The sequence below is a fragment of the Streptomyces griseus genome (genome assembly GCF_900460065.1).
GTDB classification, from domain to species: Bacteria; Actinomycetota; Actinomycetes; order Streptomycetales; family Streptomycetaceae; genus Streptomyces; species Streptomyces griseus.
Map to the genome: position 1 here is coordinate 1 of NZ_UAVD01000027.1, position 55,900 is coordinate 55,900.

Sequence of the window (55,900 nt, forward strand, 5' to 3'; positions counted from 1 at the left end):
CGGCCCAGCGGCCGGCCACGTTCTGGGTGGGGGTGTCCTCCCAGAGGACCTCGTTCATCGCCTCGGCGACACTGTGCCGGCCGCCGGAGAGCGAGGCGGCGAACCGGTCGTCGGTGAGCATGAGGCGCAGCGAGTTGCCCATCCAGTCGGCGGTCGGCTGGTGGCCGGCCGCCATCATCACCATGAGGTCCTGGGCGACCTCCTCGTCGGTGAAGCCGCCGGTGTCCGCGATCATCCGGCTGGCGACGTCGTCACCGGGCTCGGCGTGCTTGTCGGCCAGCAGCCGGAACATCGACGTGGCGAGGTGCTGCTGCCCGGCGAGCGCGCGCTCCCGGCCGTCGATCATGTCGTTGATCGCGCCGACCAGCGGGTGGGCCTCCTCGTCGGAGAAGCCGTAGATCCTGGCCAGCACGAGGGCGGGCAGCAGCTTGGCGTACTCCGCGATGATGTCGACCGAGCCCTTGGTGCAGAACCGGTCGATCAGCTCGTCGGCGAACTCCTCCGCGTACCGCTTCAGGGAGAACGGGTCGACGCCCTCCAGCGCGTTGCTGATCATCATCGCGCGGACGCTGTGGCGCTCGCCGACCGTGTAGAGGATCGAGTTCTGCTTGCGCCCGATCATCGGCAGCAGCGGCCAGTCGTCGGGGATGCGGTCCCACTGGTTCCACAGGTCGGAGTCCCGGCTGAAGAGGACCGGGTCGCCGGTGACCTGGTGCAGTTCGCGGTAGCCGAGGACGAGCCAGGCGGGCACGTCGCCGTCGAGGACGACCGGGGCGATCGCCCCGTGGTCGCGCCGCATCTCCCGGTAGAGCTGGACGGGGTCGCTCTGGAAGCGGGGCCCGGAGAGGGGGACGGACGTGTGGGTGACGGGGCAGCCGGAGACAGTGGTCACGGGGCGGGCTCCGGGGTCGGGCCGGCCGCCGCCAGGGCCGCCTCGGGGGCGCGGAGGCGGGCGGCGGAGAGCGCGGCGAGGTGTTCGACGAGCGTGATGAGCACGTACTTGCTGGACGAGCGGTCGCGGGCGTCGCACTCCACCAGCGGTACGTCGTCCGAGAGGTCCAGGGCCTCCCGGATCTGCTGCTCGCTGTGGAGCGGGCCGCCGAAGTCGTTGCACGCGACGATGAACGGCGTGCCGTGGTGCTCCAGGCGGTCGATGGCGTACCAGGAGTCGGCCAGCCGCCGGGTGTCGACGAGGACGACCGCGCCGAGCGTGCCGGAGAACAGCCGGTCCCACAGGAACCAGAAGCGCTCCTGTCCGGGCGCGCCGAAGAGGTAGAGCACGGAGCGTTCGTCGAGCGTGATCCGGCCGAAGTCGAAGGCCACGGTGGTGGACGACTTCGCCTGGATGCCGTCGAGGTGGTCGACGGCCTCGCCCGCGCGGGTCATGGTCTCCTCCGTGTTGAGCGGACGGATCTCGCTCACGGATCGGACCATGGTGGTCTTGCCGACCCCGAAGCCGCCGACGACAACGATCTTCAGTCCGTTGTCGGCCGTCGCGCTCAGGGCGGCGCGGTCAGAGGTTGCGGAGTCCAACGAGCACCTGTTCCAGGATGTCGGGGTCGGGGAGCCGGTCCGCGACACGGGCTGTACGGGGGTGGCGGGCGCTGATCCGGCCGGTGTCGAGCAGGTCGCACAGCATGATGCGCACGATGCTGACCGGCAGGTTCAGGGTCGCCGCTATCTCGACGACGGCGGTGGGGCCCTGGCACATGCGCAGGATCGCGACGTGCTCGGACTGCATCCCGGGGGCCGGGTCGCACTCGGCGACGACGAGCGTCACCAGGTCGAACGCGGCGGAGTCGGAGCGGCTGCGGCCCCCGGTGAGGGTGTACAGCCGGTCCGGATCCTCGTCGCGGCCCGGTCGGGGGCGGGGTGCCGTCGTCATACGGTCGGGGTCTCGACGGGTTCGCGCGGCGGCGCGACGAGGTGCTCGCCGAGCTGCTCGACGAGCTCGCTCATGTTGTGGCCGACGAGGCCCACGTCGGAGTCCTCGTCGGCGACGACGGCCAGGTGGGCCCCGGCCCCCGCCTCGACGATGAACAGCACGCCGCCGTAGAACTCGGCCATCGCGGACCGTACGCCGCCGGTGCCGTCGCCGAATTCGATGGACGCGCCGTGCGAGAGGCTCTGGATCCCGGCGGAGATCGCGGCCAGCTGGTCGGCCTGGTCGACGGAGAGCTCGGGGGTACGGCACAGCTTGAGGCCGTCGCGGGACAGGACGAGGGCGTGGCGGGTACCGGGGGTGCGGTCGAGCAGCCCCTCCAGCAGCCAGTTGAGCTTCTCGTCGGTGGTCGCGGTCATCGGGTGTTGCCTTCCGGGTGCGTGGAGTTGGCTCGTACCGCCTTGCTGAAGGTGCTGAAGCGCGCTGCCTGGACCTTCGGGTCGGTGGTGCGGGCCCGGGGGGTGTCGGCTCCGCCGGGGGTGGCGTTGCCGTTGCGGGACTCGGCGGCGGCCAGCGTGCGGCCGCGGCGGCGCTTGGGCAGGCCGCTCTCGCCGAACGCGGGCACGGCGCCCGTGGACTCGGACTCCGACTCCGCCGCCGGGGTCAGGGGCGTGGAGGCGTCGTCCTCGGGAAGGGACCGGGCCGCGGGGGCGGCGCCGGCGGTGTCCGTTCCGGCCGCCGAGGCGTGCGAGGGCTCCGGCTCGGCGGGGGCGGTGAGGGGCGCCGGGACGGCTGCCGGGGCCGGAGCCGCGGGGGCCGGGACCGTCGGCGCCGGGGCGGTCGAGCGGGAGATGAGGTCCTGGGGGAGCATCATCAGCGCCCCGGTGCCGCCCCGGGCGGACGGGCGGAAGGAGACGGTCAGGCCGTGCTTGCGGGCCAGCCGGCCGACGACGGCGAGTCCGAGGCGGGTGCCGGAGAGGTTGGTGAGGTCCTGGTGGTCGGCGGAGACCGCCTTCTCGGCGCGGCGCAGCTGCACCTCGCTCATGACGAGCCCGCTGTCCTCGACGGTGATGACGATGCCCGCCGGGACCTCCTCCACGTAGACGTGGACCTCGGCGGTCGGCGGCGAGAAGTTGGCAGCGTTGTCGAGGAGTTCGGCGAGCGCGTGCATGACGCCCTCGGCGGCGTGACCGGCGATGGCGACATCGCTGGTGGAGTGCAGGCGGACCCGCTGGTAGCTGCCGATCCGGCCCATCGCGCCGCGCAGGATCGACTCCATGACGATCGGCTTCGCCCAGCGCCGCCCGGAGCGGGCCCCGGTCAGCACGGCGATGGAGTCGGCGAGACGGCCCGCCTGGGCGGTGCGGTGGTCCAGGTGGAGCAGGTCCCCGAGGACGGACTCGTCGGAGTGCCGGTGCTCCATCTCGCGGAGGTCGGCCAGCATGCTGGTGGCCAGGGCCTGCATCCGCCCCGCCGCGTTGGCGCAGGCGGCGACGGCCGCGGAGCGCTCGGTCTCGGCGCGGGTGGCACGGGCGGTCAGCCGGTCGACGGAGACCGCCAGCCGGCCCTGTTCGGCGGCGGCCGCCGCGGCGATCCGCTCGTTCTCGGCGCGGGCGTCGGCGACGACCCGGGCGGTCTCGGCGGAGGCGGCGCCCTTGATCCGGGCGGTCTCCGCGGTGAACCGCTGGGCCTCGACGGCGGAGGCGGAGACCAGGCGGGAGGTCTCGGCGGTGAACCGCTGGGCGTCGGCGGCCCGCAGGGCGCGCAGGTTCCGCGCGGTCCCCAGGGTGTGGGCGGTGACGGCCACGCAGACGCTCAGCAGCACGGCGGCTGCGCCCGCGCCCCAGGCCAGGGGGGTCCGAACCTCGTCGGGGGCCGCGGCGACGCCCCACAGGGTCAGCGTGCCGGTTGCGGCTGCCGAGATCAGCAGGGCGAGTGCGGTGGGCCGGTGTGAGGGGCGCAATCGGAGTCCTCGGTGGCGGACGGTATGAGGGGCGGAGCGGTACGGACCGGGCTAAACGGACCAGGCGATTTCAGGACAGTTCGGCACGGTTACGGGCGATCATGCACAACTGGAGCTGCCAATTCCTGCGCAAGTCTTGGTCACTATAGGAGACTTGACGGTCTGTTTGGGAAGATCTTGTGGGCTTTTTTGTACTGCTTACGTGCTTTGATCCGGTCGCATCCCAAGAGTTCACCTGACGCGACGGCATGCTGAGACCATGGCCGAACAGCATCCACCGCATACGGACACGCCCCCGGCAGCAGCCCCGGTGTTCGTCGCCGCGCTCCGCTCCGCCGTGCGCGGCGCGAGCGACTTCGGGGCCACCGCACGCGCGCTGACGACGATGGACGCCTCCAACTACCGCCGGGTCCCGCTCGGCGTGCTCGCCCCGCGCGACGCCGACGACATCGCCGCCGCCCTGGCCGTCTGCCGGGAGCACGGGGTGCCGGTGGTGGCGCGCGGCGGCGGCACGTCCATCGCCGGACAGGCCACCGGCACCGGACTCGTCCTCGACCTCACCCGCCATCTGCGCACGATCCTCGACCTGGACCCCGCCGCCCGCACCGCCGTCGTCCAGCCGGGTGTGATCCTCGACGACCTGCGGGCCGCAGCCGCGCCCCACGGCCTGACCTTCGGCCCCGACCCCTCCACCCACAGCCGCTGCACCCTCGGCGGGATGATCGGCAACAACTCCTGCGGCGCCCACTCGGTGGCCTGGGGCACCACGGCCGACAACGTGCGCAGGCTGTCGGTGGTCCGCTACGGGGGCGAGCGCCTGCACCTGGAACAGGGGAGCGGCGCAGGGCCCGAGGGCGTCGGCGCACTCGTCGCCGACCACCTCGCCCTCCTGCGCACCGGCTACCCCGGCCTCCCGCGCCGCATCTCCGGCTACGCGCTCGACGCCCTGCTCCCCGAACACCCCGGCGGCCCCGACCCGGTCCGGGCGTTCTGCGGCAGCGAGGGCACCCTCGGCGTCGTCACCGAGGCCACCGTCCGCCTGGTCGAGGCCCCGCGCGCCCGGGCCCTGGCCGTCCTCGGGTACGCCGACGAGTCCGCCGCCGCCGACGCCGCCCCCGGCCTCCTGCCGTACCGCCCGCTCACCGTCGAGGGCATGGCCGCCGACCTCGTCACCCGGACCGCCGGGCTGCCGCGCGGGGCCGCCTGGCTGTTCGTCGAGACCGGCGGCGACACCCCGGCCGAGGCGAAGGCGCACGCGCGGCGCGTCCTGCGGGCGGCCGACGCCGTCGACGGGACCGTCGTCACGGACCCGGCCGGGCAGCGGGCCCTGTGGCGGATCCGCGAGGACGCCGCCGGAACCGCGACCCGGATGCCCGACGGCACGGAGGCCTGGCCCGGGTGGGAGGACTGCGCGGTGCCGCCCGCCCGGCTCGGCGCATACCTCCGCGACTTCCGCGCCCTCCTCGCCGAACACGGCCTGCGCGGTGCCCCGTACGGCCACTTCGGCGACGGCTGCGTCCACGTCCGCATCGACTTCGACCTGATCACCGAGGCCGGGGTGGCCCGCTTCCGCCGGTTCTCCGAGGAGACGGCCGACCTCGTCGTCGCCCACGGCGGCTCCCTCAGCGGCGAGCACGGCGACGGGCAGGCGCGCGCCGAGCTGCTGCCCCGCATGTACGGGCACGAACTCGTCGCCCTCTTCGGCCGGTTCAAGGACCTGTGGGACCCGGACAACGGGCTGAACCCGGGGATGCTGGTCCGCCCGGACCGCCTGGACGAGAACCTGCGCTTCTCCGTCCTCCCCGAGCGCCCCGTCGACGTGGAGTTCGGCTACCCGCAGGACGGCGGTGACTTCGCGGGCGCGGTCCGCCGCTGCGTCGGCGTCGCCAAGTGCCGCACGACCGGGCCGAGCGGCGCGGGCGTCATGTGTCCGTCCTTCCGGGCGACCGGCGAGGAGGCCCACTCGACCCGGGGCCGGGCCCGGCTGCTCCACGAGATGCTCGCGGGCGAGGTCATCACGGACGGCTGGCGCAGCACGGAGGTCCGGGACGCGCTCGACCTCTGCCTCTCCTGCAAGGGCTGCCGCAGCGACTGCCCGGTGGGCGTCGACATGGCCACGTACAAGGCGGAGTTCCTGCACCACCACTACCGGGGCCGGCTGCGCCCCGCCGCCCACTACGCGATGGGCCGCCTCCCGCGCTGGCTGCGCCTCGCCGCGCCCTTCGCCCGCCCCCTCAACGCGCTGGCCCGGCTGCGACCCCTCGCCGCGGTCGCGAAACGGCTGGCCGGCATCGCGCCCGAGCGCGCGATCCCGGTGCTGGCGACCCAGACGTACAGCCGGTGGCTGCGCCGCCGCCGGGGGAGGGGGACCCGGATCCTCTCCTCGGACCGGGTGGTGGCGCTCTGGGCGGACACCTTCACCGAACACCTCTCCCCCCAGGTCGGCCGGGCGGCGGTCCGCGTCCTGGAGGAGGCGACGGGGCGCACGGTGCTGCCGCCCCCGCGCGGGCTGTGCTGCGGGCTCACGTACGTATCGACCGGGCAGCTCGACGCGGCCCGCAGGGTGATGCGCCGCACCCTGGACCGGCTGGACCTCTTCCCCGGGCAGCCCCTCGTCGTCCTGGAGCCGAGCTGCGCCGCGACCCTGCGCACCGATCTGCCCGAGCTCCTTCCCGACGACCCGCGTGCAGCCGAACTGGCTTCGGCGGTGCGGACGTTCGCCCAGTACCTGGAGGAGTACGCCCCCGGCTGGACACCGCCCCGCCTGGACCGCCCGGCCGCCGGCCAGACGCACTGCCACCAGCACGCGGTCCTCGGCGACGCGGCGGAGCGGAGACTGCGCGAACGGCTGGGCCTCACCGGCGAACTCAGCGGCGGCTGCTGCGGACTCGCCGGGAACTTCGGCTTCGAGAAGGGCCACTGGGAGGTGTCCGTCGCCTGCGCGGAGGAGCGGCTGCTCCCCGCCGTACGGGACGCGGAACCCGGTACGGAACTGCTCGCGGACGGCTTCTCCTGCCGTACGCAGCTCGACCAGCTGGCCGGGCGGCGGGCCCGGCATCTCGCGGAGGTCGTCGCGGAGGCCGTGGAGCAGGCCGCGAAGGGCCCCGCGAGGGCCTCGCGGGAGGGGCCCGGGGGCCGGGCGTAGCGGCCGGGAGGGGGAGGTCCCGGGCTCACCGCGTCGCGCCCCGGCCCCGGCTCAGTGTGTCGCGCCCCGGGCGACGATCTCGCGGGCCAGCGCGGCCAGCTCCGGCAGGGCGGGGTGGCCGGGGGCGTCGCGGCGGGCGAGGAGGACCGGGACGCCCGGGGCGTCGTCGAGCGGGATGTAGACGACCCCCGTGTGCGGGTGCAGGGTCGCGGTCGAAGCGGTGGACACCCCGCTGCCGCGGCCCGCGGCGATCGCCGTGAGCCAGTCGTCGGTGTTCCCGACGGTGACGGTGGTGGCGGGCCGGGCGTGCGGCGGCCACAGGCCGGCGGTGGTCGTGCCGGAGACGGTGTTCAGGACGACGGGGCCCTCCGCGAGATCGGCGAGGGCGAGCGAGGCCCGCCCCGCCAGCGGCCCGTCCGCCGTCACCGCCGCCACCCGCACCTCGGTGAACAGCACCTCGGCGACGAGCCCCGGCGCGTCCACCGGCCCCCGCAACAGCGCCGCGTCGACCTCGCCCCGGGTCAGCCCGGCGGTGCGGTCGTCGATCCGGAGCAGCTCCAGCGGGGTCCCCGGATGCCGCTCCTGCCAGGCCCGCAGCAGCGGTGTGGTGTAGGGCCCGAACGCGGACCAGGCGTGCCCGAGCCGCAGCGGCCAGGTCCGCAGCCGCCCGGGGTCGAGGGCCTCGTCGAAGGCGGCGACCGCGGCGGCGGCCTTGTCGCGGAAGGCGACCCCGTCGGCGGTCAGGGCGAGGTGGTGGGTGGAACGGTCGACGAGCCGGACCCCCAGGTGCCGCTCCAGCGCCGCGAGGGTGCGGGACACGGCGGGCTGGGTGAGCCGGAGGCGGGCGGCGGCGCGCGTGATGTTCAACTCGTCGGCGACCGCGAGGAACGCCCGCAGATGCCGGAGTTCCACGGGGCGGCCGGTGGTGGGCGCTTCGTTCATGCGTGGGGAGCATAACGGGAGCTTGATCGGTATTTCACGGAACGCGCGGGGGTCCCTACGGTGAAGGGGAGCCGACGGCCGGGCGGTGCGCCATTCCGTACCGTCCAGTCCATTACAGTGGACCGGGTCGTGCAGTGAGCCGTCCCGTCCCCGTCCCCTCGGAAGGTCCCCCGTGAACGACCAGCGCAGCGCCGCCGAACCGGCCGCCGCAGCCGTCGCCGTACCCGAAGCGGTGGCGGCCTTCGATGGCGCCGCGCCCGCCCGGCGGACCGGGGCCGAGCGCCGGGCGGCGCTGACGCCGATCGTGCTGGTGGTCGCCGGCGGCCTGTCCGTCCAGTTCGGCTCGGCGGTCGCGGCCCTCCTGATGCCGAAGGCGGGCGCGCTGGGCGTCGTCACCCTGCGGCTCGCGGCCGCCGCGCTGATCCTGCTGGTGATCTGCCGGCCGAAGCTGCGCGGCCACTCGCGTGCCGACTGGGGCACGGTGCTCGCCTTCGGCGTCGCCATGGGCGGCATGAACACCCTCTTCTACCTGGCCCTGGACCGGATCCCGCTGGGCATCGCCGTCACCCTGGAGGTGCTCGGCCCACTGGCCCTCTCGGTGTTCGCCTCCCGCCGCATGGTCAACCTCGTGTGGGCGGGCCTCGCCCTCGTCGGCGTCGTCCTGCTGGGCGGCGGCGGCTTCGACCGCCTCGACCCGGTCGGCGCGGCGTACGCCCTGGGCGCCGGGGCGATGTGGGCGGCGTACATCGTCTTCAGCGCCCGCACCGGCCGTCGCTTCCCGCAGGCGGACGGGCTGGCGCTGGCGATGGTGGTCGCGGCGGTCCTCTCCCTGCCGCTCGGCATCATCGAGTCCGGGGCGAAGCTCACGGTCCCGTCCACGGTGGCGCTCGGCGCGGCGGTGGCGGTCCTCAGCTCGGTCCTCCCGTACACCCTGGAGCTGATGGCGCTGCGCCGGCTGCCCGCGCCCACGTTCGCCGTGATGATGAGCCTGGAGCCGGCCATCGCCGCGGGTGCGGGCTTCCTCATCCTGGACCAGGCGCTCTCCACCACGGACGCCCTCGCCATCGCCCTGGTCATCGGGGCCAGCGTCGGCGCGGTGCGCAGCCGGACGGGGTCGGCGCCACGACGCGAGGGGTGAGCCTGGGCTCGCCCGCCGCCCCGAGCCGCCCCGGCGGTCGGCGGGCGGGATCCGGGAGGAGCCCGGCCCGGGAGTCGGCGATGGCGTCGCACGGAAGCGGTCCGGGAGCAGGCCGATCCCGGACCGGCCTTCACACCGACGCGGGGAACGGGAAGCGGACGTCGGTCAGCCGTTCCGACACCTCCCACAACCGCTGCCCGGTCCCGGCGTCGGTGGCCGCGGCGGCGAGCGGCACCCGGGTCGGTGCGCCGCGCAGCTCCCCGCGCCCGTCCGGACCGATGAGCTCGCCGCCCCGCACGCCCGGTGCCGTGGCCGCGAACAGCTGCGGGAGGGCGCCCGCGTCGGGCCGCTGGGCGAGGGGCCGCAGGGCGCTGCCGAACAGCACTCTCACCAGGCCGGTCGGCCCGCTCGTCTGGAGCCGGGTGGCGGCGTACCCCGGGTGCGCGAGCAGGCTGCGGACCGGGCTCCCGGCCGCGGTCAGCCGCCGGTGCAGCTCGTGGCCGAAGACGGCGTTGGCGAGCTTCGACCGGTCGTAGAAGGTCATCGGGCGGTAGGCGCGTTCGCCGTTCAGGTCGTCGAAGTCCAGGTGCGCCCTGCGGTGGTTCACCGAGGTGACCGTCACGACGCGGGGGTCGCGCCCCTCGGCCAGCAGGCCGAGCAGCAGCCCGGTGAGCGCGAAGTGGCCGAGGTGGTTGCAGGCGAACTGCAGCTCGTGGCCCTGCGCGCTCGTCGAGCGGGGCGGCGCCATCACTCCGGCGTTGTTGACCAGGACGTCCAGCCGGGGGTGACGGGCGTGCAGGTCCTCGGCGAACGCCCGTACGGAGTCGAGGTCGGCCAGGTCCAGGCGGCGCACTTCGACCGAGGCCCCCGGCCGGCCCGCCGTGATGTCGGCGGCGGCCCGGCGCCCCTTCCCCTCGTCCCGCACGGCGAGGACCACGTGCCCGGCCCGGTGGGCGAGAGCCCGGGCGGTCGCCAGGCCGAGGCCGCTGTTGGCTCCGGTGACCACGGAGACCCGGCCGCTCTGGTCGCCGATCCGCCTGGCGGTCCAGCGCTGCTGCGGTGCCGGGTTCCGTGCCGCGCCCGGTGCGGGTTCCTGCGTCGCGTCCTGTGTCATGTGGCATACGTTGTCTCTCATGACACCAAGTGTCAAGAAGTTACCGAGTGCCAAAAATGGCATGCCGCTACGATGGGGGCGTGAGCCTCCGCCCCGAAGTCACCATGGCCCAGCGCAAACGTCAGCTCGTCTCCGACGAGCTGACCGAAGCCGCGCTCCAACTGATGGCGCGGGAAGGGTTCGACGCGGTCACGGTCGACGCGATCGCGGCCGCCGCCGGAGTGTCCAAGCGGACGTTCTTCCGGTACTTCGCGTCCAAGGAGGACGTGGTCGTCCAGTTCCTGGCCGACATGGGAGCGGGCATGCACGCCGAACTGGCCGCCCGCCCCCCGGCCGAACCCCCCTCCACCGCACTGCGGCACGCCGTCTGGGTCGCCATGGCGGCCTGCGCCGACGGCGCCGAGCACTCCGGCCGGGCCCTGCGGGTGGTCCAGCTGATCCTGCGCACCCCCGCTCTGCGCGCCCGCTTCCTGGAGCACCAGGGACAGTGGCGCGACGACCTCGCCGCGGAGACGGCCCGCCGCCGGGGGCTCGACCCGGAGGCGGACCTCTACCCGCGCCTCGCCGCCGGGGCGGCGCTCGTCGCGTTCGACACCGTGCTGCGGCGCTGGAGCGACAGCGACGGCGCGGAGGACCCCGCCGCGCTCACGGACCGGGCGTTCGCCCTGCTCGCCCCGGCCCTGGACGCCGGCTAGGTCCTGTCGTCACACTGCCGTCGTCGCCCGAAGGGCAGCCCCGCGAGGCAGGCGGCGGTTTGACGGCAGGGCCCAGGGGGCCCTGGGCGTTCTGTCCCGGGGGCGCCTCACCACCCGCACGGCGGCCCCAGCTCGGTGATGGAGTCGGCCAGTTCCGCCGGGCGCCCGGGCCACCCCGTGCGGTGCCAGTGCTCGATGCGCCAGGACAGGCGTCGCGGCCACAGCGGGGTGGCGGGCAGGCGTTCCACCGGGACCCAGACCGGGGTGCCGCCGTAGTTGTCCAGCGTCTCGGGCGGGCCGACCTCGCCGGTGGCGGACACGAGGAAGTAGTGCTCGTGCCGGCCGTCCTTCCAGACCCGGGCGAGCTCGGGCCCGACCGTCCCGGCCAGGCCGGTCTCCTCGCCCAGTTCCCGCAGGGCGGCCTCCTCCAGGGTTTCGCCCGCCTCGACCCCGCCGCCCGGGATCTCGTAGTGCGGTCCGTCGCCCTTTTCGGTGAACCGGATCAGCAGGACGGCCCCGTCACGGATGACGACCGCCCCGGCCCGCACCCGTACCGGCTCCTCCGCCGCCGGGTCGACCAGCGCCACCGGGCCCCGGGGCGCCGCGCCCTGTGCCCAGGCGCGCAGGACCGTTTCCGCCGTCCCGGCGGGCCGGATGCGGGCGTGCAGGGCCTCCGCCAGCGACAGGGCGACGCGCGGTACGCCGACGGAGCCGCCCCCGGCGCCTTCGCCCGGGCCGCCCTCGCCGGGAAAGGCGTGGTACGCCCCCTCGGAGTCGTGGTGGAGCTCCAGGATCAGCCTGTCGGCCTCGAACAGGACGGTCACCGGGCGGGTTTCGGCAGTCATCGACGGAGGCTAGCGCGCAGCACGGCCGGGCCGCCGCCGGAATACCTTCGTCCGTACGGTGCCCGGCTCCAGAGCCGCCGGATGGACCCGTCGCCCCCCGCCCCCGGAGGCCGGCCGCCGGACGCGCCGAACCGACCGGCTCCGCGCCGACGTCCGGTGAACATCTCGACCCGGCGATCACGCTGCCGCGGTACGTGTGCGGGCGGCGCGGTGAACGTCGCCCCGCACGCGCCCCGCACCCCGGACAGAAAATCATGCAAGCGTGCTTGATTGTTTCTCGGCCCGCTGCCATGCTCCTGGGCACCACACCCGGTCCCGAGGGGAGCGCACGTGTCCGCTGTCACAGCCGTGATCGACGATCTGCGCGAAGAGAGCGACGAACTCGACGCCCTGGTCGGGGCGTTGGACGAGCCCGGCTGGCGCGGGCCGACACCCGCCGAGCGGTGGACCGTGGCCCACCAGATCGCCCACCTCAGCTGGACCGACGGGGTCGCGCTGCTGGCGGCCACCGAGCCGGACCAATTCGGGGACGAGGTGGCCGAGGCCCTGGCCGCACCCGAGACCTTCGTGGACGAGGCCGCCGAGGCCCTGGTGGCCGCCCATGCCCCGGACGCCCTGCTCGCCCGCTGGCGGGAGGGGCGGCAACGGCTCCACAAGGTGCTGCGGGACGCCCCGGACGGCACCCGGATCCCCTGGTACGGGCCGCCGATGAGCGTCGCGTCCATGGCGACCGCCCGGCTCATGGAGACCTGGGCCCACGGCCAGGACATCGCCGACGCCCTCGGCGTGACCCGGACCCCCACCGCCCGGCTCCGGCACGTGGCGCGGATCGGCGTCCGGGCCCGCGACTACGCCTACGGGGTACGTGGGATCGCCGCGCCCGAGGAGGAGTTCCGCGTCGAACTCCACACGGCGGACGGCGAGATGATCGCCTACGGGCCCGAGGGCGCCGCCCAGCGGATCACCGGCCCGCTCCTCGACTTCTGCCTCCTGGTCACCCAGCGCGCCCACCGCTCCGACCTCGCGGTCACCGCCGAGGGCCGCGAGGCCGACCAGTGGCTCTCCATCGCCCAGGCCTTCGCCGGACCGCCGGGACCGGGCCGGCTGCCGCGCGCGGAACAGGGCGGCCACCGGTGAACGCCGCCCCCGCCCCGCTCCGGATCGGCAACGCCTCCGGCTTCTACGGCGACCGCTTCGACGCGCTGCGCGAGATGCTCACCGGCGGCCCCCTCGACGTCCTCACCGGCGACTACCTCGCCGAGCTGACCATGCTGATCCTCGGCCGCAGCCGCCTCAAGGACCCGGGCAAGGGCTACGCCACCACCTTCCTGCGCCAGTTGGAGGAGGGCCTCGGCCTCGCCCACGAACGCGGGGTGAAGATCGTCGCCAACGCGGGCGGCCTCAACCCGGCCGGACTCGCCGACGCCGTCCGGATGTTGGCCGAGAAGACCGGGGTGCCCGCCACCGTCGCCCACGTCGAGGGCGACAGCCTGCCCGTCCCGGACGGCTACCTCACCGCCAACGCCTACCTCGGCGGCGCCGGGATCGCCGCCTGCCTGCGGGCCGGGGCCGACGTCGTCGTCACCGGCCGGGTCACCGACGCGGCCCTCGTCACCGGGCCCGCCGCCGCCCACTTCGGCTGGGGCCCGGACGACCTGGACGCGCTCGCGGGCGCCGTGGTCGCCGGGCACGTCCTGGAGTGCGGTACGCAGGCGACCGGCGGGAACTACGCCTTCTTCCGCGAGCACGACGCCCGCCTCCTGCGCCGCCCGGGCTTCCCGCTCGCCGAGATCCACGCGGACGGCTCCTCGGTCATCACCAAGCACGCCGGTACGGGCGGGGTCGTCGACATCGGCACCGTCACCGCCCAACTCCTCTACGAGACCGGCGGAGCCCGGTACGCGGGCCCCGACGTCACCGCCCGCCTCGACACCGTGAGGCTGACCCCGGACGGCCCGGACCGGGTCCGCGTCGACGGCGTACGCGGCGAGGCCCCGCCGCCCACCCTCAAGGCGGGGCTCACCCGGCTCGGCGGCTGGCGCAACGAGGTCGTCTTCGTCCTCACCGGCCTGGACATCGAGGCCAAGGCGGACCTGGTGAAGGACCAGTTCACCGACGCCCTGGCGCAGGCCGGCGGGCGCCCGCCGGCCGAAGTGCGGTGGGAGCTGGCCCGGACCGACCGCGCCGACGCCGGCACCGAGGAGCGGGCCAGCGCCCTGCTCCGGCTCGTCGTCCGCGACCAGGACGCCGACGCGGTCGGCCGCACCGTCTCCGGGGCCGCCGTCGAGCTGGCCCTCGGCAGCTACCCGGGCTTCCACGTCACCGCCCCGCCCGGAAAGGGCGCGCCCTACGGGGTGTTCGAGGCCAGGCCCGTACCGGCGGCGGAGGTCGAGCACCTCGCGGTGCTGCCGGACGGAACGCGGGAGGTGATCGAGCCGGCCGGGCGGACCCGGGAGTTGGCCGAGGTCGAGGATGCGCCGCTGCCCGAGCCCTACCCCTCCGGCACCCCCACCCGCAGCGCTCCCCTCGGTCTGGTCGCGGGCGCCCGCAGCGGCGACAAGGGCGGCGACGCCAACGTGGGCGTCTGGGTGCGCGACGACGACGCCTGGCGGTGGCTGGCGCACGAGCTGACCGTGGAGCGGCTGAAGGAGCTCCTCCCGGAGACCGCCGCCCTGACCGTCGTACGCCATGTGCTGCCGGGCCTGCGCGCCCTGAACTTCACCGTGCACGGCCTCCTCGGCGAGGGCGTCGCCGCGCAGGCCCGGTTCGACCCGCAGGCCAAGGCGCTGGGGGAGTGGCTGCGGTCCCGGTCGCTCGCCGTCCCCGTACCGCTGCTGGCGGGCGTCCCCCTCCCGGAGGTGACCGCATGACCGTCCTGCCCACCAAGCTCGACACCAAGGGCCCCGATTACACGGCCCACCGGGCCACCGCGCTGGCGAGGATCGCCGAGCTGGAGACCGAGCACGCCAAGGCCCTCGCGGGCGGCGGCGAGAAGTACGTGACCCGGCACCGCAAGCGCGGCAAGCTCCCCGCCCGCGAGCGGATCGAGCTGCTCGTCGACCCCGACACCCCGTTCCTGGAGCTGTCGCCGCTGGCCGCCTGGGGCAGCGACTACGCGGTCGGCGCCTCCCTCGTCACGGGGATCGGGGTGGTCGAGGGCGTCGAATGCCTGATCACCGCCAACGACCCGACCGTGCGCGGCGGCGCCTCGAACCCGTGGACGCTGAAGAAGGCCCTGCGCGCCAACGAGATCGCCTTCGCCAACCGGCTCCCCGTCATCAGCCTGGTGGAGTCGGGCGGGGCCGACCTGCCCTCCCAGAAGGAGATCTTCATCCCGGGCGGAGCCCTCTTCCGGGACCTCACCCGGCTCTCCGCCGCCGGAATCCCCACCGTCGCCGTCGTGTTCGGCAACTCGACGGCCGGGGGCGCGTACGTCCCCGGCATGTCCGACCACACCGTGATGATCAAGGAGCGGTCCAAGGTCTTCCTCGGCGGGCCGCCCCTGGTGAAGATGGCCACCGGTGAGGAGAGCGACGACGAGTCCCTCGGCGGGGCCGAGATGCACGCCCGCACCTCGGGGCTCGCCGACCACTTCGCCGTGGACGAGCACGACGCGATCCGCCAGGCCCGCCGGATCGTCGCCCGGCTCAACCGGCGCAAGGCGCACACCGATCCCGGCCCCGCCGAGCCGCCGAAGTACGACGAGGACGAGCTGCTCGGCATCGTGCCGGGCGATCTGAAGGCCCCCTTCGACCCGCTGGAGGTCATCGCCCGCCTGGTCGACGGCTCGGACTTCGACGCCTTCAAGCCGCTGTACGGGCCGAGCCTGGCCACCGGCTGGGCGCGGCTGCACGGCTATCCGGTCGGCATCCTCGCCAACGCGCAGGGCGTGCTGTTCAGCGAGGAGTCACAGAAGGCGGCGCAGTTCATCCAGCTCGCCAACCAGCGCGACATCCCCCTCCTCTTCCTCCACAACACCACCGGCTACATGGTCGGCAAGGAGTACGAGCAGGGCGGCATCATCAAGCACGGCGCGATGATGATCAACGCGGTGGCGAACTCCAAGGTCCCGCATCTGTCGGTCCTGATGGGCGCGTCCTACGGGGCCGGGCACTACGGCATGTGCGGCCGCGCCTACGACCCGCGCTTCCTCTTCGCCTGGCCGAGCAGCAAGTCCGCCGTGATGGGCCCGCAGCAGCTCGCCGGGGTCCTGTCCATCGTCGCCCGCGCCTCCGCCGCCGCGAAGGGGCAGCCGTACGACGACGAGGCGGACGCCGGGCTGCGGGCGATGGTGGAGCAGCAGATCGAGGCCGAGTCGCTGCCGATGTTCCTGTCCGGGCGGCTGTACGACGACGGGGTGATCGACCCGCGCGACACCCGGACCGTCCTCGGCATGTGCCTGTCCGCGATCCACACCGCACCGGTCGAGGGCGCCCGCGGCGGCTTCGGCGTCTTCCGGATGTGACCCCGCCCATGAGGAGTGACGTGATCCAGACCCTGCTCGTCGCCAACCGGGGCGAGATCGCCTGCCGCATCTTCCGCACCTGCCGCGACCTGGGCATCACCACGGTCGCCGTGTACTCCGACGCGGACGCCGGGGCCCTCCACGTACGGGAGGCCGACCTCGCCGTACGGCTGCCGGGCGCGGCCCCCGGCGACACCTATCTGCGCGGCGATCTCGTCGTGGCCGCCGCGCTGGCCGCCGGGGCGGACGCCGTGCACCCCGGCTACGGCTTCCTCTCCGAGAACGCCGCCTTCGCCGCCGCCGTGCAGGACGCGGGCCTGGTGTGGGTGGGCCCGCCGGTGAAGGCGATCGAGCTGATGGCGTCCAAGACCCGGGCCAAGGAGCTGATGGCCGGGGCGGGGGTGCCGCTGCTGGCCCCCGTGGACCCGGCGACGGCGGGCCCCGGCGACCTTCCGCTGCTGCTGAAGGCGGCGGCGGGCGGTGGTGGACGCGGCATGCGGATCGTCCGCGAACTCGACGCGCTGCCGGGCGAACTGCTGGCCGCCGCCGCCGAGGCCGCTTCCGCCTTCGGGGACGGCGAGGTCTTCGCCGAGCCGTACGTGGAGCGCGGCCGGCACGTCGAGGTCCAGGTGATGGCGGACGACCACGACACCGTGTGGGCGCTCGGCACCCGGGACTGCTCGCTCCAGCGCCGCCACCAGAAGGTCATCGAGGAGGCCCCCGCCCCGGGCCTGGACGGTGCCCTGCGCACCCGGCTCCACGAGGCGGCCGTGGCGGCGGCGCGGGCGGTCGGCTACCGGGGCGCGGGCACCGTGGAGTTCCTGGTCTCCGCCGAGGGCCGCCCGTACTTCCTGGAGATGAACACCCGGCTCCAGGTCGAACACCCGGTGACAGAAGCCGTGTTCGGGCTCGACCTCGTCGCCCTGCAACTACGGGTGGCGGAAGGCGAACCGCTGCCGGCCCCCGAGCCCCCGCAGCCGTCCGGCCACGCGGTGGAGGCCCGGCTCTACGCCGAGGACCCGGCCCGCGACTGGCAGCCGCAGACCGGTGAGCTGCACGCCCTTCAGGTGCCGGAGGGCCCCGGCCTGCGCCTGGACACCGGGTACACCGGCGGCGACACCATCGGCGTGCACTACGACCCGATGCTCGCCAAGGTGATCGCCCACGCCCCGACCCGCCCCGAGGCCGTCCGCCTGCTGGCCCGCGCGCTGGAGCGGGCCCGCGTCCACGGCCCGGTCACCAACCGCGACCTGCTCGTACGGTCCCTGCGCCACCCGGACTTCGCGGCGGCCCGCCCGGACACCGGGTTCTACGACCGGCACCTGGGCGAGCTGACCGCCCCGGGAGCCGGCGACCCCGCCACCGCCGCCCTCGCCGCGGCCCTGGCCTCGGCCGTACGCGGCACCGCGGCTCCCGGCGGCCCCGTCCCCGCCCGCCTCGGCGCCTGGCGCAACGTGCCCTCGCAGCCCCAGGTCAAGCGCTACCGCGGCGAACCGGACGGGGTCGTGCACGAGGTCGCCCACCACACCCCGCGCACCGGGGTCCCGCAGCCGCACGACGCGCCCGGCGTCCGGGTCGTGGCCGCCGCCCCCGACCGGGTCACGCTCGAAGTCGATGGCGTGACACGGCACTTCGCCGTCACCGCCCACGGCGACCGGGTCCACGTGGACGCCACCGACGCCTCCCACACCTTCACCGCCCTGCCCCGCTTCACCGACCCCGCCACGCACACCGCCCCCGGCTCCCTGCTCGCCCCGATGCCCGGCACCGTCGTCCGCCTCGCCGAGGGCCTGGCCGCCGGCGTCGCCGTCGAGGCCGGGCAGCCGCTGATCTGGCTGGAGGCGATGAAGATGGAGCACCGCATCCTCGCCCCCGCCTCCGGCACCCTCGCCGCCCTGCACGCCGCCCCCGGCCACCAGGTCGAGGTCGGCGCGCTGCTCGCCGTGGTCCAGGAGGACCCGGCCGCCACCCCCGCAACCGTTCCCGTACCGGAGGAGACCGCATGAGCACCGCACGCACCGTCCTCGAAACCGAGGAGCACCAGGCCCTGCGCGCCGCCGTCGCCGCCCTCGGCAAGCGCTACGGGCGCGCGTACATGACCACCGTCGTCCGCGAGGGCAACCACACCGACGAGCTGTGGGCGGAGGCCGCCAAGCTCGGCTACCTCGGGGTCAACCTCCCCGAGGAGTACGGGGGAGGCGGCGGGGGCATGGCGGAGCTCTCCATCGTGCTGGAGGAGCTGGGGGCGGCCGGTTCGCCCCTCCTGATGATGATCGTGTCCCCGGCGATCTGCGGCACGGTCATCGCCCGCTTCGGCACGGACCAGCAGAAGCGGACATGGCTCCCGGGCCTCGCGGACGGCAGCCTCACCATGGCCTTCGGCATCACCGAGCCCGACGCCGGATCCAACTCCCACCGCATCACCACCACCGCCCGGCGCGACGGCGACGACTGGCTCCTCACCGGCCGCAAGGTCTTCGTCTCCGGCGTCGACATAGCCGACGCGACGCTGATCGTCGGCCGCACCGAGGACGCCCGCTCCGGGAAGCTGAAGCCCTGCCTGTTCATCGTCCCGCGCGACGCGGAAGGCTTCGGGCGGAACCGGATCGACTTGGAACTCCACGCCCCCGAGAAGCAGTTCGAGCTGGTCCTCGACGACGTACGGCTGCCGGCCGAGGCCCTGGTCGGCGACGAGGACGCGGGCCTGCTCCAACTCTTCGCGGGGCTCAACCCGGAACGGATCATGACGGCCGCGTTCGGCATCGGCATGGGCCGCTTCGCCCTCGGCAGGGCCGTGGAGTACGCCCGTACCCGCCAGGTCTGGAAGGCCCCCATCGGCTCCCACCAGGCCATCGCCCACCCGCTCGCCACCGCGCACATCGACCTGGAGCTGGCCCGCCTGATGATGCAGAAGGCGGCCCGGCTGTACGACGAGGGCGACGACATCGGGGCGGGCGAGGCGGCCAACATGGCCAAGTACGCGGCCGGGGAGGCGTGCGTCAAGGCGGTCGACCAGGCCGTGCACACCCTGGGCGGCAACGGCCTCACCCGGGAGTACGGGCTCGCGTCCCTGATCACCGCGTCGCGGGTGGCCCGGATCGCCCCGGTCAGCCGCGAGATGATCCTCAACTACGTCTCGCACCAGACGCTGGGCCTGCCGAAGTCGTACTAGGCCTGTCGTCGGACTGCCGCCCGCCCTTCGGACGACGACGGCAGTCCGACGACAGGACCTGGGGAGTGTCCGGCCCCGGCCCGCCCCGGCCGGAGAGAAACGTGTCCGACCTCTCCCCATCCCTCTCCCACAGGGGTGATTCTGACCCTCCACACCCGCACGGCGTCCCGCGCCGCCACCCGGGCGGCGCGGTCCACCGCGACGACAGGGGACCGCCATGGTGTTCCGCAGCGAGTACGCAGACGTACCGGCCCTCGACACGCCCATCCACGACGCGGTCCTCGGCGGGGCCGCCGGGTTCGGCGACACCGTCGCCCTGATCGACGGCACGAACGGGGCCTCCCTCACGTACGCCCAACTCGACGGTTTCCACCGGCGGATCGCCGCCGCGCTCGCCGGGGCGGGGCTGCGGAAGGGCGACGTCCTCGCCCTGCACAGCCCGAACACCATCGCCTACCCGGCGGTCTTCTACGGGGCCACCCGCGCCGGCGCCTCCGTCACCACCGTCCACCCGCTGGCCACCCCCGAGGAGTTCGCCAAACAGCTCGCCGACAGCGGGGCGAAGTGGATCGTCACGGTCTCCCCGCTCCTGCCGACGGCCCGCCGCGCGGCCGAACTGACCGGCGGGGTGCGGGAGATCTACGTCTGCGACCGGGCGGAGGGGCACACCTCCATCCAGGACATGCTCTCCTCCACCGCCCCCGAACCGGAGATCACGATCGACCCCGGCGAGGACGTGGCGGCCCTCCCGTACAGCTCCGGCACGACGGGCACGCCCAAGGGCGTGATGCTGACGCACCGGTCGATCGCGACCAACCTGGAGCAGCTCAGACCGTTCATCCCCATGGGCGAGGGCGACCGCATCCTGGCCGTCCTCCCCTTCTTCCACATCTACGGTCTGACCGCCCTGATGAACGTCCCGCTGCGCTGCGGCTCGACGGTCGTCGTCCTGCCCCGCTTCGACCTGGCGCAGTTCCTGGAGGCCATCCAGACGCACCGCATCTCCGGTCTGTACGTGGCCCCGCCGATCGTGCTGGCGCTGGCGAAGCACCCCTTGGTGGCGGAGTACGACCTGTCCTCGGTCCAGTACGTCGTGAGCGCGGCGGCCCCGCTGGACGCCGAGCTGGCGGCGGCGTGCTCCGCCCGCCTCGGAGTCCCCGCGGTACGGCAGGCCTACGGCATGACGGAGCTGTCGCCGGGGACGCACGTGGTGCCGCTCTCCGTCGAGCACCCGCCGCCGGGGACGGTCGGCAAGCTGCTGCCGGGCACCGAGATGCGGATCGTCTCGTTGGAGGACCCGGCGCAGGACGCGGCGCGGGGGGCGGACGGCGAGATCCTGATCCGGGGCCCGCAGGTGATGAAGGGCTACCTGGGCCGCTCCGACGCCACGGCCGCGATGATCGACGACGACGGCTGGGTGCACACGGGCGATGTCGGCCGGGTGGACGAGGACGGCTGGCTGTACGTCGTCGACCGGGTGAAGGAGCTGATCAAGTACAAGGGCTACCAGGTCGCCCCGGCCGAGCTGGAGGCACTGCTCCTCACCCACGAGGAGGTCGCGGACGCGGCGGTGATCGGGGTGTACGACGCGGAGGGCAACGAGGTCCCGAAGGCGTTCCTGGTCCGCGGCCCCGGGGCGGACGCGCTCACGGAGGACGAGGTGATGGCGTACGTCGCCGAACGCGTCTCCCCGTACAAGAAGGTGCGGCGGGCCGAGTTCATCGAGGCGGTGCCCCGGGCGGCGTCCGGGAAGATCCTCCGGCGCGAGCTGCGCGACCGGGAGAAGACGGATCATTCGGGAACATCGGAGGAGAAGTGACCCTGATCGTACGGACGGAGGAGCGGGGCGTCGCGACCCTGACCCTGGACTCCCCGGCCAACCGCAACGCGCTGTCGGCGCGGCTGGTGGCGCAGGTGCGCGACGCCCTGGCGGACTGTGCCGGCGACGACACCGTGCGGGCGGTGCTGCTGACCCACACGGGCTCGACGTTCTGCGCCGGGGCGGATCTCAAGGCGCCGCCGGATCCGGCGGCGTTCGTGGCCCTGATGCGCCAGATCGTGGCGCTGCCGAAACCGGTGGTGGCCCGGGTGACGGGCCATGTCCGGGCGGGCGGCCTGGGCCTGTTGGCGGCGTGCGACATCGCGGTGGCGGGCGAGGGGGCGTCCTTCGCCCTGACGGAGTCCCGCCTGGGCCTGGCTCCGGCGGTGATCTCCCTGACCCTGCTCCCGCGCGTGGACCGCGCGGCGGCGAACCGCTACTACCTCACCGGTGAGCGCTTCGACGCGGCGGAGGCGGCGAGGATCTCGCTGGTCACGGAGGCCGCCGAGAACGTCGACCAGGCCCTCGCCCCCGTCCTGGACGGCCTGCGCCGGGCCTCCCCGCAGGGGCTGGCCGCGTCGAAAAAGCTGGTCACGGCTACGGTGCTGAGGGGCTTCGACCAGTACGCCGAAGACCTCGTCGTCCGCTCCGCAGCGTTGTTCGCCTCCGACGAGGCGAAGGAGGGGATGACGGCCTTCCTCGAACGACGGGACCCGGCATGGGTGCGGTGACACCACCTTCCAGCCCTGTGAAATCCGCCCACACGCCCAAGCAGGACCGCAGCCGGGCGACCCGGCAGCGGCTCCTGGAGGCGGCGGTGGCCTGCCTGGCCGAACACGGCTGGGCGGGCTCCACCGTCTCCGTCGTCGCCGAACGGGCCGGCGTCTCGCGGGGCGCGGCCCAGCACCACTTCCCCACCCGCGAGGACCTGTTCACCGGCGCGGTGGAGTACGTCGCCGAGGAGCGCTCGGCCGCCCTGCGCGCGCTCCCCGTGCAGGGCCGCGCCGAGGTGGTGGCGGCCCTGGTCGACCTGTACACGGGTCCGCTGTTCCGGGCTGCGCTCCAGCTCTGGGTGGCCGCCTCCAACGAGGCGCAGCTCCGCCCGCGCGTGACGGAACTGGAGGCGCGGGTGGGCCGCGAGACCCACCGCATCGCGGTGGAACTCCTCGGCGCGGACGAGTCCCGCCCGGGCACCCGGGAGACGGTCCAGGGCCTCCTGGACATGGCCCGCGGCCTGGGCCTCGCCAACGTCCTCACCGACGACACGGCCCGCCGGGAGCGCGTGGTGGCGCAGTGGGCGGCGCTGGTGGAGGAGGGGCTGGGGCGGTAAGCCGTACGGGGCTTTGGGGCGGTCGGGCGGCACGGCCCTGCCGGGGGCGGGGTCAGGCCGGGCCGTCGGGGGCGGGCGGGGTGCGGTCCGGGGAGCCCGCACCGGCCGGCACGGGCGTCGCCTGGTGGTAGTACATCCGCCACGCCGTCTCCCCGGCCCGCCTGCGCCACAGCGAACTCCGGCGGGCCCGTGCGCCGTCGAGCACGGTCTCGTACGTGAGGTGCACCAGTCCGGGCCCCAGCACCTCCCCGGCCATGTCGGACGGCTCGTGGCGCGGACGGTCCGCGCCCCCGCCGTCCAGGCCGGGCAGCGCGCTGAGCATCTCCTCGTACGTCCACCGTCTGCCGGAGGCCCCGACCTCGACGAACTCCGGGTCGAGCAGCGCCCCGGCGAGGGACCGGGAGGCGCGGACGGCGGGGTCCATCAACCTCAACTCGCCGGCGATCGCCGCGTTCACGTCTTCGGATTCCTGACTCATCCGGCCATCCTCGCCGATGACACCGGGCGTCGTCGGCCCCGGGCGTCGTCCGGGCCGGGCGGCGGAGGCGTCAGGAATCCGTGGCGGCCCGGTCGGACGCGCTCCGCAGGACGCAGAACTCGTTGCCTTCGGGGTCGGCGAGGATCGCCCAGCCCGAACCGTCGGCATTCCGGTGATCACCGACGAACGTGGCGCCGAGCTCCAGCAGCCGGTCCACCTCCTGATCGCGCGAGGTCTCCGGCCGCAGGCACAGATGGAGTCTGTTCTTGACCGTCTTGGCCTCGGGCACCTGGTTGAAGTACAGCACCGGGCCCTCCGCGAGCAGCACCTGCGCCTCCCGGACGCCGGGCCGGTCCTCCGGGTGCAGCGGACGCCCGGTCACACCGCTCCAGAACCGGGCCAGCCCGTAGGCATCCGCACAGTCGATCGCCACGTTCTGCACCACCGAAACCATGCGGGCCAGCCTTCCTGATCCTCCCGCCGAACGCCACCGCCTCGTTCACACCGTGCGGTGCATGCCCACCGAGGCGGGTGCGGTCTCGCGGAAGCCGAACTTCCGGTACAGGTGCCGGGCGTCCCCGTCGGCGATGAGGGAGACGTAGGCGCCGGCCGGGGCCCGGCGCTCCAGTTCGCCGATCAGCTCCGCCATGATCCGCTTCCCGAGGCCACGGCCCTGGTGGCCGGGGAGGACGCAGATGTCGACGACCTGGAAGAAGCAACCGCCGTCGCCGATCACCCGCCCCATACCGACCGGTTCACCGTCGTGGCGGACCTGGACCGCGTGCCAGGTGTTCGGCAGGCCCAGCACCGCGCCCTCGGCGGGCATCGCGCTCAGTCCCGCCGCGGGCCGCAACCGCAGATAGGTCTCGACGGTGGGCAGCTCGACGGAGAGTTCGTAAGGGTCATTGGTCATCTGCATACCTTACATGCGGAGGAGGTGCGGCAGTCGTCGCACGGAACGCCCGGTGTGCGGGGGTGACGGAACCGGGTAACGTCTTCGTCATTCCAGCCGCCGATTGACGCGCGAGCGCGTGATGGGCCGCCGCTGACGTCCTGCCGACGTCGCCGCCCGTCCCCCACCGGCGAGAATCCGTGGATCACCGCCTGTCCCTTCCACCCCTTCACCTGACCACCGGGAGAACCCGTGACCGTGAGCAAGAACATCAACAACCCCGTGGGCCAGGGGGGCGGCCAGCGCAAGCGGCAGTCCCGCGCCGAACGGCAGAACAACGGACCCCACCGCAACCTCGACCGCCGGAGCGCGGCGGACCAGAAGGCGGAACTGGTGCGCAAGATGCGGGAGAAGACCGGTGCGGCCGACGTCGAGGGCGACGGCGGTCCGGGAACGACGCCTCGAACCTCTTGACGCTCCGGGCCCGCCGGCACCCGGGACTCCGGCCCGGCGGGCACCGCGCCCCGGGTCGCAGCCGCGGGCAGGTCCCGCCGGTGGGCCGATTACCTCGGAGGTAATTGAGGCACTCCGGGAGGGCCGCCTACCTTCGGCGTTGTTCGGAGACCCCACGACGGGGTCGCTTCCATCCGGGCAACTCCCTGGTGCACGAGAGGAAGACGGCAATGACTTCGACGCGGTACGACGCGGTGGGCTCCTACGCGGGGGCGGCGGGATCCGACGGGTTCGCGAGGCTGGCGCTCAAGCTGGACGCGGTGGTCACCGGCCTCAACGGCATCGCCTATCTGGCGCTCGCCACGGTGCTCGACTCCTTCTTCGGCGTGACGACGGCGGTCCAGTACCCGGTCGGGGCCTTCCTGGTCCTCTACTCGCTGGGCGTGCTCGCCGTCGGGACGCGGACGGAGATCAACCGCACCGGACTGGCTGCGGTCGTCGTGGCGAACCTGGTGTGGGTCGTGGCCAGCCTGGTGGTGGCGGTATCCGGCGCGCTGTCCCCCACCGGCGCCGGCACGGTCTGGATCGTGCTGCAGAGCCTGACCGTCGGCGGCTTCGCCGCCCTCCAGTACATCGGGCTCAAGCGGATGTGAGCCCGTCCGGACCGGGTCCGGGCGTTCACGGGGAGGACGACGGCCGCACTGCTCGTCGGACGGGCTCCCCCCAGCAGGTCAGGGCGGAGGCCGGGGCCGGTCTCGGCCCCGACCGTCGTTCGAGGGGCCCTGAGGGATCTTGAAAGCACGGTCGGCCGGTGGCAGGCTCGCGCCCCATGATCGAGGAATACGCGAAGGACCACCTGCACGGGAGGCTGCGGCGGGACCGCGCGGCGCTGCTCTGGAAGATCGACGACCTGTCCGAGTACGACGCCCGCCGGCCCCTGACCGCGACCGGGACCAACCTCCTCGGCCTGGTCAAACACGTGGCCACCGTGGAGGCCAGGTACTTCGGCGAGGTCTTCGGCCGCCCGTCCCCGGAACCGCTGTCCCGGTGGCAGGACCACGACGGCAGCGACCAGTGGGCGGCCGAGGACGAGACCCGCGAGCAGATCATCGGGTTCTGCCGGCGCACCTGGGCCCACGCGGACGCGACGATCGACGAGCTTCCCCTCGACGCCCCGGGCCACGTCCCGTGGTGGCCGGCCCCCCACGGAGACACGAACCTGTTCGTCGTCCTGGTCCACGTGCTCGGCGAGACCAACCGGCACGCCGGGCACGCCGACATCCTGCGCGAGGGCATCGACGGCCGGACCGGGGCACGCCCCGAGCACGAGCAGCGCATCGACGAGGAGGCCAGGGCGGCCTACCGCGCGAGGATCGAGCGGGCCGCCAGGACGGCCGCACCGGTCGAGGCGTAGCGAGCGTTCTGTCCGGATCCCGGTGGTGCTGCGAGGATTCCCGCATGGACAGGGGACGTGAGTCGCGGTGGGAGAAGGACGCGATGACGGTGGAGATCGGCTTCGCCCTGGTGACGGCCGTCGCCCTCGCCGCGGCGGTCTTCGCTGTCCCGCTGGCCCTCACCCTGGTCTTCGACCTCTCCGACGCGGCGTCCGAAGGCGTACGGACCGCAGGGGCCCTGACCGGAGCTGCGGCCGGAGTGTGGCGTCTGGTGCGGGTGCTGTGGCGCTTCGACGTGGAGCGCCGCAAGGGACACTGACGGCACGACACGAACCGCGTGGGCCGTGCGGCGGGATCGGCCGCGGGAGGAGCAAGGGCCTCGCCCTGCCCGGGGGTTGGGCCGGGGCGGGGCGGAGCAGAGCAAGCAACTTGCTCACTCCTCGCGCAGGCTCAGGACCAGCTCCCGGGGCAGCCCGTGGGTGTCGTGGAGGTAGCGGAGGTCCTCCTCGGACAGCGTGCCTCGGAACCTGGGCTTGGCGAGCACCCCTCGGCCGCGCTCCAGAAGCCCGCGGAACCGGTGTTCCTCTTCGATCAGCATCCGGAGCACGTCGTCCGGCCGCAGGTCCTGCCGGAAGTGGTCCAGGGTGTGCTCGACCAGTTCCACCGGCAGGTCCCCGACGCCGCGCGAGGGGTCATCGCGCCACAGCACGGTCAGTACCCGGCGCACCAGTCGGCGCAGCACATAGCCCCGCCCGGTGTTGGCCGGGCGTACGCCGTCGCCGAGGACCACGACGGCCGAGCGCAGGTGGTCGCAGACCAGGCGCAGGGAAGGTTCGTCCAGCGGCCACCGGGCGGGCACCAGGCGGCGCCAGGGGTCGAAGACGTCGCAGGCGAAGACGGACGACTCGCCCTGGAGGAGGGAGGCCAGCCGCTCCAGGCCGAGGCCGGTGTCGACGTTGCGCCGGGGGAGCGGGACGAGGGAGCCGTCGTCGAGCCGTCGGTGGGTCATCGTGACGTGGTTCCACACCTCGACCCAGCGGTCGTCGCGGGTGGGCGTCGACCGCGGCGGGCCTTCGCCGGTCCACAGGAAGATCTCCGAGTCGGGGCCACAGGGGCCGGCCGAGTCGTTGGGCCACCAGTTGTCCTCCACGGTGAGTTCCACGGGGACGCCGAGTCCCTGCCACAGCTCGACGGAGGCGGTGTCCGGACCCGTACGGCCGTCACCGCCGAAGGCGGTGGCGTACAGCAGACCGGGATCGACGCCCAGGCCCTCGGTGAGCAGCCCGTACCCCCAGTCGAGGCTGCGCGGGCCGCCGTAGTCGCCCAGCGACCAGGTGCCGAGCATTTCGAAGACCGTCAGGTGGGTGGCGTCCCCGACCTCGTCCAGGTCCGTGGTGCGCAGACAGCGCTGTACGTTCACGAGCCGCCGGCCCAGCGGGTGGGGGCGGCCCTCCAGGTACGGCGTGAGCGGGTGCATGCCGGAGGTGGTGAAGAGTACGGGGTCACCGTCGGGCGGCAGCAGGGTCGAGCCGGTGATGCGGCGATGGCCGCGCTCCTCGTAGTACTCGACGAACGTGCTGACCAGTTGGTCCGTGCGCATGGGGGTGGCTCCTTCACGTGACGACGGGAAGGCGCCGGAGAACGGGACCCGCTCGGTCACCCGGCCGGGGCCAGAGGCTCCACGGCACTGCCGACGGACCGTTTCCGGTCGCCGGGGGGAGGGAGAAGGTCAGACGGCGGCAACCGGCGAGCTGGTCGCTCGCGCGGTCGCGGTGGTGCGTGGGCCGGTGACGTTCATACGGACGACGGTAACGCGGCTCCGCCGCCGGAGCACGCGGATTTTCCGGCCCCCGCCCTGCGCCCCGGGCTCTGCGGGCCCGGGTTCCTGTGGGAGGAGATCGAGCAGGTCTGGTGGGAGTACGAGGCGGTGGGACGGCCCGACGCCGGGCAGTTCGGGCTGACCGTGACCGACCGGGGACAACAGGTCTGGCTCCGCGACCCCGGCAACCTCGTCCGGCCCGGCCGGGCGTGACCCGCTGACGGGATCCAAGGCCTGGGGGCGCATCCGCCATCGCCCCGGGCCCCGTCATCCCGAGGCGTCTTCGCCCCGGACACGTCACGCCGGTCCCCGCTCCCGGCCCTGGTGGGCCCTCAGGTGGGCCCGTTCGCCCTGGTGGCCGAAGAGGACCAGGAGTTCGACCGTCCGGTCGTTGTCGGGGCCGAGCCAGTGCGGTACGTGGGTGTCGAACTCGGCGGCCTCGCCCGGCTTCAGGACCAGCGTGCGTTCGCCCAGGATCAGGCGTAGGCGGCCCGCCAGCACGTACAGCCACTCGAAGCCCTCGTGGGTCCGCAGGGTCGGCTCGGTGTCCGGGCCCGGCGGGATCAGCAGCTTGTGGGCCTGGACGCCGCCCGGGCGGCTGAGCGGCACGTAGGTGAGGCCATCGCGGGTGACCGGGCGGAGGTGGATGCGCGGGTCGCCCGTGCGGGGTGCGCCGACCAGTTCGTCCAGCGGTACGGCGTGGACCTCCGCCAGCGGCAGCAGCAACTCCAGCGTCGGCTTGCGCGTGCCGCCCTCCAGGCGGGACAGGGTGCTCTCGCTGATCCCGGTCCGCTCGGCCAGTTCGGCGAGGGTCATTCCGTGCCTGCGCCGCAGTTCGCGGAGGCGGGGGCCCACCGCGGCCAGGACGCCGTCCTTGGTGGTCCCGGCGCCCCGCGGGGCCCGCCCCGCTGCGTCTTCCTCGGTTGCCATACCCGCCAGGTTGCCGAAACGGCATGGGAGCTTGCAAGGGAGGCAGGCCGGGGCGCACCTTCCTGTCCAGCGGGGCGGCTCGTCCGGGGCGGCCCCACCGGCAGGAAGGGACCAGCCATGAGCAGCGACACCGCCGATTCCGGCGCCACCACCGAGGCCGCCGGCGCCACCGACTCCGCCGCCTTCTGGGAGAACCACTACGCCGGCGTCGACCCCCGGTGGGGCACCCGCCCCAACGCGGTCCTCGCCGAGGTCGTCACCGCCCTGGCCCCCGGGCCGGGCGGCGGAGACGGCGGCGCACGGGCGCTGGACCTGGGCTGCGGGCACGGCGGCGACGCGCTCTGGCTCGCCTCGCTCGGCTGGGACGTCACCGCCGTCGACGTCTCGTCCACCGCCCTGGGCCGGGTCGCCGCCGGAGCCGCCGAGGCCGGGCTGGCCGACCGCGTCCGCCCGGTCCGGCACGATCTGGCCCGGACCTTCCCCGAGGGGACCTTCGGTCTGGTGACGGCCGGCTACTTCCACACCCCCGTCGAGATCCCCCGCGAGCAGGTGCTCCGGCGGGCCGCCGAGGCCGTCGCCCCCGGCGGCCTGCTCGTGCTGGTCGAGCACGCCTCGCTCGCCCCCTGGTCCTGGCGGGACGGCCACGAGGACGTACGGTTCCCCGCCCCCGACGACGTACTCGCCTCCCTGCGACTCGACGACGGATGGCGGACCGAGCGGTGCCACGCGCCCCGGCGGACCGCCACCGGGCCCGGCGGTGAGACGGCGACCGTGACCGACAACGTCATCGCCGTTCGCCGGGGCGACCGCCCCTGACCCTTCAGACGGGGCCGGCGGCGGCAGAGCGGAGACCGAAGGTCCACGGCGGGATCCCGGGCTACGACGCCGTGTCGGGCTCAGCCTGCCGTGCCGCCCCGGCAGGGCCGGGGGCAACCGCTTCCTGGATCGTCAGCCGGTCCTGCTCGGCGATCTCCCGCGTCTGCTCCGCCACCCACTCGGGGCTGATCGCCGGGGGTTCGCCCGGGGCCTGTTCGTTCACGAACAGGCAGAACGGGTGGCCCACCGGGTCGAACAGCACCCGTACGTCGTGCTGCGGCTGGAAGTTCGCCGGTGTCGCGCCCTCCGCGACCGCGTGGGCCACGGCCGTCTCCAGGTCCTCCACCTCGAAGTCCAGGTGCAGCATGATCAGCTGGTCGCCGGGGGAGGCGGGCCAGGCCGGGGGCACGTACGCCTTCTCCGTCTGGAAGCCCAGGCCCGAGCCGCCGCCGGGCGGCAGCAGCTTCACCCAGCCGGGCTCCTCCTGGACGGTCTCCCACCCCAGGAGGCGGCGGTAGAAGTCCGCCAGCTCCGCCGCGTCCGGAGCGTCGAGAACCGTGCTGGACAGGGTCAGGGACGGGCGGGGCGTGCTCATGGTCTGCCTCCTCGTGCCGGGAATGCGCCGGGAACGTGCCGGTACGCCTACCCCGCACCGGCACGTTCACCGCCCCGGGAACACCCCCGGCCCCGGGCTCAGCCCGCGACGATGTCCTCGTACCCGTCGATCTCGCGCGGGTTCCGCGTGCCCGGGCCCACGTACGTCGCCGACGGGCGCACCAGGCGGCCCGTGCGCTTCTGCTCCAGGATGTGCGCCGACCAGCCGGCGGTCCGGGCACACGTGAACATCGACGTGAACATGTGCGCCGGGACCTCCGCGAAGTCCAGCACGATCGCCGCCCAGAACTCCACGTTCGTCGCCAGGACGCGGTCGGGACGCCGTGCGTGCAGCTCCTCCAGTGCCGCCTTCTCCAGGGCCTCCGCCACCTCGAAGCGCGGCGCGGCCAGCTCGCGGGCCGTGCGGCGCAGGACGCGGGCGCGCGGGTCCTCGGCGCGGTAGACGCGGTGGCCGAAGCCCATCAGGCGCTCACCCCGGTCCAGGGCCTGCTTCACGTACGCGGTCGCGTCGCCCGTGCGCTCGATCTCCTCGATCATGCCGAGGACCCGGGACGGGGCGCCGCCGTGCAGCGGGCCCGACATCGCGCCCACCGCACCGGACAGGGCCGCCGCCACGTCCGCGCCGGTCGAGGCGATGACCCGGGCCGTGAACGTCGAGGCGTTCATGCCGTGCTCGGCCGCCGACGTCCAGTACGCGTCGACCGCCTTCACATGCTTCGGGTCCGGCTCACCACGCCAGCGGATCATGAAGCGTTCGACGACCGAGTGGGCCTTGTCGATCTCGCTCTGGGGCACCATCGGCAGCCCCTGGCCGCGCGCCGACTGGGCGACGTACGACAGCGCCATCACCGCCGCCCGCGCCAGGTCGTCGCGGGCGGTCGCCTCGTCGATGTCCAGCAGCGGTTTCAGGCCCCAGACGGGGGCGAGCATCGCGAGCGCGGACTGCACGTCGACCCGGATGTCACCGGAGTGCACCGGGAGCGGGAACGGTTCGGCGGGCGGCAGCCCGGGGTTGAACGCCCCGTCCACCAGCAGGCCCCACACGTTTCCGAACGAGACGTGGCCGACGAGGTCCTCGATGTCGACCCCCCGGTAACGGAGCGAACCGCCTTCCTTGTCCGGTTCGGCGATCTCCGTTTCGAACGCGACGACTCCCTCAAGACCGGGTACGAAGTCGGACATCAGGCGGCTCCCTCAGTTCGGCGGGCGGCGGGCGGGCGGCAGACCCGGTTCGGCGGCCGTGGCGTACGGAGTGTGCACGTACCCGGAGGCGCGTGCGTGTACCCGGGAGGCCGCCGCTGTGCGAAGACCACAGGGGCCTGCCCCAAGATTTTGGCGGGTTCCCACGGAGCGGGGAAGCGTGACATCCGGCACAGGGCTCCCTTTCGGCGGAGCGTGGTTACGGGACCTCCCGGCCGGGCACACTCCGCCACTGCGGCAGGATGGGCCCGTGCCCACACCAGAAGGTTCTCCGGGACCCCTCCCCGACGATTGCACCACCGATCCGGCGGCGATGCGCGAGCAGTACCGCTCGGAGGACTTCACCGAGCGCGACCTCAGCCCCGACCCGATGGACCAGTTCGCCCGCTGGTTCCGCCAGGTCGCCGTCGGCGGGGTGCTGCACGAACCCAACGCGATGATCGTGTCCACCGCGGCCCCGGACGGCCGCCCGTCCTCGCGCACCGTGCTCCTCAAGCAGTACGACGAGCGCGGCTTCGTCTTCTTCACCAACTACGACTCCCGCAAGGGCCGTGAGCTGGCCGCCAACCCGTATGTCTCGCTGCTGTTCCCCTGGCACCCGATGGCCCGCCAGGTCATCGTCACCGGCACCGCCCTGCGCACTTCCCGCGAGGAGACCGTGGCCTACTTCCGCACCCGCCCGCACGGCTCCCAGCTCGGCGCGTGGGCCAGCGCCCAGTCCACCGTTGTCGGCTCCCGCGAGGAGCTGGTCCGCCGCTACGAGGAGCTGTCCGCCCGCTACTCCGAGGGCGAGAAGGTCCCGGCCCCGCCGCACTGGGGCGGCTTCCGCGTGGTGCCCGAGACGATCGAGTTCTGGCAGGGCCACGAGAACCGGCTGCACGACCGGCTGCGGTACGTGAGGGAGGGCGACGGGCCGGGCGACGGACAGTGGCGCGTGGAGCGGCTCTGCCCGTGATCCGCGCGCCGTGCGCGGCGGGGCGTTCACGCACGGCGTGACTGCCCCGAGCGGCGTGCCCGGTCGGAAAACGCAGAAACCCGCAGGCTCTGGATCCTCCGTGCACAGAGGAGCCGGCCGGACTTACCGGCGAGCCTGCGGGTCGGTGACTGCTTGGGATTGGCCGGCGTCCGGCCTGCACTGCAGAAAGAGTGCGACGACGGGCGTCAGCCCGCAGCCACCTCACGAGTCCGAGAAGAAATCACTTCTGGAACACCTCCTTTCCTGTGTGCCCACAGACTAGGAGCGTCCCGGATCACGGTTCAAGTTATTTATCCGGCGACTTTTCCCCGCCGGTCCACCCGCCCGGTCGGTGACGCCGGCCGGGCGGAACGCTCGGTGGGTCGGGCCTCGTTCGGGCGGGTGGCGCGAAGTCGATGGGAAGCGGCCGGAAGTCCACCGGCGGAAGAAATGATTTCGTCGAAGTCGATGTGTGCTGGGTCACGTTCGAGTTCAATGGTCTGACGTGCGGCAACACACGCGGCGACGCGTGGGAAAACGGCGGACGCGTGTCGCGGGGGTGCGGAGTGGGTGCTTTCAGCAGCAGCGGGACCACCGACGAGCTCGGGCCGGACGAGGATTCCGGCGGCGGGCCCCCCGGTGGCTCCGCCGACCCCGGCTCCCCGGCCGGCGGGCGCGCGGTCCCCGGCGCACCCGACGGGTCCGAACTGCTGGCGGCCCTGCTCGACGGCATGGACGCCGCGCTCTGCGCGTTCGACGCGGCCGGCACGGTCACCCACTGGAACCGCGAGGCCGAACGCATCCTCGGCTGGACGGCGCAGGAGGCCGTGGGGCGGACCGGCTTCGCGGGCTGGGCGGTGCGCAGGGCCGACGCGGACGCGGTGCGGGACCGGCTGATGTCGGCCATGGACGCGCCCGGGCGGCAGGTGCACGAGTTCGCGCTGCTGCGCAAGGACGGCGGCCGGGTGCTGGTGCGGACCCAGTCCTCCGGGGTGCGCGGCGCGGACGGGAAGCCGGCCGGGGTCTACTGCGCGTTCAGCGAGGTGCACGCCCAGGTCGACCTGGAGCGGGCCATCGCGCTGAGCGAGGCGCTGCTGGAGGACGCGTCCTGGGGTGTGGTCCTCGTCGACGTGGACCTGCGCCCGACGGTCGTCAACGCGTACGCGGCCCGCGCGCTCGGCGGGGGCCGCACCACGCCCCTCGGCCGTCCGCTCGGCGAACTGGTGGTCCAGGGAGTGGAGGAGCTGGAGGCCGCCCTGCACCATGTGCTCGCCGAAGGCGCCCCGACCGCCCCCGCCGAGCTGTGGGTGACCCTCCGGACGGCGGAGGGCGAACGCCGCCGGTGCTGGCGCAGCGGGTTCCTCCGGCTGGCCTCGCCGCTGACTGAAGAACCGGTTCCGCTCGGGGTGGGGTGGCTGTTCCGGGACATCACCGCCGCCAAGCTCGCCGAGCAGGAGGCCGACCGGCTGCGGTTCCGGACGAGCCAGCTGCACCGGGCAGCCCGTACGGCCTCCGAGTGCGAGGACCCGATGGAGGCGGCGACCTCCCTGCTGGACTTCGCGCTCGCCGGGTTCGCCGATCACGTCCTGGTCGACCTGGTGGCGGGCGATCCGACGGCGGACGGGCGCCTGGTGCGTACCGCGGGAACCCCCTTGGACGGGCCCGGCCCGTGCCTGCTGGTCGCGGGCGGCTCGATCCCCGTCCGCTACGGCCCCGGACACCCGGCCCTCCAGGCCGTCGAGCGCGTCGGCTCGGTCCGTACGAGCGCGGGCGCCGGGGCCTCGGGAGGAGCGGCGGCCTGGGCGACCGAGCGCCGCTGGCCCGGGGACGCGGCCCACGCCCTGTGCACCGTGCTCCGGAGCCGGGGGCGGACCCTGGGCGTGCTGACGTTCCTGCGCGCGGCGAACCGGGCCGCCTTCGAACGGCCCGACACGGCGTACGCGGAGACGGTCGCGGCCCGGGTGGCGGGCGCCGTCGACCTGGCGCGGGCGGTGCGACCCGCCCTCTGAGCGACTCCGGCCCTGCGACCCCTGCCGGCCCTCCGAGGGGAGAGCCCCTCCCGGAGAGCCGGTGAACACGTTCCCCGAGGGGCGGGGACTCCTCAGTGGCGGTAGAAGATCCGGTCCCGGTACTCCGTCATGACCCGGCCGTTCCACTCGTGGCCGCCGTCGACGTTGCCCGAACGCAGCATCGGCGGCTCGATGCCCCGGGCCACCAGCTGCTCGACGGCGGCGGCCAGCATCGCCTGCATGATCGCGCTGGTCACCACGGTCGATGCGGGGGCGAACGGGGCCTCCACGCCGGGGGCCGTCAGCTCGGCGTCGCCGATCGCGATCTTGCTGTCCAGGACGATATCGCAGTGGTCGCGCAGGAAGCCGCCCGAGGCGTGCCGGGAGCGGGTGTTCTCCGCGTACGCGACCGAGGTGAGGCCGATGACCTTCAGCCCGAGGGCGCGGGCGTTCTGCGCCATCTCCACCGGCAGGGCGTTGCGCCCGGACAGCGAGACGATGACCAGGAGGTCCCCGGCGGTGGCGGGGCTGGAGTCCAGGACGGCCGAGGCGAGCCCGTCCACCCGCTCCAGGGCCGAACCGAGCGTGGCGGGCATGACGTCCACGCCCACCGCGCCGGGCACGGTGAGCAGGTTCATCAGCGCCAGCCCGCCCGCCCGGTAGACGACGTCCTGGGCGGCCAGCGAGGAGTGGCCCGCGCCGAAGGCGAAAAGCCTGCCGCCCGACGCGACGGTGTCCGCGACGGCTGCGCCGGCGGCGGCGATGCTGTCCGACTCCTCGTCCCGCACCCGCGTCAGCAGGCCGATCGCCGCATCGAAGAACTGACCGGCCAGCTTGCTGTCGCTCATCGGGGGAGCCCTTTCGACGGGGGTGCGGCGGTGCGGGAATGCCGGTGCCGCCGATCACGTTGCGGTCTGGACCAGTGGGCTGTCAATAGCGCCCCGGGACCCCGTCCGCACGCACTTGCACCGGGGCGGCACGGTTGTCGGCGCTATGCGTCAGAATTGGTGCAGGGCCATCGCACGACGTTTTCTAGTCACAGCATCGAGGGGCACGAATGTCCGGACTGATCGACACCACGGAGATGTATCTCCGCACCATCCTCGAACTGGAAGAGGAAGGCGTGGTCCCCATGCGCGCCCGCATCGCCGAACGGCTGGACCAGAGCGGTCCGACCGTCAGCCAGACGGTGGCCCGCATGGAGCGCGACGGACTGGTCCAGGTCGCGGGGGACCGCCATCTGGAGCTGACCGAGGAGGGCCGCCGCCTCGCCACCCGCGTCATGCGCAAGCACCGGCTCGCCGAGTGTCTGCTCGTGGACGTCATCGGCCTGGAGTGGGAGCAGGTGCACGCCGAGGCCTGCCGCTGGGAGCACGTGATGAGCGAGGCGGTGGAGCGGCGGGTGCTGGAGCTGCTGCGCCACCCGACGGAGTCGCCGTACGGGAACCCCATCCCGGGCCTGGAGGAGCTGGGCGAGAAGGCCGAGGCCGATCCGTTCCTGGACGCCTCCATGGTGAGCCTGGCCGATCTGGACCCGGGCGCCGAGGGCAAGACCGTGGTGGTGCGGCGGATCGGGGAGCCGATCCAGACCGACGCCCAGCTGATGTACACGCTGCGCAGGGCCGGGGTGCAGCCCGGGTCCGTCGTCAGCGTGACGGAGTCGCCCGGCGGGGTGCTGGTCGGCTCCAGCGGGGAGGCGGCCGAGCTGGACTCCGAGGTCGCGTCGCACGTCTTCGTCGCCAAGCGCTGACCCGGCGCCGCCGGGCGCCCGCCCGGCACGGGCGCGTCCGCCCCTCCCGGGCCGGGCGGGCGCCCGGCGGCGCGTCGGGCCGCGGCAACACAACCGTGATGTGCGCGCGCCGATTTCCCGTCCGGAATGGCAGCGGCCGGACGCGTCACATGCCAGGCTGAGGCCAGGCAGAGGACCTGAGGGTGTCGGCCGGCTCCGGCCGGCACGGTCGGGGAGGGAGCAGGGAATGCGCCCGTCGTACCACCACGCGCACCGCGCGGTGCCCGGCGCGCTGCTCCATGCCCTGCGCAATGCCCTGATCCCGGCGGGTGCGGGGCGGTTCGCGCCGCGGCTTGCCATCGTTGTCGGAGGCGTCGGGGACGCCCCCCGGACAGCGGGCGGCCCCGGCGTCCGTAGCCGCCGGGGCCGTTCCTCCCCTGTGCTGACCCGGAGCCCCGAGCTCTCAAGGTCAGTTCCCGCGGGCCCCTGTCCCCGAGCGGCCCGCCTCCCGTTGAAGATCTCCCCAGGCCGGTCGGCATCAATCCTTGACGGGTGTCACTCGAACGTGGGGTCTTCGGTGACGGGACCTCGTTTTCGAATAAGAGTTCGATAGCCTGGCGGGGCGCGACCACACGGTGATCGAGGACCAGAAGGGGGTGCCAGGACTATGGTGCGGCGCATCGATGTGACCGGGACCGACGGCGTACGCCTCGCGGCATGGGAGTTCGCCGATCCGCCCAAGGAGCGCGCGGAAGCGGCCGGTGCTCCCGGGGTCTTACTGCTGCACGGGCTGATGGGCCGGGCCTCGCACTGGGCCCCGACCGCCCGCTGGCTGGCCGAACGGCACCGCGCGGTCGGCCTCGACCAGCGGGGCCACGGCCGCAGCGAGAAGCCCTCCGACGGCCCGTACACCCGCGACGCCTACGTCTCCGACGCCGAGGCCGCGATCGAACAGCTCGGGCTCGGCCCCGTCACCGTCGTCGGCCACGCCATGGGAGCGCTCACCGGCTGGCAGCTCGCCGCCAAGCGCCCCGACCTGGTCCGGGCCCTCGTCGTCTGCGACATGCGGGCCTCCGCCCTCGGCGCGGCCTCCCAGCGCGAGTGGAGCGACTGGTTCGCATCCTGGCCGCTGCCCTTCGCCACCCTCGCCGACGTACGGAAGTGGTTCGGCGAGGACGACCCCTGGGTGGAGCGGCCGAACCCCTCGCGCGGCGAGTTCTACGCGGAGGTGATGGCCGAGCGGGAGGACGGCTGGCGCCCCGTCTTCTCCCGCCGGCAGATGCTCCGCACCCGCGCCACCTGGGTCTTCGACGCCCACTGGGAGGAGCTGGCCCAGGTCCAGTGCCCCGCACTGGTGCTGCGCGGCCTCGACGGGGAGCTGGGCCGCGCCGAGGCCCAGGAGATGGTCCGGGTCCTGCCCCGCGGCCAGTACGCGGAAGTGGCGGACGCGGGCCACCTCGTCCACTACGACCAGCCGGACGGCTGGCGGGCCGCGGTGGAGCCGTTCCTGGAGCAGCTGGGGGCTGTTCCGTAGCCCGGGGGCGACCGGGACGACGGCCGTCGGCCGGTCTCCCGTAGCCCCGGTCGGCCGCGCCCCAGCCCCCAGCCCTCAGTCCGCAGCCCCCGGTCTCCGGTCCGCGGCCCCGGCCCCGGCCCTCAGCCCTTGCTGACCGCCGCCAGGATCTCCGGCAGCCGGGCCGCCGTGCGCCGCGCGGCGATCCGCAGCCCCGCCCACCCGACGAGCGTCCCGTAGACGAGCCCTCCCGGCACCATCAGCCACAGCGCGTCGTGGCGGTCCGTGACGTGCATCCAGACGGTCGGCACGATCACCGGAGCCGCCAGCAGCCCGGCGGCCACCATGCCGCCGAGGATCGAGATCCAGGCCAGCCCGCCCTGCCCCGGCACCACGTTCTTGAACGCGCCCTCCTGCGGAATCGAGTACGGGAACAGCGCCGAGGCCACCGCGCCCGTCGCCAGCATCGAGCCCAGCAGCGCGAAGGAGAGGCCGAGCGCCCCCGGCAGCGACCGCCAGTCACCGATCAGCGCCGCCGTCACCGCGCACACCAGCAGCGTGAACGGCAGGGTGAGCAGCAGCAGGACGTACGCCCGCGCCCGCAGTTCGACGTACGCGTCCCGGGGCGAGGAGATCGTCAGCGCCACCATCCAGAAGGCCGAGGTGTCCTGGCCGAACTGGTTGTACATCTGCATGCCGAGCATCCCGGCGGCGAAGCACGCGAAATAGACCGAACCGGTGCCCTGGACCGCGTTGAGCAGCGGCACGATCGCCCCGACCGCCAGCGCCGTCACCCAGGCCGCCTTGGTCTTCGGGTCCCGGGCCACGTACCGCAGGCTGCGCTGCATCACCGTCGCCGTACGGCCCTCCGGCAGCAGCGCCGCGAGCCCGCCGCGGCCGGACGCCTTCTCGCGGGTCGGCTCCGCCGCCGCCAGCGTCGAGCCGTCCGGCGCGGTCATCAGCCTCACCAGGGTCCGCTGCCACAGCCACATCAGCGCCGCCAGGGCCGTCACCGTGACGAGGAGCTGGGCGACGGCGGTCCCGTACGCACCGTCCGAGGCCGCGTCCACCGACGCCACGGCGGAGGCGCCGGGCAGCCAGCGGACCACGTCGCCCGCCGGCTCCAGGGTCGACAGCCCGCCGGCCCGGCCGAGCCGCTGGGCGCCGAAGTTGACGAACTGGATGCCCACCGCGATCACCAGCCCGCTGAGCACCGCGAGGTCACGGCCCTTGCGGGAGTTCAGCAGCCGGACGTTGGCCGTGGCCACCGCCCGGGACAGGGCCACGCAGAGCAGCATCGTCAGCGGGACCGCGAGCCCCGCGAACACCACGCCCGCCGCCCCGTGCGCCAGCGCGATGGCCGAGCCGACCACCAGGCACAGGGTGAACAGCGGGCCGATGCCGATCATCGAGGACACCAGCAGGGCCCGGATCAGCGGCTCCGGCCGCAGCGGCAGCATGGCCAGCCGGGTCGGGTCGAGGGTGTCGTCGCCGCTCGGGAAGAACAGCGGCAGCACCGCCCAGCCGAGCGCCACGACACCGGTCAGGAGCACCACGACCGTGCCCGCGTCCGCGTTGCCGCGCAACAGCACCAGGCCGAGCACCTGGCCCGCGGCGAGCAGCAGGGTGAAGACCAGGGAGACGATGAACACGGCCCTGCGCCCGGAGGACTGCCGCAGTCCGTTGCGCAGCAGCGTGAGCTTGAGCCGGACGAAGATCGGGGTCAGGCCCGTCGTCGGCGCCGCTGGGGCGGCCGAGGCGACCGGGGCGTCCAGCACGCTCATCGGGAGCCGCCCAGCCAGTCGAGGGAGTCGCCGGCGTCCCGGCCGCCCGCGCCGACCAGTTCGAGGAAGGCGCTCTGCAGCGAGGGGGCGTCACCGCGCACCTCGGCCAGCGTGCCCCGCGCCTTGATCCGGCCCGCCGCCATCACGGCGACCCAGTCGCACAGCGACTCGACCAGCTCCATCACATGGCTGGAGAAGACCACGGTCGCCCCGGACCGGGTGTAGCGCTCCAGCACCCCGCGGATGGTCTGCGCCGAGACCGGGTCGACGCCTTCGAACGGTTCGTCCAGGAAGAGGACTTCGGGGTTGTGGAGCAGGGCGGCGGCGAGCCCGATCTTCTTCCGCATGCCGGTCGAGTAGTCGACGACCAGCTTGTGCTGCGAGCCCGCGAGATCCAGTACGTCCAGCAACTGGGTGGCCCGCTTGTCCACCTCGTCCCCCGGCAGCCCGCGCAACCGCCCGTTGTAGGCGAGCAGTTCACGGCCCGAGAGCCGCTCGAACAGCCGCAGTCCCTCCGGCAGCACCCCGATCCGGGACTTCACCTCGACCGGATCCGTCCACACGTCGTGGCCCGCGACCTCGATCCTCCCCATGTCCGGCCGCAGCAGCCCGGTGACCATCGAGAGCGTCGTCGTCTTGCCCGCCCCGTTGGGCCCCACCAGGCCGACGAACTTCCCCGCGGGCAGCTCCAGATCGATCCCCGCGACGGCGACCTGGTCCCCGAACCGCTTCCACAGCCCCTGGACGCGGACGGCGGTCCGCGTCTCCCCGGCGCCACCCGCCGACGCGCCCGCCGCCGCGTCTTCCGTCGCGTCCGTCTCCGTACGTGCATCTGCCCGGTCCGGCATGGCACAGCCTTTCGATATCCCCATAGATGGGGACCACCCTACGAAAGGCCTCGCCGGAGCCCCGGGAGACGTCGGCCGGGCGGCTACGGAACGCGCGTGCGGGCGTCGGCCGCCTCCCGTGCGCAGGCGTACGCCAGCGGGCTGATCAGCTCGTCCACCTCGGGCAGCCAGCGGTTGGCGTGAGTGGGCTTCCGGGCCCACTGCACGGCCCCCCGGGCGCCGACCCGGGTGGGCGGGGCGGCGATGTAGTGGCCCTCGCCGCGGCCGGTCAGGTCGATCGCCCCGGCGTCCCAGCCGAGCCGGCGCACCAGCTCGGAGGACTTGGCGGCGGCGCCCGGCAGCACGAAGAACAGCATCCGGCGGTCGGGGGTGCGGGTGACCGGGCCCAGCGTCAGGGCCATCCGCTCCATCCGGGCCAGCGCCAGGAACCCCGCGGACTCCGGGACCTCCAAGGCGTCGAAGGTCCGTCCGGTCGGCAGCAGCACCGAGGCGCGGGGCCGCCTGCTCCACATGCGCCGGGCGGCGGCCCCGCTGCCGGTCGCCCCGCCCGCCCAGTCGGGCCGGTCCGCGTGGGCCCCCGGCAGGGCGCAGCCGGCGTCGCCGCACGAACACCGCTCGTCGCCGCCCACCGCCTCCAGCCAGGTGCCGGGGAACACGTCCCAGTGACGCTCTTCCGCGTACCGCACCGCGGCGTCGAGCGACTGCTCGCCCCGCTGCTGAGGGACCTGTGCGGCTTCCGTGACTCCGATGGGATCTTCCACGCCCAGCACAACTACCGCCGTCACCTGGGGTTACGGCCTCACCGGACCGGGGACCGGCGCATCGATCCCGCACGCGGGGCGCATCGGTGCACGAGCGGGGGCGCGCGTGCGGTGTCGCACCGAAGGGCGGGTAACCACCTCCAGGACCGCCGCCCAGGGCCGCTTCCGGACCTCCGCGACGGTGCAACGCGCCACGCCCGTACCGAATGCCGATGGAATATGCGCATTTCTTGAGTATGTGACGGGCAGTGATCCCTTCCACCGATCACTGCACATAACCGATATTTCAGGGGGACATATGGCTGCAAGGCCTCTCGTAGCCCGCCAGCCCAACGAGCGGCTCCAGGCGCTCATCCAGGAAGCCGCCTGTTCCAACGCGGGCCTCGCGCGCCGCGTCAACATGGTCGGGGCCGAGCGGGGTCTCGACCTGCGCTACGACAAGACCTCCGTCGCCCGTTGGCTGCGCGGACAGCAGCCCCGGGGCCGGGCCCCGGGCATCATCGCCGAGGCGCTCGGCCGCAAGCTCGGCCGTACGGTCACGATCGACGAGATCGGCATGGCCAACGGCAAGAACCTGGCCTCGGGCGTCGGCCTCCAGTACGCGCCGACCGTCGCCGGGGCCGTCGAGCAGGTCTGCGAGCTGTGGCGCAGCGACGTGGGCCGCCGCGATCTGCTCACCGGCTCGGCGGTCGCCGCGTCCGCACTGGTCGAGCCCAGCCGGGACTGGCTGATCTCGGGCCCGGACGCGCAGGTCGAGCGGACGGCGGGGGCCCGGGTCGGGATGTCCGACGTGGAGGCGGTGCGGGCGATGACCGCCGCGCTGACCGACCTCGACCACCGCTTCGGCAGCGGCCATGTGCGGCCGGTGCTCGTGCACTACCTCAACAGCGTGGTCTCCGGCCTGCTTTCGGGGGCGTACCGCGAACAGGTGGGGCGACAGTTGTTCGGCGCGGTGGCCCGGCTCGCCGAGCTCGGCGGCTACATGGCGGTCGACACCGGCCAGCCCGGGCTCGCCCAGCGCTACTACATCCAGGCGCTGCGGCTCGCGCAGGCGGCGGGCGACCGGGCGTACGGCGGCTATGTGCTCGCCGCCTCGATGAGCCATCTCGCCGCCCAGCTCGGCAACCCCCGCGAGATCGCCCAACTGGCCCGCGCCGCCCAGGAGGGGGCCCGCGGACAGGTCACCCCCCGTGCCCAGGCGATGTTCTACGCGGCGGAGGCCCGGGGGCACGCGCTGCTCGGGGACGCCAGGACCTGCCACGCGGTGTCGGGGCGTGCGGTCGCCGCGCTGGAGCAGGCGGGACCGGAGTCGGGCGACGACCCGGTCTGGATCGCGCACTTCGACGCGGGCTACCTCGCGGACGAACTGGCCCACTGCCACCGGGACCTGGGGCAGCCGGAACAGGCGGCCCGGCGGGCGAAGGAGGCGCTGGCCGCGCTGCCGGAGACCCGGGCCAGGCGCCGCGGCATCGCCCTGGTGCTGCTGGCCTCGGCCCAGGTGCAGCAGCGCGAGGTGGAGCGGGCGTGCCACACGGGGACCCGGGCGATGGAGCTGCTGTCGACGGTGCGCTCCAGCCGGGGCGCCGAGTATCTCGACGACCTCCAGCAGCGGCTCACGCCCTACGGGGAGGAGCCCGCGGTGCGGGAGTTCGGCGAGCGGCTGGAGCTCCAGGCGGCTTGAGGACACCTGGTCGCCGATGCGGTCCGGGCCGTGTGCGTGGCGGTCCGGCCGTTAACAGCGTCGCGGGGCCGCGGGGTGTTACCGGGCCTGTGAAGGGGGCGTGAGGGGCACCACGCGCTTGGCGGAGGCGGGCGACCACCCGATAGCGTGAGCCGACGGTTCCGTAGGTTCACACGTAGGAGTCCTGGTGACGCAGAGCGGACAGGGCGGCGAGCACGGGCTCCCCGCCGCACGACCCGCGCACGAGGGTGTCGTGCTGCCTGCCGACGGCGGAGCACCCTGGACCCCGGGGGCGACCGGGGCCGGGCAGGGCGGGCAGCAGGGCGAGCAGGCGGCGCCCGCGGGCGGTCAGCCGTGGGGCGGGCAGTGGGGGCCGCCGGGACCGCAGCAGCAGCCGGACGGCGGCTACGGCTACCCGCCCGCGCAGCCTCTGCCGCCCGCGCAGCCCCTGCCGCCCGCACAGCAGTCGCCGGGCCCGGAGGCGTACCAGCAGCCCGGGGCGTATCAGCAGCCCCAGCAGCCGGGTGCCTATCAGCAGCCCCAGCAGGCCGGTCCCTACCAGCCGCAGCAGGCCGACCTCTACCCGCCGCAGCAGTACCACCAGCAGCACCAGCAGCCCCAGCCCCAGCCGTACGCGCAGCCGCTGCCGCCGGAGGCGGGGCAGGGTGTTCAGGGCGGGCCGGGCGTTCCCGGCGGTGACGCGGACGCCACGCAGTACATCGCGCCCGTCCCGGGCGGTCCCGGCCCCGTGGGGCCCGCGGCCCCGCAGGGCGGCGGGGACGCCGACGCGACCCAGTACATACCCCCGGTGCCCGGAGGGGCCCCGTACGGGATCAGGCCGGGCGCGCCGGGGGACCGGCAGCCGCCCGCGGAGTTCGACAACCTGTTCCGTTCCGAGGAACCCGCGGGCGCCACCCAGCAGATGCCGCAGTTCGACGCGGGCCCGCAGTCCCCCTCCCCGTACCAGCAGCAGGGCTACCAGCCCCAGCAGTCCCACACGTCTCAGCGGCAGCCCCAGGGCGGCCCGTTGCCGCCGCAGGCGCCCGGGGGCTACCAGTCCGGCCTCCAGGGCTTCCAGGGCCGCGCGGAGCAGGACGGGGCGGCCCCGCCGCCGAGCGGCGACGCCCCGCGCCGGCGGTCCGCGCACATTCCGCTGATCGCCGCGGTCGTCGTGGGCTGTGCCGTCATCGGACTCGGCGCGGGCGCGCTGCTGAGCGGCGGCGACGACTCCGGCAAGGACGACAAGCAGCCGGTCGCCTCGCAGAGTTCGCCGGCCACGGAGCCCACCACCGAGGCGGCGCCCGACCCGGCGAAGCCGCAGGCCGAGGCGCTGGACAAGCTGCTGGCCGACAGCAACAGCAGCCGGGCCGCGGTCATCAGCGCGGTCGAGAAGATCAAGTCCTGCAAGGACCTGGACCAGGCCGACGCCGACCTCAAGGGCGCCGCCCAGCAGCGCCGCTCGCTGGTGACCAGGCTCGACGGACTGACCGTGGACAAGCTCCCGCGGAACGCGGAGCTGACCGCCTCGCTCAACCGGGCGTGGAAGGCCTCGGCGGCGGCCGACGACCACTACGCGGCCTGGGCGCGGCAGGCCAAGAAGAACAAGTCCGTCTGCAAGGGCGGCCAGGCCCGGTCCACGAACGAGACGGCCAGGGCCAACCAGCAGAGCGGAGTGGCCACCCAGGCCAAGCGCGAGGCGTCCAAGCTGTGGAACACGATCGCGGCGAAGTACGGACTGACCGAGCACACGTACGTCGAGCTCTGAGCCCCGGGCCCCGACGGGCGTCCTGGAGGCCCACGCGGGCCTCAGTTGCGCGGGGCGTCCGTCAGGGCGTCCGCGACGTCCACGAAGCCCTTCCTCTGGGCGGTGAGACGGCCCTCGCGGACCACCTGGAACGTCACCTTCGTGTTGACGATGCGCGGGTAGCTCAACGTGCCGACGAGGTCCTCGAAGCGCCAGCGGAGCGTCGGGGTCAGCCCACCGGTGTCGACCTCGACGCCCCCGTTGAGCGCGGCCACGACCCGGCCCGGCGTGACCTTCCCGTCGTCGATCGTCCGGACGGCGGCCCGCAGCGCCGTGTACGCGATCCAGGTCGTCTGCACGGCGGTGTCGTCCGGGTCGATGCGGTTGTCCCCGAAGGCGTACTCACCGATCACCTCCCGCATCTCCTTCCAGCGCGCGTTCCTCGCGTCCGGGTACCAGCCGGTGACGTACGCGCCCTCGAAGGGGCTGTTCGGGCCGCCCGTGCGGTCGATGAGCGGCTGGCTGACGCTGCCCAGCACGGAGGAGATCCTGACCTGCTCGCCGTCCGGCTCCAGCCGGCGGAAGGAGTCGAAGAAGGTCTCCGTACGGGCGCCGAGGACCGCCGTCACACAGCCGCCGTCGGACCGCTCCAGCGCCCGCGCGGCCTGTTCGTCGTAGGACGTGGCGTCCAGCGGGGCCAGGATGTCGGTGGAGGCGGGCCGGTCGGCGGCCATCAGCCCGTTGTTCAGGAGCGGCGGCATGCCGTCGCCGCCGATCGAGTCGGGCCGCACCAGCGAGACCCGCTCGCAACTGCGGCCCAACTGCTGTCCGTGCCCGGCCAGCAGCGCGGGCTGGCCGCCGTTGACGGGGTACGAGAGGTAGCTGCTGAACTCCTCCGTGGAGGCGCCGTAGCCGCCGATGTACGGGACGCCGCCCGCCTCCAGCGCCGGCATGAAGCTCTGGCCGTGGCGGCTGTACGAGCCGACGACGGCGGCCACCTTCTTCTCGACGGCCTCCCGCGCGCACCGCTCGGCGCCGAGCGGGGTGTCGGCCTCGTCGCAGACGAGCACCTTCAGTTCGCGCCCGTCGATGCCGCCGGTGTCGTTGACCCAGCGGGCGTACGTCTGCGCCATCGCGGGCACCCCGGCCATCTTCACCGCGTTGATGTCCTCCGACCGGTCGGGCGCCCACGTCATCACGGTGACGGGCTCCCTGGACCCCCCCGAGGCCCCAGGGAGCACACCGCAGCCGGACAGCAGCACCGCGCCCGCCGCCGCCGCGCCGATGACGCCGGGGAAGGGGCGGGGAAAGGTGGGGCGTCGCCGTCCGGTCATGAATCAGGACTCTTCCGGGCGACGGGTAACGGCGCGGTGTGCCGTTCTCAACGCACGGTGACCTCCAGGTGAATTGCGGGGGCCCGTGCGGGGGCGCGGTGAAGGAACGTACGATCGACGACCGTGCAGCAAGGTTCGGAGAACTCTTCCCGTCGCGGCCGTCGCTCCTCCACCATGGGCGGCATGCCGCTCACTGACATGCCGTGGTGGCGCTGGCGCACCAACGTGCGCTCGGCGCTGCACATGCTCTCCGACCCCGTCTTCCACCACGAGTGCTGGCTCACCGGCCGGGAGGGGTACGGGGACGTCACCGACGCCGTGTACCGCCTGGTCGAGGACACCTGGCTCGACAACTGGTCGGCCGAGAAGTACGTCGGCACCATATTCAGGGACTCCGCCGAGGCCGCGGCCGTGGACGCCGCAGCCCTGCGCGTGCTGCGGATCATGCACCAGGTCGGCGCGGACGCCCCCGTCTCCGCCTATCTGGAGCACCACGGCTGGCCCGAGGCCGTCCACGCGGCCCGCGAGGCCCATGTGATGCTCGCCACCAACGACGCGGAGGATCCGGACATTCCGCCGCGCTCGCTGGACGTCATCCGCATCATGACCAGAACGGCCTGACCCCGGGCGGGTGTGGCACCCTACGGGGATGACCGCGCCGCAGCCCGCCCCCTCCGCCGTCTCGGACGCCGCCGCGACCGAGCAGTACGTCCTCACGCTCTCCTGCCCCGACAAACAGGGCATCGTGCACGCCGTGTCGAGCTACCTCTTCATGACCGGCTGCAACATCGAGGACAGTCAGCAGTTCGGGGACCACGACACGGGTCTGTTCTTCATGCGCGTCCACTTCTCGGCCGACGCCACCGTGACGGTGGACAAGCTCCGCGCCAGCTTCGCCGCGATCGGGGAGGCCTTCCGGATGGAGTGGCAGATCCACCGGTCCGCGGAGCGCATGCGGATCGTCCTGATGGTCAGCAAGTTCGGCCACTGCCTCAACGACCTGCTGTTCCGCTCCCGCACCGGGGCGCTGCCGGTCGAGATCGCGGCCGTCGTCTCCAACCACACGGACTTCGCCGAGCTCACCGCCTCGTACGGCATCCCCTTCCGGCACCTTCCGGTGACCAAGGACAACAAGCCGGAGGCGGAGGCGGCGCTGCTGGAGCTGGTCCGCGAGGAGAACGTCGAGCTGGTCGTCCTCGCCCGCTACATGCAGGTCCTTTCCGACGACCTGTGCAAGCAGCTGAGCGGCCGGATCATCAACATCCACCACTCGTTCCTGCCGAGCTTCAAGGGCGCCAAGCCCTACCACCAGGCGCACGCGCGCGGGGTGAAGCTGATCGGCGCGACCGCGCACTACGTCACCGCCGACCTCGACGAGGGCCCGATCATCGAGCAGGAGGTCGAGCGCGTCGGCCACGACGTGACGCCGGACCAACTGGTCGCCATCGGCCGCGACGTGGAGTGCCGGGCGCTGGCGCGTGCGGTGAAGTGGCACGCGGAGCGGCGCATCCTGCTCAACGGCCGCCGTACGGTGATCTTCGCCTAGGTCCGGTCGTCAAACTGCCGTCGTCGCCCGAAGGGCGGCCCTGCGGGCCGGTGGCACCGCGCCGGACGGCCGCCGCCGGGCTCACAGCTGGTGGCGGACTCCCGCCTCCTGCTGGGCCTCGGTGAGCTGTTCGCGCAGGTCGCCCTCGATGGATTCGCGCGCCTTGCCGCGGCGGAAGAGCGGCAGCACGGTGCGCTGCCTGGTGTCCTCCACGAGCAGGGCCAGCCCGCCGTAGAGCGCGAAGACCCCGATGCCGAGGCCGGTCCAGCCCGCCGCGACCTGGAGCGCGTTGCCGAGCCCCGCCTCGTACAGGCCCGTCAGGGCGAAACGCGTCGCCGTGAGCGCGAGCAGCACGGCGAACAAGGGCTTGGACTGCGCGGAGGCCCCGGCGAGGGCGAGCACGAAGGGGACGAGCGCCAGCAGGAAGACGGCCTGGGCCGCCACCGGCTCACCCGCCGGGGAGTCCAGGGACGTCACGCTCGTCCCGGCCCAGGCGGCGCCGAGGAGCAGCAGCGCCGTTCCGGCGCCGGCGTCGCGGGCCAGGAAGGCGAAGATCCCGCCCACGAGCTGGAGCGGGACGACGAAGATGAGGACCAGGAGCAGCAGGACCTCGCTCTGCGCGGTCGGCACCCAGCCGAGCTGGAGGGAGGACAGGACCGTGCTGCCCATGCCCAGGGCGAAGAAGCCCAGCGGCAGCGGACTGGCGATCGGCCGCAGCACGATGCGCGTCACCGCGTCGGTCGTCAGCGGTTCGGAAGGGCCCGTGGGGCCGGAGTCGGAGGACACCGCGCAAGCCTACGAAGCCGCGGCGCGTCGGTGGACCCGGGCCTCCGGACGGCGGCGGGGGAGGCCCGTCACAGCCGGCTCAGCGAAGCCGTCGCGAACAGCACGTCCCGGATGGCCTCGCGGTCGCCCTCCTGGCCCGCCGCCGCTTCCACCGGCGAGATGTGGCCCGCGGCGAGCCGGCAGAACTCGACCCCGTCCAGGGCCACCTGCGCCACCGCGCGTTCGGGCGAGCCGAGGGCGGCCGGGGAGTCCAGCGCGATGAACCAGTCTCCCCCGCCGTGGCCCTCGATCTCCAGATGGACCGAGCGGCCCGGGGCGCCGGCCGTGACGAGCTCCTTCGCGGGTCCGGCCAGACCGGCGCGGCGGCGTCCCGCCACGGCGGCCGGAAGCAGCCGGGCCGCCAGGTCGATCATCCGGTGCAGATGGGCCGCGGCCGGGGCCTGGTACGGGTAGTCGACGGCGTCGGCGATGTCCCCGCCGTGCACCCAGCACTCGAAGGCGCGGTCCAGCAGCGCGTCCTGGAGCGGCAGGGCGAAGGCCCCGTAGGAGACGGAGGCCTCGGCGACGTTCCGCCCGGCGAAGGACGCCGTGCGGATCAGCTCGTGGCTCTGGGCCCGCCAGGGTTCGCGGACGGTCCGGGTGGGCGGCCGCTGTGCCGCCGACCAGTACCTCTCGGTGCGCTCGATGGGGTCCTGCGGCGTCTCACCGCGGCCGAGCGGGTCGTCGAGGCCGAGCGCGGCGGACAGCAGCCCGTCGACCGCCGTCAGATGGCCGATCACCCCGGCGACCGTGGTCCTGCGGCTGACCTCGCGCTCCTCCTCGAACCACCGCAGGCGCACCGGCGCGTGCCACTCGGAGTCCCCGATGTCCCGGAGCAGCGCGTCGAGCCGGGCGGTCTCCGCGTCGTACGGGGCGGCGTGCTCCGGCACCGGGATCCGGGCCGGGCGGCGGCCCAGGCAGCCGTCCATCACCCGGGACCGGAGCGTCGGGTCGAGATCCAGGGAGCCGTCGGTGTGCAGCAGCCCCACCGCGTCCCGCAGCCGCAACGCCTCGTCGGCGCACGGGGCGCACTCGGTGAGGTGGTCCTCGACGGCGGCGGTCTCCTCGGCCGAGCAGGCGGACAGCGCCCAGGCGCCGAGGAGCGCCTGGAGGACCCGGTGGGAGAGGCCGGTGCCCGGGGCGGAGGTCATGAGCGGCTCCGGGGTGGCCTGGTCCGGGGTGGCGGGGTGCGGGGCGAACGGGTGCGGCGCGAGCTGTTCCGGTCCGGCCTGCGCCGGTCCGGCCTGCGCCGGTCCGGCCTGCGCCGGTCCGGCGTCCTCGGGGTCGGCCTGTTCCGGTCCGGCGTCCTCGGGTCCGGGATCTCTCGGTCCGGCGTCCTCCGGTCCGGAGTCCTCGGGGCCGGACGGTTCGGGACCGGCCCGCTCCGGGGCGGCCGGCCCGGGCGGTTCCGCTGCGGACTGCTCGGGCACGGCCTCGTCGGGGGCCGCCGGTCCGGGCGGCGGGAGCAGAGGCCGCGGCACCGACTCCAGGTCGAGGTCGTCCACCGCCCCGCGCGGACCCGGTATCCGGCGGGCGCCGCGCACCTCCTCCTCGCCTCCCTCGCTCGCGCGTCCGTCGCCGCTCACCGGGCCCGTCCGTAACCGGGTGGCGAGGCCCCTTCGAGCGGGCGGGCGTTGGCCGTGGAGAGCAGCTGGAGCCCCAGCCGGAGCCGACGGCGCGCCTCGTCCTCGGTCACCCCGAGGTCGGCGGCGGTCTGCCGGTAGTCCCGGCGGTGGACGTACGCCAGCTCCAGGGCCTGCCGCAGCGGTGCGGGCATCGAGGAGACGATGTAGTCGGCGCGGGCGGCGGCCGTGGCGCTGCGCACCCGCCGCTCCAGCTCCTCCGGGTCGGGCGCCGCGTCCTCGCCGTGCTCCGCCGCGTACGAGGAGGCCACCGCGCGGCGCAGCCGCTGGACGGACTGGCGGTGGGTGAGGCGGGCCACCCAGGAACGCATCGAGCCCTGCTTCGGGTCGTACGCCTCGGGGTTCTCCCAGACCTGGGCGAAGACCTCGCGGGTCACCAGGTCGGCGGCGTCCTCGTCGTCGAGCATCCGGTGCGCCTGGCTGTGGACGAGGGCGGCGAACCGGTCGTAGAGCTCGCCGAGCGCCGCCGCCTCACCGCAGGCCAGTCTCTGCTGCATCCTGCGGTCCCAGCGGGGTGCTGTCTCCTTCGCCATGACGCCCCCAGCCCCCGGCCCTGTGCCCCGAATCCGTGATCCACCCTGTGCCCGTGAGGACCGAATGTAGTCCGCCGGGCGGGCGGCGCACGCCCCTTTGCGGCAACTCTCCTCTCGCGGCGCGTGGCCGACGAGGGTAGTCGATTTTCGGCCCGAATGCCTCGCCGTCCGCCCGCTGCCCACCCGATGTCCCCTCTGAGCAGCGGAAACGGCTCGAAGTGCTCCTTTCCACCGGAAATCTCCCGGGCGCCGGTCGGCGCGTCGGTGTTTCATGGAGGTGCGGTTGGGCAGCCGCGAGGAGGAACGGAAACTTCCGGATTGCCGGGAGCCCCGGAACGAGAGGTCCAGTCGCGTGACGCTCAAGGTGAACGAGGCGGAGCAGGGCTCCTGGACCGTGCTGCGCATGAGCGGCGAACTCGATCTGGTGACGTCACCCGTCGTGCGCCAGTCCGTCCACGAGGCGGTGGCGGAGGGGCAGCACGATGTGGTGCTCGACCTGTCCGAGGTGTTCTTCTGCGACTCCAGCGGCGTCGGCGTGCTGATCGCCTCGCGCCGGCTGATGAAGTCCTGCGGCGGCCGGCTGCGGCTGGTCCTCCCGGCCCGGGGCGCGGAGGACGGTTCGCACGTCAACAAGGTGCTCGGGGCGCTCGGGGTGCGCAGGCTGTTCGACGTCTACCCGGACGCCCGGTCCGCCACCGACGGGGAGTGCAGGCCGCTGAGCGCCTGAAGCGGCTGCCTCCGATGCGAGGTTGTCACACGGGAAGCGCCGCTCGGTGACACGTGAGCGCCCCCGGCGTCGTACGCTCCCCGCATGGACAGCGCAGAGTACGAGCGAAAGATCGCGCACCGCTTCGCCGCCTTCGACCAGGACGGCAACGGCTATATCGATCGTGCCGATTTCAACGCCGCAGCGGCCCGTCTGCTCACCGAGTTCGGTACGACGGCCCGTTGCGACAAGGGCCAGGCGCTCTACACCGGTGCCGAGGCCTTCTGGCAGGGCATGGCGGGGATCGCCGACGTGGACGGGGACCAGCGGGTCAACCGGGAGGAGTTCGTCGGCGGGGCGGTGAAGCGGCTCCGGGACAATCCCGGGCGGTTCGCCGAGATCGCCCGGCCGTTCCTGCGGGCGGCCATCGCGGTCGCGGACAGCGGGAACGACGGCAGGGCGGCCGTCGCGGACGTGGAGCGTGCGCTCCGGGTCCTCGGGGCCGGCGCCGAGATCGCGAGCGTCGCCGCCCAGAGCCTGGACACGGACCGGGACGGGCTGGTGGCGGAGAGCGATGTGGTGGCGGCGTTCGCCGTGTACTTCACGGTGATCGAGCCGGACGCGTAGGGGTTCCGGGCCGGTCACGGGGGTGGCCGCGCAGCCGACCCCGCCCCCGTGAACGCCCGCCTCACCCGCCGAACCGCTCCCGCAGCCGGTACTTGAGCACCTTGCGCAGTGTCTCGTTGCGGGGCAGCGCGTCGAGGACCTCCAGCTGCTCGGGCACCTTGTGGACGGACAGGCCCGCCTCCCGCAGGTGGGCGGAGAGCGCCGCGAGCGTCAGGGGCGGCGCGCCCGGCGGCTGTTCGACCACCGCGCAGACGCGTTCGCCGCGCTCCGGGTCGGGCAGTCCGATCACCGCCGCGTCGGCGACGGCGGGGTGGGTGTGGAGCAGGTCCTCGATCTCCTTGGCGGAGATGTTCTCGCCCTTGCGGATGATGATGTCCTTCAGCCGGCCGGTGAGCGTGAGGTGCCCGCTCTCCCGGAGCCGTCCCAGGTCCCCGGTGATCAGGAACCCCTCGGCGTCGAAGGCGGCGGCGGAGGCCCCGGCGTCCAGATAGCCCCGGCAGACCGCCTCCCCGCGCAGCCGCACCTCGCCCTCGGCGCCGTACGGGAGGGGCGCGCCGTGTTCGTCGGTGATCCGGATCTCCATGCCCTCCGGGGGGCGTCCCTCGGTCAGGGCCAGGTGCTCCGGTGTGTCGTCCGGGGCGCCCATGGTGATCATCGGGACCTCGGTCATGCCGTAGCCGTGGGTGAGCTGGACGCCCATCTCCCGCACCACCGCGTGGTAGACCTCCGGCGGCTTCGGCGCCCCGCCGCCCGCGAGGAGCCGGAGGGTCGGGACGAGCGGCCGGTCCGGGGCCTTGCGCTGCTCGGCCAGGAACATCGCGTAGAACGCCGTCGAGCCGCCCGCCACGGTCACCCCGTGGAGCCGGTACTCCGCCAGCGCGTCCGGCAGCGCGAACTGCTCGAACAGCACCGCCGGGAACCCGTACAGCAGGAGCATCACCGTGTAGTCGGGCCCGGCGACATGGGCGTACGGGAAGGCCATCGAGCCCACGTCCTCGGCGGTGAGCCTCAGGGCGTGGGCGAGGCAGGAGCCGCCCGCGATCAGGGAGCGGTCGGTGTGCAGGACGCCCTTGGGGTCGGAGGTGGTGCCCGAGGTCCAGTAGATCCAGCGGACCTCCTCGCCCGACGCGGCGGCGGGCGGGGGCGGCAGCACGGCCGGGTCGCCGTCGGGGAGGGCGTCGTACGCCTCGAAGACGTGCGGCGGGTCGGGGAGCCCGGCGGCGATCCGCTCGGCCATCGCGGTGTGGTCGAAGCCGCGCCAGGCGCCCGGCACCGCGAAGAACGCGGCCCCCGACTCGCGCAGCGCGAACCGCACCTCGCGGTCCCGGTAGAACGGGATGACCGGCGTCTGCACGGCCCCCAGCCGGGTCAGGGCGAAGGAGAGCAGCGCCGTCTCCAGCCGGGTCGGCAACTGCCAGGCCACCACGCTGCCGGCCCGCACCCCCATCCCGTACAGCCCGGCGGCCACCCGCTCGGCGCGGTCCCGCAGCTCGCCGAAGGTCAGGCGCCGGTCCTCCTGGAGCAGGACCGGGCGGTCGGGGGTGAGGGCGGCGCGGCGTTCGATCAGCTCCCAGAAGGTGCGGGAGGCGCCCAGGGCGTGGGCGGTCGCGGTCACGTCGTTCACGGCGGTCACAGCGTCCCCTCCGAACTGACGGCACGTCAGATATTGCCGAGAGCGTAGGGCTCCGCGCCTTGTCGGTCCAGGGGTGCGGGGCTAGCCTGAATCCCGCACTCAAATCTGACGGGTCATCAGAAAGCCATCGGAGACTGCCCGCAACCGGGACCGCGCCGGATGCGCCGGAGGGGACGACACCATGACGGAACTGCCTCGGATCGTCAGCGTCGACGACCATGTGATCGAGCCCGCACACCTCTTCTCCACCTGGCTGCCCGCGAAGTACCGCGAGCGCGGACCCCAGCCGCTCACCGCGGGCATCGGGGAGCTGGCGTACACGGGCGGGAAGTACGTCATCACGATGGACCCGGACGGGCCGCCCACCGACTGGTGGATCTACGAGGATCTGAGGTTCCCGTACAAGCGGAACATCGCCGCCGTCGGCTTCGACCGCGACGACATGACGCTGGAGGGCATCACCCGGGCCGAGATGCGGCCCGGCTGCTGGGATCCGGCCGAGCGCCTCAAGGACATGGACCTCAACCACGTCGAGGCCTCCCTCTGCTTCCCGACCTTCCCGCGCTTCTGCGGGCAGACCTTCGCCGAGGCGCACGACAAGGAGGTCGCCCTGGCCTGTGTGCGCGCCTACAACGACTGGATGGTCGAGGAGTGGTGCGGCGACAGCGGCGGCCGGCTGATCCCGCTCTGCATCATCCCGCTCTGGGACATCGGCCTCGCGGTCGCGGAGGTCAAGCGGAACGCGGCGAGGGGCGTCCGCGCGGTCACCTTCTCCGAGATCCCCACCTACCTCGGGCTCCCCTCCATCCACACCGGCTACTGGGACCCGTTCTTCGCCGTCTGCCAGGAGACCGGCACCGTCGTCAACATGCACATCGGCTCGAGCTCCCAGATGCCCGCCGCCTCCCCGGACGCCCCGCCCGCCGTGCAGGCCTCGCTCTCCTTCAACAACGCGATGGCCTCGATGATGGACTTCCTCTTCAGCGGGGTCCTGGTGAAGTTCCCGACGCTCAAACTCGCCTACAGCGAGGGTCAGATGGGCTGGATCCCGTACGCCCTGGAGCGCGCCGACGACGTGTGGGAGGAGCACCGGGCCTGGGGCGGGGTGCGCGACCTGATCCCCGAACCGCCCTCCACGTACTACTACCGGCAGATGTTCTGCTGCTTCTTCCGCGACAAGCACGGCATCTCCGCCCTCGACGTCGTCGGCCGCGACAACGCCACCTTCGAGACCGACTACCCGCACGTGGACTCGACCTTCCCGCACACCAAGGAGGTCGCCCTCGACCACGTCAAGGGACTGGACGCGGAGACCGTCCACAAACTGATGCGCGGAAACGCGATCCGGATGCTCGGCCTGGACCTGGACAAGTAGGCGGGGGCGGCGGTGGACCTCGCGTACACGGAGGCCGAGGAGGAGTTCCGGGGCCGGCTGCGGGAGTGGCTGGCCGCCGTCCTCCCCGGCCTGCCCGCCAAGCCCTCGCCCGACGACTGGCCCGCACGCCGGGCGTACGACACGGCCTGGCAGCGGATGCTGTACGACGCCGGGTACGCGGGTCTGCACTGGCCGGTGGACGCGGGCGGGCAGGGGGCCACCCCGACGCAGCACCTGATCTTCCTGGAGGAGACGGAGAAGGCCGGCGCCCCCTACGTCGGGGCGAACTTCGTCGGGCTGCTGCACGCCGGGCCGACGATCGCCGCCGAGGGCACGGCCGGACAGCGGGCCCGCTGGCTGCCCCCGGTGCTGCGCGGCGACGCGATCTGGTGCCAGGGGTTCAGCGAGCCGGACGCGGGCTCCGACCTGGCCGCCCTGCGGACGCGGGCGGTGCGCGACGGGGACGACTACGTGGTCACCGGGCAGAAGGTCTGGACCTCGCACGCCGAGGTCGCCGACTGGTGCGAACTGCTGGTGCGGACCGACCCGGACGCGCCGAAGCACCGGGGCATCAGCTGGCTCGCGATGCCGATGGACGCCCCCGGGATCACGGTCCGGCCGCTGCGGACGCTCGCCGGGTCGACGGAGTTCGCGGAGGTCTTCCTCGACGAGGTCCGCGTTCCGGTACGCAACCGGGTCGGGGCCGAGAACGACGGCTGGCGGGTCACCATGGTCACCCTCTCCTTCGAACGCGGCACCGCCTTCGTCGGCGAGGTCGTCGCCTGCCGCCGCACCCTGGACGCGCTGGCCGACGAGGCCCGGCGCACCGGGCGCTGGGACGACCCGGTGCTGAGGCGGCGGCTCGGGCGGCTGAACGCCGAGCTCCGGGCCCTGTGGCGGCTCACGCAGGCCAACGTGAGCGAGTCGGAGCGCACGGGCGGGGTCCCCGGCGTCGGCGGCTCGGTCTTCAAGCTGCGCTACTCCGGGGTCCGCCAGGAGCTCTACGAGGCGGCGGCGGAGGTGCTGGGCGCGGACGCCTTCGACGTGGACCGGGAATGGGTCCTGGACCGGCTGTCCTCCCTCTCGTACACGATCGCCGCGGGCACCTCGCAGATCCAGCGCAACATCGTCGCCGAGCGCATCCTCGGCCTGCCGAAGGGGCGCTGAGGCCACCGTGGACTTCCAGCTCTCGGACGACCAGCGGGCCCTGCGGTCCGGTATGCGCGACCTGCTCGGCGCGGTGTTCGGCCGGGACCGGCTGCGGGCGGCGGTGGAGCGGGGCGGGACCCTGGACCGCTCGCTCTGGCGGGAGCTCGGCGCGGCCGGCTTCTTCGCGCTCCGGCTGCCCGAGGAGGCGGGCGGGGTGGGCCTCGGTCTGCCCGAGGCGGTCCTGCTGTTCGAGGAGGCGGGCCGGGCCCTGCTGCCGGGCCCCCTGGTGGCCACGCACCTGGCGGCGGGCCTGGTGGAGGGGGCCGCCGAGGGCCGGGCGGTGGTCACGGCCGTGGACGGGGAGCTGCCGGTGGCCCACCTGGCGGAGGCGGACGCGG

The 55,900-nt window shown here is 73.8% G+C and carries 53 protein-coding genes and 1 pseudogene (1 of these 54 cut by a window edge); 30 read left to right on the plus strand and 24 right to left on the minus strand.

Annotated features, from left to right (window positions below; translation table 11 throughout):
• From DTB53_RS15720 to DTB53_RS15740, 5 genes are all read right to left on the minus strand, one after another.
• Positions 1-892: cytochrome P450 family protein (locus DTB53_RS15720; protein ID WP_146777726.1), on the minus strand; the 892-nt coding region annotated here is incomplete at its 3' end.
• Positions 889-1,533, minus strand: a complete 645-nt coding sequence (locus DTB53_RS15725) for a GTP-binding protein (RefSeq protein WP_012379652.1) — start codon at positions 1,531-1,533, stop codon at positions 889-891. The genes DTB53_RS15720 and DTB53_RS15725, both read right to left, overlap by 4 nt.
• Positions 1,514-1,885, minus strand: coding sequence for a DUF742 domain-containing protein (locus tag DTB53_RS15730; protein ID WP_003967208.1), 372 nt, complete (start codon positions 1,883-1,885; stop codon positions 1,514-1,516). The genes DTB53_RS15725 and DTB53_RS15730 overlap by 20 nt, the downstream gene beginning before the upstream one ends.
• The gene (locus DTB53_RS15735) at positions 1,882-2,301 is read right to left on the minus strand and encodes a roadblock/LC7 domain-containing protein (RefSeq protein WP_003967207.1); all 420 of its coding nucleotides are present in this window, start codon (positions 2,299-2,301) and stop codon (positions 1,882-1,884) included. The genes DTB53_RS15730 and DTB53_RS15735 overlap by 4 nt, the downstream gene beginning before the upstream one ends.
• Complete coding sequence (locus DTB53_RS15740) at positions 2,298-3,845, minus strand: sensor histidine kinase (RefSeq protein ID WP_012379651.1); 1,548 nt, start codon at positions 3,843-3,845, stop codon at positions 2,298-2,300. Before DTB53_RS15740 ends, DTB53_RS15735 begins: the two co-directional genes overlap by 4 nt.
• 259 nt (positions 3,846-4,104) lie before the next feature.
• On the opposite strand from DTB53_RS15740, the gene DTB53_RS15745 reads away from it, so the two are divergent.
• Positions 4,105-6,990, plus strand: a complete 2,886-nt coding sequence (locus DTB53_RS15745) for an FAD-binding and (Fe-S)-binding domain-containing protein (RefSeq protein WP_172595266.1) — start codon at positions 4,105-4,107, stop codon at positions 6,988-6,990.
• A gap of 51 nt (positions 6,991-7,041) precedes the next feature.
• On the opposite strand, the gene DTB53_RS15750 is transcribed toward DTB53_RS15745, so the two are convergent.
• A complete protein-coding gene (locus tag DTB53_RS15750) occupies positions 7,042-7,932 on the minus strand; it encodes a LysR family transcriptional regulator (RefSeq protein WP_012379649.1) in 891 nt (296 codons plus the stop codon).
• A 172-nt stretch (positions 7,933-8,104) separates the two neighbouring features.
• On the opposite strand from DTB53_RS15750, the gene DTB53_RS15755 reads away from it, so the two are divergent.
• Complete coding sequence (locus DTB53_RS15755; RefSeq protein WP_003967203.1) at positions 8,105-9,070, plus strand: EamA family transporter; 966 nt, start codon at positions 8,105-8,107, stop codon at positions 9,068-9,070.
• 130 nt (positions 9,071-9,200) lie between these two features.
• Here DTB53_RS15755 and DTB53_RS15760 read toward each other — a convergent pair whose 3' ends face one another.
• Positions 9,201-10,184: an oxidoreductase gene (locus DTB53_RS15760; RefSeq protein WP_012379647.1), complete on the minus strand. Its 984-nt coding sequence runs from the start codon at positions 10,182-10,184 to the stop codon at positions 9,201-9,203.
• 56 nt (positions 10,185-10,240) lie between these two features.
• Here DTB53_RS15760 and DTB53_RS15765 point away from each other — a divergent pair, with 56 nt between their 5' ends.
• Complete coding sequence (locus DTB53_RS15765) at positions 10,241-10,879, plus strand: TetR family transcriptional regulator (protein ID WP_042496467.1); 639 nt, start codon at positions 10,241-10,243, stop codon at positions 10,877-10,879.
• Positions 10,880-10,986: 107 nt separating this feature from the next.
• Here DTB53_RS15765 and DTB53_RS15770 read toward each other — a convergent pair whose 3' ends face one another.
• Positions 10,987-11,724: an NUDIX domain-containing protein gene (locus DTB53_RS15770; RefSeq protein ID WP_012379645.1), complete on the minus strand. Its 738-nt coding sequence runs from the start codon at positions 11,722-11,724 to the stop codon at positions 10,987-10,989.
• Between the two features lie 330 nt (positions 11,725-12,054).
• On the opposite strand from DTB53_RS15770, the gene DTB53_RS15775 reads away from it, so the two are divergent.
• The 8 genes from DTB53_RS15775 to DTB53_RS15810 all read left to right on the plus strand — a co-directional run bounded on the left by DTB53_RS15775 (position 12,055) and on the right by DTB53_RS15810 (position 22,510).
• Positions 12,055-12,861 (plus strand): TIGR03084 family metal-binding protein, encoded by an 807-nt coding sequence (locus DTB53_RS15775; protein WP_012379644.1) that lies wholly within the window; start codon positions 12,055-12,057, stop codon positions 12,859-12,861.
• Positions 12,858-14,594: an acyclic terpene utilization AtuA family protein gene (locus DTB53_RS15780; protein ID WP_012379643.1), complete on the plus strand. Its 1,737-nt coding sequence runs from the start codon at positions 12,858-12,860 to the stop codon at positions 14,592-14,594. The genes DTB53_RS15775 and DTB53_RS15780 overlap by 4 nt, the downstream gene beginning before the upstream one ends.
• The gene (locus DTB53_RS15785) at positions 14,591-16,189 is read left to right on the plus strand and encodes an acyl-CoA carboxylase subunit beta (RefSeq protein WP_012379642.1); all 1,599 of its coding nucleotides are present in this window, start codon (positions 14,591-14,593) and stop codon (positions 16,187-16,189) included. Before DTB53_RS15780 ends, DTB53_RS15785 begins: the two co-directional genes overlap by 4 nt.
• An 8-nt stretch (positions 16,190-16,197) precedes the next feature.
• On the plus strand, positions 16,198-18,195 hold the full coding sequence (locus DTB53_RS15790) for an ATP-binding protein (RefSeq protein WP_012379641.1): 1,998 nt from the start codon (positions 16,198-16,200) through the stop codon (positions 18,193-18,195).
• Positions 18,192-19,361, plus strand: coding sequence for an acyl-CoA dehydrogenase family protein (locus tag DTB53_RS15795; protein ID WP_012379640.1), 1,170 nt, complete (start codon positions 18,192-18,194; stop codon positions 19,359-19,361). Before DTB53_RS15790 ends, DTB53_RS15795 begins: the two co-directional genes overlap by 4 nt.
• A gap of 217 nt (positions 19,362-19,578) precedes the next feature.
• Positions 19,579-21,180 (plus strand): 4-coumarate--CoA ligase family protein, encoded by a 1,602-nt coding sequence (locus tag DTB53_RS15800; protein ID WP_012379639.1) that lies wholly within the window; start codon positions 19,579-19,581, stop codon positions 21,178-21,180.
• Positions 21,177-21,911, plus strand: coding sequence for an enoyl-CoA hydratase family protein (locus tag DTB53_RS15805; protein ID WP_012379638.1), 735 nt, complete (start codon positions 21,177-21,179; stop codon positions 21,909-21,911). The genes DTB53_RS15800 and DTB53_RS15805 overlap by 4 nt, the downstream gene beginning before the upstream one ends.
• Positions 21,899-22,510, plus strand: a complete 612-nt coding sequence (locus DTB53_RS15810) for a TetR/AcrR family transcriptional regulator (RefSeq protein WP_003967192.1) — start codon at positions 21,899-21,901, stop codon at positions 22,508-22,510. The genes DTB53_RS15805 and DTB53_RS15810 overlap by 13 nt, the downstream gene beginning before the upstream one ends.
• A gap of 52 nt (positions 22,511-22,562) precedes the next feature.
• On the opposite strand, the gene DTB53_RS15815 is transcribed toward DTB53_RS15810, so the two are convergent.
• The 3 genes from DTB53_RS15815 to DTB53_RS15825 all read right to left on the minus strand — a co-directional run bounded on the left by DTB53_RS15815 (position 22,563) and on the right by DTB53_RS15825 (position 23,907).
• Positions 22,563-22,988 carry a nuclear transport factor 2 family protein gene (locus DTB53_RS15815; protein ID WP_012379636.1) on the minus strand — a complete coding sequence of 142 codons (426 nt, stop codon included), beginning with the start codon at positions 22,986-22,988 and terminating at the stop codon, positions 22,563-22,565.
• A gap of 70 nt (positions 22,989-23,058) precedes the next feature.
• Positions 23,059-23,442 carry a VOC family protein gene (locus DTB53_RS15820; RefSeq protein ID WP_003967190.1) on the minus strand — a complete coding sequence of 128 codons (384 nt, stop codon included), beginning with the start codon at positions 23,440-23,442 and terminating at the stop codon, positions 23,059-23,061.
• 45 nt (positions 23,443-23,487) lie between these two features.
• A complete protein-coding gene (locus tag DTB53_RS15825; RefSeq protein ID WP_012379635.1) occupies positions 23,488-23,907 on the minus strand; it encodes a GNAT family N-acetyltransferase in 420 nt (139 codons plus the stop codon).
• A 225-nt stretch (positions 23,908-24,132) separates the two neighbouring features.
• Between DTB53_RS15825 and DTB53_RS15830 the strand changes: the two genes are divergently transcribed.
• The 4 genes from DTB53_RS15830 (at position 24,133) to DTB53_RS15845 (ending at position 26,046) form a co-directional block, all read left to right on the plus strand.
• Positions 24,133-24,354 carry a DUF6243 family protein gene (locus DTB53_RS15830; RefSeq protein WP_003967188.1) on the plus strand — a complete coding sequence of 74 codons (222 nt, stop codon included), beginning with the start codon at positions 24,133-24,135 and terminating at the stop codon, positions 24,352-24,354.
• 209 nt (positions 24,355-24,563) lie between these two features.
• Positions 24,564-24,986, plus strand: a complete 423-nt coding sequence (locus tag DTB53_RS15835; protein ID WP_042496459.1) for a hypothetical protein — start codon at positions 24,564-24,566, stop codon at positions 24,984-24,986.
• 176 nt (positions 24,987-25,162) lie between these two features.
• Positions 25,163-25,747, plus strand: coding sequence for a DinB family protein (locus tag DTB53_RS15840; protein ID WP_042496455.1), 585 nt, complete (start codon positions 25,163-25,165; stop codon positions 25,745-25,747).
• Between the two features lie 44 nt (positions 25,748-25,791).
• Positions 25,792-26,046, plus strand: a complete 255-nt coding sequence (locus DTB53_RS15845) for a DUF6332 family protein (protein WP_012379632.1) — start codon at positions 25,792-25,794, stop codon at positions 26,044-26,046.
• A 114-nt stretch (positions 26,047-26,160) separates the two neighbouring features.
• On the opposite strand, the gene DTB53_RS15850 is transcribed toward DTB53_RS15845, so the two are convergent.
• Positions 26,161-27,327 (minus strand): alanine--tRNA ligase-related protein, encoded by a 1,167-nt coding sequence (locus DTB53_RS15850; protein ID WP_012379631.1) that lies wholly within the window; start codon positions 27,325-27,327, stop codon positions 26,161-26,163.
• A gap of 273 nt (positions 27,328-27,600) precedes the next feature.
• On the opposite strand from DTB53_RS15850, the pseudogene DTB53_RS15855 reads away from it, so the two are divergent.
• Positions 27,601-27,759, plus strand: a pseudogene (locus DTB53_RS15855) (methyltransferase domain-containing protein); the annotation flags it as partial.
• Positions 27,760-27,843: 84 nt separating this feature from the next.
• Here DTB53_RS15855 and DTB53_RS15860 read toward each other — a convergent pair.
• Entirely contained in the window at positions 27,844-28,476 is a 633-nt protein-coding gene (locus DTB53_RS15860) for a helix-turn-helix domain-containing protein (RefSeq protein ID WP_003967179.1), read from the minus strand.
• A 117-nt stretch (positions 28,477-28,593) separates the two neighbouring features.
• On the opposite strand from DTB53_RS15860, the gene DTB53_RS15865 reads away from it, so the two are divergent.
• Positions 28,594-29,292, plus strand: coding sequence for a class I SAM-dependent methyltransferase (locus DTB53_RS15865; protein ID WP_012379629.1), 699 nt, complete (start codon positions 28,594-28,596; stop codon positions 29,290-29,292).
• A gap of 61 nt (positions 29,293-29,353) precedes the next feature.
• Here DTB53_RS15865 and DTB53_RS15870 read toward each other — a convergent pair whose 3' ends face one another.
• Positions 29,354-29,887 (minus strand): VOC family protein, encoded by a 534-nt coding sequence (locus DTB53_RS15870; RefSeq protein WP_012379628.1) that lies wholly within the window; start codon positions 29,885-29,887, stop codon positions 29,354-29,356.
• A gap of 98 nt (positions 29,888-29,985) precedes the next feature.
• Positions 29,986-31,089 (minus strand): citrate synthase 2, encoded by a 1,104-nt coding sequence (locus tag DTB53_RS15875; protein WP_003967176.1) that lies wholly within the window; start codon positions 31,087-31,089, stop codon positions 29,986-29,988.
• Positions 31,090-31,420: 331 nt separating this feature from the next.
• Here DTB53_RS15875 and pdxH point away from each other — a divergent pair, with 331 nt between their 5' ends.
• Both pdxH and DTB53_RS15885 read left to right on the plus strand, forming a co-directional pair.
• Positions 31,421-32,062, plus strand: a complete 642-nt coding sequence (gene pdxH / locus DTB53_RS15880; RefSeq protein ID WP_012379627.1) for a pyridoxamine 5'-phosphate oxidase — start codon at positions 31,421-31,423, stop codon at positions 32,060-32,062.
• 566 nt (positions 32,063-32,628) lie between these two features.
• The gene (locus tag DTB53_RS15885; RefSeq protein WP_012379626.1) at positions 32,629-34,071 is read left to right on the plus strand and encodes a PAS domain-containing protein; all 1,443 of its coding nucleotides are present in this window, start codon (positions 32,629-32,631) and stop codon (positions 34,069-34,071) included.
• Positions 34,072-34,163: 92 nt separating this feature from the next.
• Here DTB53_RS15885 and DTB53_RS15890 read toward each other — a convergent pair whose 3' ends face one another.
• On the minus strand, positions 34,164-34,919 hold the full coding sequence (locus DTB53_RS15890; RefSeq protein ID WP_003967173.1) for an SIS domain-containing protein: 756 nt from the start codon (positions 34,917-34,919) through the stop codon (positions 34,164-34,166).
• A gap of 209 nt (positions 34,920-35,128) precedes the next feature.
• On the opposite strand from DTB53_RS15890, the gene DTB53_RS15895 reads away from it, so the two are divergent.
• Positions 35,129-35,821 carry an iron-dependent transcriptional repressor DtxR gene (locus tag DTB53_RS15895; protein ID WP_003967172.1) on the plus strand — a complete coding sequence of 231 codons (693 nt, stop codon included), beginning with the start codon at positions 35,129-35,131 and terminating at the stop codon, positions 35,819-35,821.
• Positions 35,822-36,467: 646 nt separating this feature from the next.
• Positions 36,468-37,334 (plus strand): alpha/beta fold hydrolase, encoded by an 867-nt coding sequence (locus tag DTB53_RS15900; protein ID WP_012379625.1) that lies wholly within the window; start codon positions 36,468-36,470, stop codon positions 37,332-37,334.
• A gap of 122 nt (positions 37,335-37,456) precedes the next feature.
• Here DTB53_RS15900 and DTB53_RS15905 read toward each other — a convergent pair whose 3' ends face one another.
• The 3 genes from DTB53_RS15905 to DTB53_RS15915 form a co-directional block, all read right to left on the minus strand.
• Positions 37,457-39,097, minus strand: a complete 1,641-nt coding sequence (locus tag DTB53_RS15905; protein WP_012379624.1) for a hypothetical protein — start codon at positions 39,095-39,097, stop codon at positions 37,457-37,459.
• Entirely contained in the window at positions 39,094-39,945 is an 852-nt protein-coding gene (locus tag DTB53_RS15910) for an ABC transporter ATP-binding protein (RefSeq protein ID WP_012379623.1), read from the minus strand. The genes DTB53_RS15905 and DTB53_RS15910 overlap by 4 nt, the downstream gene beginning before the upstream one ends.
• Before the next feature lie 83 nt (positions 39,946-40,028).
• Positions 40,029-40,715 carry a bifunctional DNA primase/polymerase gene (locus DTB53_RS15915; protein ID WP_030702209.1) on the minus strand — a complete coding sequence of 229 codons (687 nt, stop codon included), beginning with the start codon at positions 40,713-40,715 and terminating at the stop codon, positions 40,029-40,031.
• Between the two features lie 289 nt (positions 40,716-41,004).
• Here DTB53_RS15915 and DTB53_RS15920 point away from each other — a divergent pair, with 289 nt between their 5' ends.
• Complete coding sequence (locus tag DTB53_RS15920) at positions 41,005-42,387, plus strand: NsdA family TPR-like regulatory protein (RefSeq protein ID WP_003967167.1); 1,383 nt, start codon at positions 41,005-41,007, stop codon at positions 42,385-42,387.
• Positions 42,388-42,574: 187 nt separating this feature from the next.
• Entirely contained in the window at positions 42,575-44,152 is a 1,578-nt protein-coding gene (locus tag DTB53_RS15925) for a hypothetical protein (protein ID WP_012379621.1), read from the plus strand.
• A 41-nt stretch (positions 44,153-44,193) separates the two neighbouring features.
• On the opposite strand, the gene DTB53_RS15930 is transcribed toward DTB53_RS15925, so the two are convergent.
• A complete protein-coding gene (locus DTB53_RS15930) occupies positions 44,194-45,465 on the minus strand; it encodes an ABC transporter substrate-binding protein (protein ID WP_003967165.1) in 1,272 nt (423 codons plus the stop codon).
• Between the two features lie 174 nt (positions 45,466-45,639).
• Here DTB53_RS15930 and DTB53_RS15935 point away from each other — a divergent pair, with 174 nt between their 5' ends.
• Both DTB53_RS15935 and purU read left to right on the plus strand, forming a co-directional pair.
• Positions 45,640-46,086 (plus strand): SCO4402 family protein, encoded by a 447-nt coding sequence (locus tag DTB53_RS15935; RefSeq protein ID WP_003967164.1) that lies wholly within the window; start codon positions 45,640-45,642, stop codon positions 46,084-46,086.
• Between the two features lie 28 nt (positions 46,087-46,114).
• Entirely contained in the window at positions 46,115-47,011 is an 897-nt protein-coding gene (gene purU, locus DTB53_RS15940; RefSeq protein ID WP_012379620.1) for a formyltetrahydrofolate deformylase, read from the plus strand.
• A gap of 81 nt (positions 47,012-47,092) precedes the next feature.
• Here the strand turns inward: purU and DTB53_RS15945 are convergent, their stop codons facing one another.
• From DTB53_RS15945 to DTB53_RS15955, 3 genes are all read right to left on the minus strand, one after another.
• Positions 47,093-47,797 carry a GPR1/FUN34/YaaH family transporter gene (locus DTB53_RS15945; RefSeq protein WP_003967162.1) on the minus strand — a complete coding sequence of 235 codons (705 nt, stop codon included), beginning with the start codon at positions 47,795-47,797 and terminating at the stop codon, positions 47,093-47,095.
• Positions 47,798-47,865: 68 nt separating this feature from the next.
• The gene (locus DTB53_RS15950; protein WP_042496448.1) at positions 47,866-49,422 is read right to left on the minus strand and encodes a zf-HC2 domain-containing protein; all 1,557 of its coding nucleotides are present in this window, start codon (positions 49,420-49,422) and stop codon (positions 47,866-47,868) included.
• Positions 49,419-50,012, minus strand: a complete 594-nt coding sequence (locus DTB53_RS15955) for an RNA polymerase sigma factor (RefSeq protein WP_003967160.1) — start codon at positions 50,010-50,012, stop codon at positions 49,419-49,421. Before DTB53_RS15955 ends, DTB53_RS15950 begins: the two co-directional genes overlap by 4 nt.
• A gap of 352 nt (positions 50,013-50,364) precedes the next feature.
• On the opposite strand from DTB53_RS15955, the gene DTB53_RS15960 reads away from it, so the two are divergent.
• Both DTB53_RS15960 and DTB53_RS15965 read left to right on the plus strand, forming a co-directional pair.
• A complete protein-coding gene (locus DTB53_RS15960) occupies positions 50,365-50,739 on the plus strand; it encodes an STAS domain-containing protein (RefSeq protein ID WP_003967159.1) in 375 nt (124 codons plus the stop codon).
• An 84-nt stretch (positions 50,740-50,823) separates the two neighbouring features.
• On the plus strand, positions 50,824-51,345 hold the full coding sequence (locus DTB53_RS15965; protein WP_003967158.1) for an EF-hand domain-containing protein: 522 nt from the start codon (positions 50,824-50,826) through the stop codon (positions 51,343-51,345).
• A gap of 61 nt (positions 51,346-51,406) precedes the next feature.
• On the opposite strand, the gene DTB53_RS15970 is transcribed toward DTB53_RS15965, so the two are convergent.
• On the minus strand, positions 51,407-52,978 hold the full coding sequence (locus DTB53_RS15970) for a class I adenylate-forming enzyme family protein (protein ID WP_012379616.1): 1,572 nt from the start codon (positions 52,976-52,978) through the stop codon (positions 51,407-51,409).
• 181 nt (positions 52,979-53,159) lie between these two features.
• Here DTB53_RS15970 and DTB53_RS15975 point away from each other — a divergent pair, with 181 nt between their 5' ends.
• The 3 genes in view from DTB53_RS15975 to DTB53_RS15985 are tightly spaced (at most 12 nt apart) and all read left to right on the plus strand, a layout consistent with a single transcriptional unit that may run on beyond the window.
• Positions 53,160-54,353 (plus strand): amidohydrolase family protein, encoded by a 1,194-nt coding sequence (locus DTB53_RS15975; protein ID WP_012379615.1) that lies wholly within the window; start codon positions 53,160-53,162, stop codon positions 54,351-54,353.
• Between the two features lie 12 nt (positions 54,354-54,365).
• Complete coding sequence (locus tag DTB53_RS15980; RefSeq protein WP_012379614.1) at positions 54,366-55,520, plus strand: acyl-CoA dehydrogenase family protein; 1,155 nt, start codon at positions 54,366-54,368, stop codon at positions 55,518-55,520.
• A 7-nt stretch (positions 55,521-55,527) separates the two neighbouring features.
• Positions 55,528-55,900, plus strand: partial view of an acyl-CoA dehydrogenase family protein gene (locus DTB53_RS15985; protein WP_012379613.1) — the beginning only. 623 nt of this gene lie beyond the right edge of the window; 373 of the gene's 996 nt are visible here — the first part of the coding sequence; the start codon lies at positions 55,528-55,530; its stop codon lies beyond the right edge, outside the window.

Coding starts and splice junctions, on each gene's coding strand:
- DTB53_RS15730 (WP_003967208.1), bottom strand. CDS start 1,885: ATGACGACGGCACCCCGCCCCCGACCGGGCCGCGACGAGGATCCGGAC.
- DTB53_RS15735 (WP_003967207.1), bottom strand. CDS start 2,301: ATGACCGCGACCACCGACGAGAAGCTCAACTGGCTGCTGGAGGGGCTG.
- DTB53_RS15745 (WP_172595266.1), top strand. CDS start 4,105: ATGGCCGAACAGCATCCACCGCATACGGACACGCCCCCGGCAGCAGCC.
- DTB53_RS15750 (WP_012379649.1), bottom strand. CDS start 7,932: ATGAACGAAGCGCCCACCACCGGCCGCCCCGTGGAACTCCGGCATCTG.
- DTB53_RS15760 (WP_012379647.1), bottom strand. CDS start 10,184: ATGACACAGGACGCGACGCAGGAACCCGCACCGGGCGCGGCACGGAAC.
- DTB53_RS15765 (WP_042496467.1), top strand. CDS start 10,241: ATGGCATGCCGCTACGATGGGGGCGTGAGCCTCCGCCCCGAAGTCACC.
- DTB53_RS15770 (WP_012379645.1), bottom strand. CDS start 11,724: ATGACTGCCGAAACCCGCCCGGTGACCGTCCTGTTCGAGGCCGACAGG.
- DTB53_RS15785 (WP_012379642.1), top strand. CDS start 14,591: ATGACCGTCCTGCCCACCAAGCTCGACACCAAGGGCCCCGATTACACG.
- DTB53_RS15790 (WP_012379641.1), top strand. CDS start 16,198: ATGAGGAGTGACGTGATCCAGACCCTGCTCGTCGCCAACCGGGGCGAG.
- DTB53_RS15795 (WP_012379640.1), top strand. CDS start 18,192: ATGAGCACCGCACGCACCGTCCTCGAAACCGAGGAGCACCAGGCCCTG.
- DTB53_RS15800 (WP_012379639.1), top strand. CDS start 19,579: ATGGTGTTCCGCAGCGAGTACGCAGACGTACCGGCCCTCGACACGCCC.
- DTB53_RS15810 (WP_003967192.1), top strand. CDS start 21,899: ATGGGTGCGGTGACACCACCTTCCAGCCCTGTGAAATCCGCCCACACG.
- DTB53_RS15815 (WP_012379636.1), bottom strand. CDS start 22,988: ATGAGTCAGGAATCCGAAGACGTGAACGCGGCGATCGCCGGCGAGTTG.
- DTB53_RS15820 (WP_003967190.1), bottom strand. CDS start 23,442: ATGGTTTCGGTGGTGCAGAACGTGGCGATCGACTGTGCGGATGCCTAC.
- DTB53_RS15825 (WP_012379635.1), bottom strand. CDS start 23,907: ATGCAGATGACCAATGACCCTTACGAACTCTCCGTCGAGCTGCCCACC.
- DTB53_RS15835 (WP_042496459.1), top strand. CDS start 24,564: ATGACTTCGACGCGGTACGACGCGGTGGGCTCCTACGCGGGGGCGGCG.
- DTB53_RS15840 (WP_042496455.1), top strand. CDS start 25,163: ATGATCGAGGAATACGCGAAGGACCACCTGCACGGGAGGCTGCGGCGG.
- DTB53_RS15845 (WP_012379632.1), top strand. CDS start 25,792: ATGGACAGGGGACGTGAGTCGCGGTGGGAGAAGGACGCGATGACGGTG.
- DTB53_RS15850 (WP_012379631.1), bottom strand. CDS start 27,327: ATGCGCACGGACCAACTGGTCAGCACGTTCGTCGAGTACTACGAGGAG.
- DTB53_RS15860 (WP_003967179.1), bottom strand. CDS start 28,476: ATGGCAACCGAGGAAGACGCAGCGGGGCGGGCCCCGCGGGGCGCCGGG.
- DTB53_RS15865 (WP_012379629.1), top strand. CDS start 28,594: ATGAGCAGCGACACCGCCGATTCCGGCGCCACCACCGAGGCCGCCGGC.
- DTB53_RS15870 (WP_012379628.1), bottom strand. CDS start 29,887: ATGAGCACGCCCCGCCCGTCCCTGACCCTGTCCAGCACGGTTCTCGAC.
- DTB53_RS15875 (WP_003967176.1), bottom strand. CDS start 31,089: ATGTCCGACTTCGTACCCGGTCTTGAGGGAGTCGTCGCGTTCGAAACG.
- pdxH (WP_012379627.1), top strand. CDS start 31,421: ATGCGCGAGCAGTACCGCTCGGAGGACTTCACCGAGCGCGACCTCAGC.
- DTB53_RS15890 (WP_003967173.1), bottom strand. CDS start 34,919: ATGAGCGACAGCAAGCTGGCCGGTCAGTTCTTCGATGCGGCGATCGGC.
- DTB53_RS15895 (WP_003967172.1), top strand. CDS start 35,129: ATGTCCGGACTGATCGACACCACGGAGATGTATCTCCGCACCATCCTC.
- DTB53_RS15900 (WP_012379625.1), top strand. CDS start 36,468: ATGGTGCGGCGCATCGATGTGACCGGGACCGACGGCGTACGCCTCGCG.
- DTB53_RS15905 (WP_012379624.1), bottom strand. CDS start 39,097: ATGAGCGTGCTGGACGCCCCGGTCGCCTCGGCCGCCCCAGCGGCGCCG.
- DTB53_RS15910 (WP_012379623.1), bottom strand. CDS start 39,945: ATGCCGGACCGGGCAGATGCACGTACGGAGACGGACGCGACGGAAGAC.
- DTB53_RS15920 (WP_003967167.1), top strand. CDS start 41,005: ATGGCTGCAAGGCCTCTCGTAGCCCGCCAGCCCAACGAGCGGCTCCAG.
- DTB53_RS15930 (WP_003967165.1), bottom strand. CDS start 45,465: ATGACCGGACGGCGACGCCCCACCTTTCCCCGCCCCTTCCCCGGCGTC.
- DTB53_RS15935 (WP_003967164.1), top strand. CDS start 45,640: ATGGGCGGCATGCCGCTCACTGACATGCCGTGGTGGCGCTGGCGCACC.
- purU (WP_012379620.1), top strand. CDS start 46,115: ATGACCGCGCCGCAGCCCGCCCCCTCCGCCGTCTCGGACGCCGCCGCG.
- DTB53_RS15955 (WP_003967160.1), bottom strand. CDS start 50,012: ATGGCGAAGGAGACAGCACCCCGCTGGGACCGCAGGATGCAGCAGAGA.
- DTB53_RS15965 (WP_003967158.1), top strand. CDS start 50,824: ATGGACAGCGCAGAGTACGAGCGAAAGATCGCGCACCGCTTCGCCGCC.
- DTB53_RS15975 (WP_012379615.1), top strand. CDS start 53,160: ATGACGGAACTGCCTCGGATCGTCAGCGTCGACGACCATGTGATCGAG.